Raw genomic sequence first — 57,671 nt, forward strand, 5'->3', positions numbered from 1 at the left:
ACAAAAAACGCCGGGAAGAAACTATAAAGGGCGGTATCCTTCACTGAGGATGCCGTCCTTATTTGTTTTCCAATAAGCCACATCAAAACATCTCCGCCTACCGCATTTTGCATGTTTTCTTATAGAACATATCTGCCGTTATGTGTTTTATGCGTACGCAAACCTTGGATAATAAGGTCTACTTCAAAGGCGGACAGTTCACCTTCTTCTAAATATGTAACCAAAATAAAACAATTAGTTGCATATTGTCAGATATATATTGTTTTTTATAACCTCTAAAAGCCAACAAGTGGTAAAACACCATTGGTTTGGCGAAAGGTAACACTTGACCTCCCAAAGTGTGACCTTTCACTAAGTCAAAGGTTACCTTTTAGAATGCAAATCGTTATCTTTCATTATGTCATTCACAGCCGGCAATAGCTCGACTTAAAGCTTATTCTGAAGTCGGACACTAAGGAATATAAACCGAGTGCCACCTTCCACTATGTGAAAGGTGGCACTTTGCTGTATTTAAAAAACATCTTGCCGGCTGTCAACCATTAATGCTGATGCTCTTCACCATAGCCGCCCGTATCGATATGCTGATGACGGTCATGGCTGTGGGTGCTTGTCTTGCCGAAGCTGTAAGTCACTGCCAGACGGAGGGTGCGGCCTCCTGACCATTTGTTTATGGACTGTGTGTAGCCGTTTCCGTAAAGGATTTCCTTGCTCTCCTTGGAGTTGAAGATGTCTTTGCACACGAGCGAGAAGTTCCATGCACCGACTGTCTTGCGCAAACCGGCCTCAACATCCCAGTCAGGCTCCATTGTACCCTGAGCCGTCACCCTGCGTGAGTTGTAGCGACCTGTAGCCTGGAATGCCAAGTCCCATGGCAGGCGCACAGATGCCATGCAGCGAATGTCCCACACAAAGCGGTTCTGCTTGTCACCATGCACCGTGTAGAAATCTCCGTTCAGAGGGTATTCCGTATCCCATGCACCCAAGTGGCTGTTGTAGAGATTGAGTGTCGTGGTGAGCGTGAGACGCCTGAAGAGTGTGTTGCGTGAGATTATCTCCATGCCGATGTTCCTCATGCTCCCGACATTGGCATGACCGTAGTACATTGTGTAAATGCCGGAATTGCCCACCATCGGAGCAAGGAAACTGACATGGCTTATCCTGTCAGGGTTGGAACGCATGTAGCCCGAAACGGAGAGCATGTGCTCATCCCAATTCTTTATGTAGGAAAGTTCCAAAGCATGGCTGAACTCCGGGAGTATGAGCGGATTGCCGAGATGCACTTCCGAAGGGTCGGCGAGGTTCACGAACGTGTTTAGCTGCGGTCCGAAAGGACGGCGTATGCGGCGGGAATAATTCAGTTTCAGTTCATTGTTGCCACGGAACGCCCACCCGATTGACGCTGTCGGGAACAGTGCGAAATCGTTTTTCTTGAACGGTGCCACATCAGCGTCGTTCTGACCGTAGCCAAGCGACCGTGTGCGCACCTGCCACCATTCGCCGCGAAGTCCGGCGGAGAACGTCAGCAGCTCATGATTTCCTGCGACATTGAGGTACAGGGCAGAAATATCCGTGTCATACCTGAACCTGTTATAGAGATTGTCCAATGGCTGCAGATTGTCCTCTGTCTCTCCTTTTGCATAGGAAGCGGGGCTGTTCTCGTGGTTGTAGTTACCTTTATAGCCGGCCTCCAATCGCAGCCAGGGGAGCACAACGTTTGAATAATCGACGGCAGCTTCCCAGTTGCTGATTTTCAAATCCTGATGCTGCCCATGCCAGACGGATTCCTCTCTGCCGTCAGCCCATTCAGCCAACTCGTGGGAATTATTGTCGTTTGGTCCCTGCCATACGTTGTAGCTCACATTCATGTCCAAGGAATGGTCTTTTCCGAAGGAGTGCTTGTATCCGAGGAGGATGTTCGCACCGCGTGTGTCGCCAGTCTCATGCATCCGGTTGACATTGCCAATCCATTGGTTCGGAAGGTTGCTTGAATGGACGGTTGCCGTGTTGCCCCACTTGTGCCCAAGCGTACCTATTGCACTCAGATAGAATGTGTTCTTGTCATTCGGGTTGAAATTGGTGCCAAGGCGCAGGAACATGCCGTTCTCATGCTGCTTGGTGTCGCCGTCGGAATTGAGGAAAGAGCCGTCTGCATAATTGCGGCGCGATGTGGTGCCTCCCGGAGCATGCTGTGTCTTCAGTCCGAGTCCTGCGAAAGATTCAAACTTGCCTTCGTTGTAGTTGATGTTGAAGTTCACGTTTGCCGTGCCACGTGTGTCAACGTTTGCCTCTGCACTTCCGAAATATCCGTGGCGGTGATCCTTTTTCAGGCGGATATTGATGATGCCGGCTGTACCTGCGGAACTGTGCTTTGATGATGGGTTGGTCATTACCTCAATGCTCTCAATGGTCTCGGCAGGAATCTGTCCGAGTATCTGTGCGCGGTTGTCCGCGTTCATGCCCATCTCCTTGCCGTTTATCCAGACAAGGACATCGTCATTGCCACGCAAGGAGATTTCGCCATCACTGTTGACATCGACCGAAGGGACTGACGCGAGAAGCTCATTGGCAGATGCTCCTGTTGCAGCGATGTTGCTGCTGACATTGAACACTCGGCGCTCGGCATTTACCGACATCTGGCTTCTCTGCCCTTTCACCACCACTTCCTGAAGCAGTTTTGAATCCTCGGCAAGCTCTATCTTGCCTATGTTGACTTCCGAATCAGTTACAGTAACCTCACGCTCCTGCGGAACATTGCCTATGCTGCTGACACGGAGTATATACTTGCCGGAAGGTGCGTTCTTGATTACGAACCTGCCGTTTTCATCTGTCAATGTGCCAAATGGAAGAGTTGCCCCTGTTTCCGGATTGACAAGAATAACTGTAGCATAGCTGAGCGACTCTGAAGTACTTTTTTCTACTACCGAGCCTGTTATGTTGCCGTCAGCATATACACTTCCGGCCATCAATAAAGAAAATGCTATCGAAACGGGTAATTTTACTTTCATATTGGTTGTCATTTTGTTTTATCGGTGCAAAGTTACATATTTTTCCATGCAACCCATTTGCAAATATTGCAGGAATGCCAACCGAAAGGGATACCACAGATTCTCCTCATGCGGATTCTTGCTGATTTCAGCAGATTATCCGCATAAATCTTCTGAATCCGCATGAGGAGAGTACAAGTATAGAATGTTTTATGTATGAATATGAAAGACTATTTCAAGGCTTCATCCTAAAATTGCAGGCACATATTCACTCCACATCCTTCGGCAGAATAGTAAGGCAAGGCAACAACATCCATTGACTTGGAGCACCTTGACCTTTTGAAGCATTTGGGATATAGCCAATAGGACATCTTTACACTTAGCATGCCAATACATGCACCGGCGACCACATCATTTATATAATGCCTGTCGTTGTATATCCTCAGATAACCTGTGGCGGCAGCCACGGCATATCCTGCATATCCTATCCATGGTGAAACATCCTTATATTCCTTCCAAAGAAACTCCGCACCCATGAATGCTGTTGCGGTATGTCCGGAGGGATAGGAATTGCGGGCATTACTGTCAGGACGCTTTTCCTTGAAAGTATATTTCATTGTATTGACAAGTATTCCCATTGTCACATAAGACATCGCAAGAAGGACTGTCCTATCGACAAACCGGTGCTTGGCTTTTACTCCACACAAATCCAGACCATAGACAGCCACCATCGGAGCATACTGGCTGTATTCGTCAACCTTGAACTTGTGCTTTCCCCGTGCCGACAAAGCATCCTGGACATGCTCGCGCTGGCGCGTCAGCCATGGGCTGCCGACAAACGCGGAGGTCGCACCGACAACGGCAGTCGGAATTAGCACATCCTTGAGTTTCAAAGAATGGGTGGTGTCTGCAACTGTGTCTGACTTCACCACCATGCACAGACTGTCCATATCTTGCTCTTGTGAAAAAGCAGGACAGTTCAAAAGCAGAGCCGTCGACAGCAGCCCCACTTTCATGGAATAATGATTTCTCATCTACGCTTTTTTTGCGCGCGGACTAAAATTCGATAATACGGGTGTCAAACACAAACACCTCAGAAGCAGACATACAAGAAGCGTGAGCTTCCCTTATCTAACTCTGAGGTATTTGGCGTGACCCGTATAAAAGATAAGTTCCACCCACGCTTAAGCGCAGGCGTTCACTGAACCTATCCGTAATTATACATCTTCTAATCGCCAAATTTTCAGAGTATACGAATAATAGTAAACGCTATTATTAATATGTTATATGAATGTTATTTTATTCTTATATGCTTTTTAATTTAATGGTTATTTGTTTCGTTGTGCAAAGTTAGCTATATTTTCCGAGAATGGCAAGCAATTAAAATATTTTATTTTGATACATTTGGCGTATAAACAAAAAAACACCGACAAGCAAGGAATCCTTGCTTGTCGGCATATATGGAAAATTACAATTAGTTGTTTACTTCATAACCACAGGCTTATACTTAGGTACGAGAGCCTTCATCACCACCCAGCCGATAAGATAAGCGACAGCACAGATGCTGAAGATAATCATGTAACCGGCAGGCTTGCCCTCAAAGCCCATGAACTGGAATGCCGCACCCTGCTTCTCAGCATAAACAAAGAGGTGACCGGAAGCCCAGTTGATGAGCATAGAAGCGATACCACCCGCCATAGAACCGATACCAGTGATTGTGGCAATGGCAGACTTAGGGAACATGTCACCTACCGTAGAGAAGATGTTTGCAGACCAAGCCTGATGACCGGCACCTACAAAACCGATAATCACTGCCGGCCACCATGCGCTGTACTGTCCCATTGGCTGTGCAAAGAGTGCCAGCACAGGGAAGAATGCGAAGATAAGCATGGCGAGCATACGACCCTGATAAGGATTCATGCCCTTCTTCTCGACGAAGAGTTTTGGCAGATAACCGCCAAACATTGAGAGTACGGTAACGATAGCGTACAGTGTGAAGATGAGCGCGATACCCATTGAGGAGTCGGACTTGTAGCCATACTGGTCAGAGAAATATGCCGGAGCCCAGAAGAGGAAGAACCACCATACACCGTCAGTCATAAACTTGCCAAATGCGAAAGACCATGTCTGCTTGTGGCTGAATGCCTCAAGATAGCCCATCTGCTTCTCCTCTGCCTCTGCAGCAGGTGCAGTGCCTTCAGCCTCATCCTGATTGACATAGAGAAGCTCTGCCTCATTGACAAACTTTGACTTTGCCGGCTTGTCATAGACAAACAGCCAAATGCCTGCCCAAACGAAACCAATAGCACCGATAATTACGAATGCCATCTCCCAGCCCATTGCCTTTGCAAGGAGAGGAATGGTGGCAGGAGCAGCAAGAGCACCTACGGATGCACCTGAATTAAAGATAGATGTTGCGAACGCACGGTCTTTCTTTGGGAAATATTCTGCTGTCACCTTGATGGCTGCAGGGAAGTTGCCTGCCTCACCAAGGGCGAGCACGCAGCGGCATGCAAGGAAAGCGTACATGGAGACTGTTGCTATTGTCACGGCAAGGTCACCTGTTGCCTGAATGAGGTCAGCCTTGCTTTCGAGACCATGACCCAACCAACCTTCTGTGAACAGACCGCAACCGGCATGGAGAACAGCACCGAGAGACCAGACTGTAATTGCCCAGAAGTATCCTTTCTTTGTACCCATCCAGTCAACAAATTTGCCGGCAAAGAGGTTGGATATTGCATAGAATATGGAGAAGACGGCTGTAATGTTACCGTAAATCTCGTCATTCCAATGGAACTCCGGTGAGATAAAGTCTTTCCAAGTAAGAGAAAGAACCTGACGGTCCATGTAATTGACTGTTGTTGCGAAGAAGAGCATCGCACACATGACCCAACGCCAGTTGGTCATCTTAGAAGTTTGAATTTGACTCATTTTTGATTATTTAGTTGTTTTTTGATTATGCTTGTTTGTTTTAATCAGTTAGTTTAAATTGCTTTTACGCACACATTTTATGCAAAATTAATGATTTAAATTAATAATAGCGAAAAACAAACCCTATATCGCTCACTGTTTAGAGTTTTTTAACCAAAGGTCAACGATATAGGGGGTATTTTGAAACACTTGCTCATGATTCGCCCACAAGAGACACGCCCATGATAACCAACATGCTGCACAAGTGGGTTTTATATTACTGCAATTCCTGATTCTATTTGCAATAATACTCACCTACAGGCTTATTGTCCTTTGCCTTTACTGTGACATTCTTCTGCTTGATGTTCTTACAGTAGGTCATGTAGCCTGCCTCGTTGGCGGTGATGACAACATTTTCCATTGTCACATCCTTTACAGGCATCTCAGGCAGACCGTTGAAATAGATGGCACGCTGAGCACCACTGCACATGATATTCTTTATATGCAGGTTGCGGAACGAAGGAGTCTTCTCCGTGACAGGCTCGGCAGCTATCTCTGCAGGGCGCTTTGTACCGTCAGGGTTCTCCACCATTACTGTTTTCGAACCATAGTAAAGATTGAAGCGGATGGCGTCGCCGAGGATGTTCACCATGGAAATGTTCTCTATCCAGATGTTCTCTACCACACCGCCACGTCCGCGACAACTCTTGAAGCGCAGACCGATGTCTGTTCCCAAGAATTGGCAGTCAGAGCACTTTATGTTCTTCACGCCGCCACTCATCTCTGAGCCAATGACAAACCCTCCATGACCGGCATATACGGTACAACCGCTTATTATCACGTTCTCGCACGCACGACCACGTTTTCTGCCATGTTCATCCTTACCTGACTTGATGCAGATGCCATCATCGCCAACATCGAAGGTTGTGTTGACTACAATGCAGTTCTTACAAGCGTCAAGGTCAAGTCCGTCGCCATTCTGCGCATAACTTGGGTTACGGATGTCCACACCGTCAATGATGACATTCTCGCAGCATTCAGGATGAACGTTCCATGCCGGTGAGTTTTGGAAGACAACGCCCTCAAGCAACACATTCTTGCACTCATAGAGATTGACCATAATCGGGCGCGGCAAGTCTTCCTTGGCAGGTGCCCACATGGTAGCCCTGCGATAGAATCCGCCCTGCGAGGTTATGCGTTTCCATTGTGCTGGAGTAGTTTTCTCCTGCTTTAGCGGACGCCATACCTCACCATTGCCGTCAATTACGCCACGACCGGTGATGGCGATATTCTTCGCGCCTGTGGCAGAGATAGGGCTCTGCGCTCTCTTTGCCGGGATTCCTTCGTAGGTTGTGTTGACAACAGGATAATCGTTGATGTCAGGCGAGAACAAGAGTGTTGCGCCTTTCTCCAGATGAAGGTTGATGTTGTCTTTCAGCACAATAGGGCCTGTGAGCCACAAACCGCTTGGGATAACGACTTTGCCGCCACCTTTGGCAGCCATTTCGTCAATGGCGCGCTGTATGGCAGCTGTGCATTTGTGCTGTCCGTCGCCTACAGCACCATATTTTACAACCGACACCGTGGCATCAGGGAAGACAGGTCTCTCAATGCGAGGCATGTCGAACGGCAAGCCACGATACAGTTCTTCATACTCATAGCTGCCGGCTATGGCGGACGAAATGCCGCAGCACATCATAATCAGCGCAAGAAGCACTTGTTTCAAATTTCTCATTGTTGTTAGTTTATATAGGATTTATTGTTTTGCCAGAAATCATGTTGCGGACAACACAGCCTTGGTTCGCAAAAGAATACTCATTGCCTTTTGTTTCCCCATGTGCGCATATGGCGATAAGCACCTATTCCTCAAAATATACACGTTTCACCCTGTTGCTTACACCAGTAAGGATTTCATAAGGGATTGTCCCTATAACATCGGAAAGAACTGTCACAGGGAGATTCTGACCAAAAATCTCCACACTGTCGCCCTCCCGGCAATCAATGTCCGTGACATCTATCATTGCCACATCCATACATATATTGCCTACATAGTCAGCCTTCTTTCCGTTCACGAGACAATAGCAATGCCTGTTGCCCAACTGACGGTTCAGTCCGTCAGCATAGCCTATAGGGATTGCAGCTATAAGGCTGTCGCGATCAAGTATTGTCCGGCGGCTATAGCCTACGGAATGTCCGGCAGGAACATTGCGCATTTGGAGGATTGTTGTCTTTAAGGTTGAGACAGTTGACAGCACGGAGTTGTCACGCGGATTGACACCATAGAGTCCCAGTCCGAGGCGGCACATATCCATTTGCCGTTCAGGGAAATGCTCTATTCCGGCAGAGTTGCAGATATGCCGTAATATCTTGTGAGGGAATGCAGCCTGCAACTTACGGCTTCCGGCATCATACAGCGCAAACTGTTCTGCGGAGAAAGCGTCAAAGTCATCACTGTCCGAGCCTACGAAATGGGAGAACACAGAGCGTGGGATGACTGCTTTCTGATGCTGCAGGCGGTCGATGAGTTCATCGATGTCTTTCTCAGGATGAAAGCCGAGGCGGCACATGCCTGTATCAAACTTGATATGCACGGGCCAGTTGGTTATTCCCTCACGCTGTGCGGCATGGACAAGGGCGTCAAGCATTCGGAAAGAATATACTTCCGGTTCAAGGTTATAGTCGAACATAGTCTTGAATGCGGACATCTCCGGATTCATAATCATGATGTTGCATGTTATACCCGCATTCCTCAGTGTCACTCCCTCGTCGGCAACGGCAACGGCAAGATAGTCCACACGATGGTCCTGCAAGGTCTTCGCTACCTCAACAGCACCAGCACCATAGGCATCCGCCTTAACCATGCATACGAGCTTTGTATCAGGATGCATGAACGAGCGGTAACGGTTGTAGTTCTCAACGACAGCATTGAGGTTCACCTCCAGCACTGTCTCATGAACCTTCAGTTCCAATCTGTCCGTGATACGATCAAACTCAAAGATGCGTGCACCTTTTATGAGAATCACCTCATCATGGAGATTGCCGAATGTCTCAGACTTAAGGAACTCATCGGTGGTATTGAAGAATGCACGCAGAATGTCGTTGCTTGCGCCACAAAGCACCGGGGCGAAGCTGTCCTTCAGCACCTTGCCTATTCCTATGAACTTATTAACTCCCCTGCTCTTTATCAGAGAGAGCAATTCTGCCGACAGTTCTTCGTCCGAAAGACCTGTCTGGTATATGTCCGACAATATCAATGTACGGCTACGCCCCTTGCTATCTGGACGGCGTGACATAAAGTCGAGGGCTATGTCCAATGACTTCACATCATTGTTGTATGAGTCATTTATCAGGATGCAACCTCTCTGTCCCTGCTTGACCTCCAGTCGCATGGCGATAGCCTCCAGTTGCGGCATACGCTCTGCCAAAGTCTTTTGGGACATGCCAAGGTAAAGGCATACGGCAGCACACGTTATGGAGTTCTCTATCCCACCCTCATTGATATTCTTGATACAATAATCACCGGCAAAACCATTATATATGTATGAGATTCTTGTCTCATGGTTCTCATCATCAGTCTCCACATTATTTATATATAAGGGAGCGTCAGGGTTTTCCATAGACCATCCGAGGCGGAAGCCTTTGAAATTGCTCTTTCGCATACAGTGGGAGACTGTCGCATCATCAGCATTGTAGACAACAACCTGTGCATCCTTCATTAGGTGGAGTTTCTCCTCACACTTCTCTCTTATAGAGCGGAAATTCTCCTGATGAGCCTGCCCGATATTTGTAAGGACAGCTATCGTAGGCTGGATTATCTCTTGCAGAGCCTGCATCTCACCGACCTGACTGATGCCCGCCTCAAAGATTCCCAGTTCCGTTTGGTTATTAATCATCCATACGGACTGTGGCACACCTATCTGCGAATTGTACGAACGTGGGGAACGTGTGATGCGCTTGTCCTTGAACAGCAGTTGATAAAGCCATTCCTTTACGGTAGTCTTACCATTGGAGCCGGTTATGCCGATTACGGGGATGTCATATTCTTCCCTATGTCGCTCGGCAAGGCGTTGCAACGCCTCAACAGTGTCGGTCACTACAAGGAAATTGGACTTTGGCAAGTCTGTGGGTATGTCATAGTCTCTGTTGACTACGAAATTACGCACTCCCCTATTGTACAAATCAGGAATATACTTGTGTCCGTCACTCCTCTGTGTCTTTATTGCAAAGAACAGTGTCTCCTCCGGAAATGAGAGGGAGCGGGAATCGGTAAGCACAAAGCCGATGTTTGTCTCTGCCGTTCCATACCTATGCGCCCCTATCAGGGTCGTTATCTGAGAAATCGCATACATTATGATCTGCTTACTTGAAGTCCTGTCTCGCTTATTGTCATATCGACAAAACGAGCATTCTTGTTCTGTGGATTCTGCTGCAGACGCTGCTTGATGAGCGCGGCAGCCTCAGGGTCTTTCGCTACCATGTAAAGATAGCCTCCTCCACCTGCACCGGGGAGCTTGTAGCCAAGGCAAAGGTCGTCCACCATGTCCGTCAGCACACGGACTCCGTCAGGGTTAGTGCCGGCATCAATCATTTGGTTTTGCTGCCATGTCTTAGCAACAAGTTCACCCATAAGATTGAAGTTGCCTGCCTGAATAGCCTCATACATGTCGTTGGCATGTTGTTTCATTCCACGCAGCAGGCGCAGTTCCTCGCCATGGTTAAGGAACATTCTTCTGACAATCTCCGCCAACAGTGTCTTTGCCGTACGGGTAATGCCTGTATAATAAAGCAGATGACACGCCTTGTACTCCGGCTGTGTGAAGATAGTCGTAGGCATCCAACGCACCTGAGGGTTCTGCTCAAATCCACGCTCTGTGGTAAGGAGCTTGGCACCATGAAGTATGCCACCGAACTGGTCTTGCCATCCTCCGCCGGTCGTAAGCAACTGTTCAAGCACAAGTGTTCTCCTGCCTATCTCGTTCTTGTCCCAGTTCAGTCCGCAGAAATCATTCAGCGCACCGAGCACTGTCGATGCAAGCACACTGCTTGTTCCCAATCCGCTGCCGGCAGGAATGGCAGAAAGCAATGTCACCTCTATACCACAACCGAAAGCCTCCAGTTGCTGTTCCAGAGAAGTATAAGACTCAACAGAGAATCCCGGCTGGAAACCGCAAAGCACGAGTGCCGCCTTTGGAATGGAGAACGGACTGCCCACATGATGAAAATCCTTCAGTTCCTCGTATGTCGTTATCGTCTCCGACGCACCGAGATCGATACTCCTCATCACAATATGCTTTTCCTTGCAAGGACGGACATACGCCTGGATAGGCTGCTGACCGTTAAGGTCAATGGCGATGTTCACCACAGCACCACCTTCCATAAGGCAGTAAGGAGGAGTATCAGTCCATCCGCCGGCAAGGTCGATGCGCACCGGAGAACGTCCCCATACTATCTGGTCACCATAAACAGACATCTTTGGTGACTGCTTGTCAACAAGCATCGGTTCTGTAAGTCCCTGCTGCAAAAGTTTGAATGCATGCGAATCCCATTCTTTTGCCTTACGGATAAGGTCATCCGTACAAGCAACATTGCCGTTGGCTCTAAGTCGTTCGACCTCGGAACGGAACATAGCATCATGGATACGTGTCAGAAGAGGATTCTTCTCATCTATTTCTTTAGGCAAAGGTATGCCACACTCTGCAAACTCACGTGCAGCATCAAAAAGATTGGTCTGATAGAATACAGAATGCTCATGGTTCTTCGCTATTGCCGCCCAGTTCTTTGCTCTCAGCTGCTTCCTTTGTTCTGCAAGCCTGAGGAGATTGGCAGTGGCAGAGATTCCTTCCGCACTTATCTTCTTTGCCGACTCGAACACAGCCCTGCCCTCCTCGGACAGACCGAGCATAAAGCGCAGGACCTTGCCCATGTCATCAACATTGTCCACAATCGGGAACAAAGGCTCCTGCTGCATCTTTCCTGCAAACTTGTCCTTGTAGCCGTATGGACGCACCACCCATTCTGCCTCCCCCATAGGAACAATGTCAACGCATTGCTCCGGCTTCAGGTATATCTCCCAATCATTCTCCGGAACACCGGTAATGACATTGCAGTTTGTCAATGTCCATTTCTCTCCTACAAAGGAATTCTCTATCCATACATTGGTGTTCTCCTCATTCAGTCTCAACCTTATGTCTGCATTCTGCACAAACATCGAAGGATGAGGCTTACGGTCACGGTGCATAATCTCACGCTGGTCTACCACTATGTTCTGAATTGCCAATGTGGAGGACAACAGTTCCGGTGTTGTGCCATAATGGTAGAACTCTCCACCCGGAAGAGGGAGGATTGCAACAGAGAGTTTCCCCACTTCCTCGTCAGGCTCTGACGGATTTGTTCCCAAAGCACATCCGAACTCACTGTAAAGGTCGTATTCCCTGATACAGAATCCTGCGCCTTCCTCAGCACGGCTCTTGGATTTTAACACCTCCACAGCCCTGTCCGAAAGAATCCAAATGCCTATGTCAACGAGCGAATAATGGTCTTTCTGCACATCATGCAGTGTCTGCAGGGATGGCTTCTGAAGCATGTATTTCAACACATTCGGTGTGTTTCTGTCAGAGATGAACACTCCATGGTCTTTAGCAATATCGTCATTCAGCCACAAGCCATAGCAGACAACATCAGCCTCCGGTATTTCCTGAAGCGGCTTTGTCGCACGAATGAACACGTCTCCACTGACAATCATCGTCTTCAATGATGACGGTGCCTTTGCCATTATACTTTCATACAACGGCAACTGCAACGACAGCAGGTCTTGGGAAAGTCTCTGTCCTCTCTCCCAACGGAACACAGGAATCGGAGTAAGTATCTTTCCGGAAGGGGCATAAGCCGGCAAACGCCTGCTCTGCCCGCCGGCGTGCAAAATAATCTTCTTCTCATTGCGGAAAGACTCCGGACAGCTGTCCAGCACCCATGTTGTTCCGCCTCCCGAACCAAGTTTCTGGTCGACAGGGTCATTTGTACAGAACCACTCGTCAGTTGACAATCCGGTAATATCATGGAAACATCCCACCAAATTTGGTGGCAGAGAAAGCATTTTCTTCATTGACCGTTATATTAGTTGATATTTTCACGCAAAATTAGTAATAATTATTGGAAAAACAAAGGAAAAACACAAAACTTTGCTCTGAGAATCATCATTTTCCGTTTTTCATTTTCCGTTTTTCATTATTATTTATTATCTTTGCAGTCGAACAAAAAAATCAAAACAACAAATAAACTAACTTAAAAAGGTATGTCCTCTCCCATGCAGCACATACCGTCTCAAAACTATGGAAAAGAAAAAGACCGGACTCTTGACATCCAACGGAGTCAGCATGCTTGTGCCATTCATTCTTGTCACAAGCTGTTTTGCATTGTGGGGCTTTGCCAATGACATCACCAACCCTATGGTAAAAGCCTTCTCCAAAATCTTCAGAATGAGCGTCACGGAAGGCTCAATGGTGCAAGTGGCGTTCTATGGCGGATATTTCTGCATGGCATTCCCTGCCGCCATGTTCATACGCAAATATTCCTACAAGGCAGGAATCATGCTGGGACTGGGACTGTACGCTCTCGGAGCACTGCTCTTCTTCCCTGCAAAGATGATAGGAATGTTCCCACCGTTCCTTCTTGCATATTTCATCCTGACTTGCGGACTGTCATTCCTTGAGACATCCTGCAATCCGTACATCCTTACCATGGGACCTGAGGATAACGCAACACGACGCCTCAACATGGCACAGGCATTCAACCCTGTAGGCTCGCTATGCGGAATGTTTGTGGCAATGACATTCATACAGAACCGTCTCAACCCTCTGTCAACGGCAGAGCGTGCCACACTCTCCGACGAGGAGTTTGCGGCACTGCGTGACAGCGACCTCTCCATTCTCATTGGTCCATATCTTGCCATAGGACTGATTATCGTCTGCATGCTCATAGTCTTCGCTTGTGTCAAGATGCCAAAGAACGGTGACCAGAGCCATGACATTAATTTCGGTCCTACCATGCGCCGCCTATGGCACACTCACCATTACCGTGAGGGCGTGCTGGCGCAGTTCTGCTATGTCGGTGCGCAGATTATGTGCTGGACATTCATCATCCAGTATGGCACACGCCTGTTGATGGCAGAAGGCGATTACACTGCCCTTGAACACACCATCGGCGGACTTCTCGGCATCGACACTTCCGGAGCCATGACAGAGAAGAACGCTGAGGTTCTGAGCCAGGGCTACAACATCATTGCCATGGGAAGCCACTGCATCGGACGTTTCGTAGGCACTTACCTGCTCAAATACATCAAACCGGGCAACCTCCTGCGCATCCTCGGCACACTCTCAGCCATCCTCATCATCGGAGCTATAGCAAACACAGGCCGTGCCGGTCTCTATTGCCTTGTGGCAACATCGTTCACAATGTGCGTGATGTTCCCGACAATCTATGGTATCGCACTTGACAAGATGGGCGAAGACGCAAAGTTCGGAGCGGCAGGACTTATCATGGCTATCCTTGGCGGTTCCGTCCTTCCTCCGGTACAGGCGTCTATCATAGACAAGGGAGAACTCTTCGGAATGCCGGCTGTAAACATTTCATTCATCCTGCCATTCATTTGCTTCTGCGTGGTTGCGACATACGGCTACCGTGTGGTAAAGCGGGCAGCATAAGGGTGGTTCCCAAACCATAGCAGAAAGTTCGATTCACGGCAGGTGGGCAAGGCATTGTCCACCTGCATCATAAAAACAGACTATTGCCTAAACATCTTACCCCCATACTGACCATCAACGGTTCTGACAGCACAAGCGGAGCCGGCATACAGGCTGATATAAGGACAATATCAGCCATGGGAGGCATAGCCTTCTCAACAATCACTTCTATCACTTCACAGGACTCACAAGGCATCCACAGCATCCACGACCTGCCGGAAGACATTGTCATCAGCCAATTGAAGGCCTTGCTGAGGGACGTCAGACCCAAAGCGGTGAAGGTGGGAATGATACGCCAGGCAAACGCCATACATGACATAAGGGACGAGATTGTCGGCTGCCGGCATATTGTCAGTGCACCGGGCATCCTGTCCTCCCGTGGCGAGCAACTCATGACGGCTGATGCCGTCAGCGAATATGTACGGCTGCTGTTTCCCATAACAAACACACTAATCCTTAAGTGCAGCGAAGCGGAACTGCTTTTCGGCAGAAGCATAAACACCAACGCTGCAATGTCCGAGACAGCATCGCGCCTGCTTGACATGGGACCACAGGCAGTGTTCCTGCGTGGAGGGCATTGCACGGAAGGGCTGGTGACCGGTCTGCTTGCCATTGCCGGAAGCAAAGAGTCTCCACGGTTCTTCACTTCCCCAAACAGGGAAGGCTGGCAGTTGCATGGTGTCGGAGGAACACTGTCTGCTGCAATAGCGACAAGACTGGCAATGGGGGACAGCATTCCCTCTGCCCTCTCCTCTGCCCACAAGTACATACGTTGCCAAGTGGTCTACTCCGTCAGTTCCACAAGCCACAGCCTTAGACGTATGGAACTTTACAACCGGTTCATGGAGCAGGTGACAACACACTGCAAAGAGTCACGCGACACTTCTTTCTACGCCTCACTGCTAAACATCACTCCACGCTATCTTGCGGAGATAACACGGTATATCACAGGAAACAGCCCGAAGAGCCTCATAGCGGATTACTTGCTGAAAGAAATGGAGGCTGACCTCCTGACCTCAGACAAGACAATACAAGAAATATCCATCGAATACAGTTTCCCTTCACAGGCGTCACTCGCAAAGTTCTTCAAGACGCATAGCGGGAAATCGCCTTCGGACTTCAGGACAGGGAAAAATTAGAAAACTCATGGCATTTTTGCCCTCCATGTTTCGCGCAGAAACACTCACGAGGTAGCAAGCGGCAAAATATCCCACCATTTTCTATTTTTCCGCTATATCTTTATCTATCAGCATATTAGCATCACAAAAGAAAGTCACACGCACAAAAAAGCACTGTAATTCGTTACTAAAAACGGTCGAAAGGTAACGAATTACAGTGCTTTTTTATCCTTATGCACCGAGAAAGGTTACATCTGGCATTGCGAAGGGTAACCTTTCATGCTGCGAAAGGTTACGTTGGGCTATATGAAGTGTCACCTTTCACCTTTGCATGCCTCGTTTTTTACGATTATGATAAATAGGGAGTCAGAAAACTCATGTACTTTCCGGAGTCGGGAAACAGCATGGAACACCGGCTCATGAAGCATCCATCGACATAGCGGAAACATGAGAACGACAACCGAAAGTCCGAAACATGGACAGAACGCATCCACCCTGCATGCTCAGAAATTGAAACGGCAAGAGAAGCGTATGCCACCATGCCTTGAATTGGGCAAACGGCGATACGAGAAGCGGTGGACATAATCAATGTTGAAGACGTTCAGGATGTTGTGTATACCCACCACGCCTTCCACATAAGGCGTGGAGGACAGCAGACTGTGTCCCTCAGGAAAAGCCATCAGTATATTGTCGTTCCAATTTGCAGGCAGTTGGGGATTGTTCTTTGCAGAAAGACCTCCCCACAGCATTCTCAGACTGAAATATTCCTTCCAACGCCAACGGCGTATGAAATCCACGACACCGATAAGGTTACTGTTCATCTCCCATGTAAAAAACAACTGCACATACCTGTCGTTGATAAGCTCGGAAGGCGTGATAAGGCTGAAAGACTCCTCGTCATTGACGTATGACATGTTCGCCTGAGGAGCAAGCAGCAGCGGATAAGGCACTTTGCTCCAAACCACACTGCCTTTCAGGAAAGCACTTGCAAAACCCCAGTCGCCCATGAAAAAGCGCTTGCGTGCTTTTAGTTCTGTAATATGATAGCCGTACTGTCCGCCAAGGAATCCCTTGATGCCCCAAGTGTGCGACAGACCTACCGCCGGAGGGTCGCTGTTTACCGGAAGCTGTCCGCGCAAGGCATCCTGCCTGCCATTCCTCGGGGCATACTCTATGCCGACACTCACCTCAGAAGTGCGCAGGGAACCGTTGTTCCGGGAAACATAATCCGGACTGTAAGTGTCGTAGTCCGTCCATGGCCCTCCTTTGTACACGCCATCGCCATATTCCGAAAGGTTCTTGAACAACAGACCGCCCGTAGCGATGTCATGCTCTGTCTTCACGCCGACCCTGAACCTCATGCCGTTCTTGGCATCACGCTCAATCTCTATCTTCCGGAAATCATAGTACATCAGGTGGGTGTTCTTGTCCCAATGATATGATGAGAAAAGATTGTCCCTGTCAGGATGACTGCTGCGCTCACCGATGTAGCCGATGTCTTTCCTTGCCTCAAGACTTATGTTATAGCAAGGATAGTCATAAGGTGTGTGTGTCTTCGGGATAAAGGAGTATGTCACACGCCCCTGATAGTAATTGTCATGGAAACGGAATCCATGGGCATAGTAGCCTTCAAGGAAAAGATGCCTGCTGAAGCGCGACGTGGTGTGCCCGCCTATCCTCAGGCGCAGGTTGTCAAGGTCGTTGAATGAGACAAGGCTGTTTGTAGGTCCGATGTTGAAAACGCTTGGCACTCCTACCGGAATCTTGTTGTCGACAAAAGCCCTCAGTGTCCTGACAAGCCAGCGTATGCTCTTGATGTCGTCGGCATAACGCAGCATTCGCTGTGCATAGGTCTCATGACGCCTCTCTTCACCTGCCACGGTGTCCGTCACCTCTGTACCACGTCCGTCATAACGTGCCCAGAAACTGTCTGGACGGTACTCTGCCTTGGCATCATATTTCTCTGTCATCCTGCCTTTCAGTTTTCTGCTGTCTATGGAATCGGTGGAATAGTCCGAATATCTTTGGGACTTTATGTAACACAGCCTTCCAATAATGCTCTTCGCCTTCATCTCCACAAGGACATCATTCTGCATCAGTGCACTCTTCCCGTCAGGATGTGTGCCAAACTCCTGCACGACATAAAGATTATCAATTGAGCGTGAGCCGCCGGGCTTCGGCAGCATCAGCTTTATGTGACGCAACCTGAACAGGCTGTCCTTCTCCATAATCATCTCACCGGAGAAACCAAGTTCGCCTTCCTTCGGCGCAAAGAACAAATGCAGGACACTGTCATTGCAACTCACCGGCTCATAGCAATAATGGCTTGTGGCGTCACTCGACAAAGGGGACACCAGACGCTTGCCGTCAATCTTCACCAGACTGTCCATGACATTCACATCGGCATATTTCTCACCGACAAGCACGTTGACCACCGCATCCGTGTAAAGCATCTCATTGGCACCTTCCCTGCGGATGCCACGGACGTATGCCAACTTTCGTGCCGGATTTCTGCGGAGCAGCAAATCCTCAACACGCTCTTCGGTAAGTATAGGCAGCACGAATTTCCCATTGAGACCGCAATGTTCCACAAAATGCTTTATCCACTTGTTGCTCTTGAAAAAACGCTTCCGAGTGTCCAACGGATTGACATCATTGACGGCAATCTCCAGCTTTTCGTAACGTGTGACCTTCTCGTAGGCATGGCTGCGAGACATTCCCAAGCGGCATTCCATAATGGCATTTCTCATGGTCTCCTCCGTAAACCTCATGGAATCCTTCTCCACAGCAACCTGTACAGAATCGACCGCCGGAACCATTCCTGTCGCTATTTCCGTGGAATCGCCATGCATCTTCGGCTGAGACACATCGTGCACAGTCTTGCAGCCATACGCCGAGACAACCACGAAGCATGACATTATGATATATATGGCAATTCCTTTTCGATACATTATGGACAATCGCTTGGCGGAAATCACCTAAGCGGTTGTAAAGGTACGAATAAAATAATGAAACTCAAGTCACATGGCTGTTAAAAAATCATTACCTTACTGCAAATCATCCGATTTGCGCCACATGAGAAAAAGTATTTTCTGTATCCGAAGGCTTAGGACTAAAAAACAAGTATCTGTTGAGAATCAATGCAAAACAACGGTTTTGAATAATTCCCAACAGATACTTGACTGCAACTTATGACAGTCTTTCGATAAGGTATGGCAGTGCTTTCTCGAACTTCACTCCATACCAATGGCTCTTATCATCAATGGTTTGGCGTATTGTCTCCACGACATAGTCTGCAGCTATAGATGCAGACTCCAGCACACTCTTGCCACGCATCATGGCTCCGGCAAACGATGAGGAGTAGACATCGCCGGTACCGTGCATGGACACATTGATACGCTCCGTGAAATAGTACTCTACTTTCTCACCATCGTAACAAGCCACTCCGAGCTTGCCCTCCTCAAGACTGACACCGGTAAGCACCACATTCTTCACACCAAGCGCATAGAGTTCCTCCAGGACATCCTCCACAAACTCCTTTGTGCAGACACCCTCAACATACGGTCTGCCCAAAAGCAGGAGAGCTTCCGTCATGTTCGGAAGAATGACATCAGCACCCTTAATCAGCTTGCGCATCTCCATCGGGAAATCCTCATCAAAGCCTGCATAGAGCTTTCCATTGTCTCCCATCACCGGGTCGATGATGCGCAACGCACCGGGACGTGCAACCTCGTCCATAATCTGCATGATATAAGGTATCTGCGCCTTTGAGACATATCCTGTATAGAACGCATCAAAATCAATGTTCTCTTTCTTCCACTGCGCAAGGATTGACGGCATCTCGTCTGTCAAATCGCAGAAAGTCCATGCCGAGAAGCCGGCTGTATGGTTCGAAAGCACCGAACTTGGCAATATCGCTGTCTCAACACCACAGGCTGAGATGACAGGCAATGCCACTGTCAGAGAGCACTGCCCCACGCAAGAAATATCCTGAATGGTAAGTAATCTTTTATCCATATTTATATATTAATGTGTGAAATAAGTTACAAAATTATCCAAATAAATCCATATCCACACACAATTGTTCCGAAAACAGAAAGCAAAACGCACATAAAGGAAAACCATCACCTCAAAGAAAAAGCCTGCGACGAAAAAACGCAAAGCATTTTCGACGCAGGCTTGCTTGAGTGCTCTCAATTATCAGTCATCAGTCAATCTCGAACGCGAAATCATCCTCCCAAGGGAAACCGTCCTTTGAATCAGCAGGCGTATCGCCTCCACCAACTCCCGGCGTATCAGGCTTATGCTCACTGTCCGGCGCGGCAGGGTCTGTCGTTGGATTAGAGATTGTTATCAACAGGCTTTCTTCTATTCTGATAACCTCTATTTCTGGCTTTATATAAGATTTCTTCATGATTCCTTTTTGTCTATTTTACTGTGAATTTCTTACCATTAACAATATATATTCCTGCCGGAAGTCCCTCTGCCGTCTCAGCAACCTTCTGTCCGTTAAGGTTGTACACACCTTTCAGCCCTACCGCCATGGCAGCCTCCGGAGAGAGTTCTGCTATACGGATTTCGGTAGGAGTGCTGTTAGGATTGTCATCAACGCCGGAGTAGAAGAGCTTGACGGACTTCACGTGCGCTGTGCCCGGATTCTTCTTCAGGTAGGAACGGTAGCCCTTGCCATAGGAAGAACCTTGTGAAACATAAAGGTTGCCGTTGCCTTCGCTGACAAAGATGTCTCCGGCCTCATACAGCACACTGTAACCCAGTTTATCCGCAATGCCGGCAGTTGAATAGCCCGGAGTTCCTTTCGCGGTATATGCTCCGCAATCAATCTCCTTCTGGCTGATGAATGGACTGACATGCTTCACAGGCACAACGAACCGGATCAACGTTTCGCCGTTGATGGTTCTCACGCCATCTTTGGTTTCCAAAGCGTTGCCGGAAGCATCGACAAGTGTCGGCTTTATCAAGTAAGGGTAGCCCGGAAGGACATTCTGAATCTCATGATACAGGAAATGCAGGCGTGCCACATCATCAATGATGCTTGATTTGTCCAACATGATAAGTTCTGTACCAAAACCAAAGACTTCCTCAACCTTATGCTGTGTCATGTTGAACGGCAGGGTGAGCGTAGTCCACTGCCCCTTCTTGAAGTCACGGTTGACCGTAATGGTCTTGAACTGTGGCGCCTGTATTCCCTCGACATTGCCCTTTTCCTCACTGCCAACAGTGAATTTGAACTTGCGCAGACCGACATTGCCGGTGATTTCGCCATCAGCTTTATAGGTTATTTCCGGGAATTTCTCCGTATCACTTAGCACAAGAGCGTCCTTTGGCTGCTTTCCTTCATTCTCACTGTCAGGCACGAAGTTCACACCACAGAAGCCCATCTTTGAGAAATTAGAGAAGAAATAGTAAGTCTCATGACCTGTAACGTGGAATGTATATTTCACGATGCCCTTCTGGATAGCAAGGAACGAGCCGTTATCAAGTTCCACGATGCCCTGATACTTTGCATCGCCGACAGCCCAATTCTTCGCTACACTTTTCTGCTCGTCCGCTGACATATATTTCTTGAACTCATCCCAGCTCGCAACGTTCTTACTGTCACTTAGGCTGCCATCCGGGTTACAATAGTACTTCGTTGTGACTGTCTGCTTTGATGAAACGGAAAAATCGTTTGTGAATAGTCGCAGAGGCAGACCACGCTGGTTCACGACATGGAACGCATGAGGGCGGAACTCGCCTTCTATAATCTGGTTGCTTTTGTCAGTGTTCCATGCTCCGTTTTGAATGATATACACCGACATTGTGCCATTCATCTGAGGTTCGAAAGTCATGTAAGCGCCACGGACAGGGAGGGTGAATGGGTAAGTCTCAAGAATATTGACCTTTGGCATGTTTTCATCAGTCTCGTTCTTCTCCACCTTTGGAGACTTGAACCAGCCAATTCGTTGTGAGCCATAAATCGTTTCCTCTGACTTTTGCATCGCCTCATCGCAAGCATCCTGCCCACCGGCAAAACCATAGCTGAAGCCATCAATGGTCTGTAACCCATCCTGCCTTTTTGGTGAGCCCCAAGAGTCTGTTCGTTCAGATGACGGATTGTACGTTCCATTGTTGTATTTCCATCCGCCGAAAGTCATTCTGACATATTTCACATCATTGTCTTCAAGCCATCTCTGCTCATTCAGCTTTGGTGCAAGCGTGTCCTTATCCACTTTGTAAGTGTAGCCGTCGGTAATCAGGATGTTGAAGAAAGTGTATGCCATTGCGTTCGCATCGGAATCTTCAATGTAGGCATAAATCTTCGCACCTCCCTGCGCATTGTTGACAATGCTGATTGTGCCATCATCACCCACAGTAGCCACACTTTCCATGTCGCTGAGATATTTGATGCCCACAGGGAGTTGTTTCTCCACGAGAGTACCGTCAGAATTAGCAATATAAGCCCTGAGGGTAACTTCTGACAGTGCCGCATTTATATCCTTATCAGGGGAAGTATGTTTGTCCCATTCAAGAACTTCCGGCTCATATTTCAGGACTATTCTCTGCTTCTTGACATTTACGGTAATCCTATACTTCACCGTTGTACCATCTGCCAAAGTAACTGTATAGTAGAATGTCTTTTTCTCTCCAAAGTTTCCGTCCAAAGGCAGAGGTATCTCATTATTTCCAACACCGTCACCTGAGATTTTTGCACCTTCAGGCAGTTCAACCGTCAGTTTAATACCACCCTTAGCCTCAGCCGCATCGACTTCCAACGTTGTGGCATATACGCTTTCTGCATTCTCTGATGTCTCAGTAAATGCAAGGGCAGAGCCTTTATATTTGAATATGGCACGTGTTGTGGATATAAAGCCATGCACCTTAATGGATTTGATATTTGCTTCCTTTGTCGAATTGTCTATTATCAGTGTCGTGGCACCTTGCACATTTGGAGAGAATGTATACTGCAATGTCTGTATTTGGTATTGTTTCTCCCCTTCAAGCGCTTGTTTAATACCGTCAATAATTATGTCTGTTTGGGTTGCTGAGGTGTTAGATGCAACAAACGTTATTGATGTTACTGTGTAATCTTCTGGAATAGTCAATGACAGTGTATTAGATGTAGCGAATTTTATACCATCTTCCTTCGAAGTTATATTGGCTGTTCCTGTAATAACAAAACCATTATTTTCATTACAAGTCCATGTTTTACCTGAAATTGAGCCTGTAGGTACAAATGTTGCAATTACATTATCTTCTCCCGGAGTGGTAGTGCCTTCATCTCCGTCCGCTTCTTCTGCCACAGTCACTTCTGCCACAGAGGAGCGTATGGTTGTTGTGGCACGTGCTGAAGCCATGCCTTTTGCGGGAGTGGCAATGTTAGCAGTGACTTCGCAGAAATATTTTCCGGACACCGTAGGGTTGTATGTTGAGGTTGTCGCACCGGCAATAGCCTCGGAATTGTCCCAGTCTCCCTTGCGCCACTGATAGCTTGGGGATTCCGCACCGCTGATTTTCACTTCCAAGCTTGCCGTCTCTCCATTTGCCACGGCATAAGAAGGCAGAAGGTCCATAAGGAGCATTGGTGCATTCTGCTTATTGTGCAGACGCTCGTATTCTGTTGCAGCGAGGATGAAACCGCCAAGCACCTTTCCCTCTGTGTATGTGTTGCGCTGCATGACATCAGGACCTGTGATATAGTAGTCGCGTGAGCCAGAACGTTGTACTTTACCGCCAAGTCCTGCTGACGCACAGCAGCGTATAAGCTGCGCCTTTCCTTCTGTGTCGCACATCATGAAGTTGTTCACGCATCCTTCGTAGGCTTTCTCGCCAATTGTCTCATAAGTAGTCTTGTCAAGCACACCAAGACGCGCGCCTTTCAGGTAGGCTGCGGAGAAGATTGCTGTGCATGAAGATTCAAGATAGTTGCCGGAAAGAGGAGCATCCTTCTCATCGACAACCTGATACCAGCAGCCAGTGGCCTCGTCCTGATACTTTGCGAGCCCTGCTGCAAGTTTCTGCAAATAGCCCTGAAGGGTCTTATAATTCTCTGTGTCTGTCTGATTTGCCATTTGCATCTGCTCCAGCACGTCCACGAGTGCAAGGAAATACCAGCCGCATGCACGTCCCCAATGGGCAGCAGAATGGTAAGTGTTATCAGGCAATTCCCAGCCAACAGCCTTTGCTGACTCAGGATTTGCAGTGAAAGCATGATAGAGCAGGCCATTACTCTCATTATACATCCGGTTCCATGAGATAGTGAACTGCTTTGTTATTAGATTCCAGTCGTTTTCTGTCACATTGGCTGCTGCACCTTTATAGTTGATTATCTGAGCAAGGAGCGCAGCACCCATATATAGACCGTCACCCCACATCTGGTCAACATATTCCGGTTTATGGAACCATCCGCCCTTAACAGCATCGCCAAGAGTGTTTTTAGAGTTTTTGCCACCGATAGCCCAACTGTCGTTGTAAACCTTCATCTTTTCAACAATCTTGTCAATCTGCTCTGTGACAAGGGTTTTGTTCTCCTGTGTTGCCAAAGCATCATTTGTCACACCAAAGTACATCTTCGCCGCGTTCATGTCGTCAAGCGTGAGCTTGTCGTCAGCAAGTCCGCTTACTTTTCCTGTATATGTGAACTCTGTCCCATAGTTCATAACAGTGTAGAACCAAGGCTTTGACCAGTCGTGATTTTGGTACAAGCCACGTGCTTCGATTGTTGCCTTGGCTACAAGTCCCGGTACATAGTCGAAGCGTGTGTTACTGTCATACGCAGTGCCCGGCACCGCCTTTCCCTCTGCATCAAAAAGTTTGAAAGGTCTCTTTGTACTGTTGGAATAGAAATCCCCAAGCCGGGATTCTATCACCCATTGTGAATAGCGGACATCAGGATTGAATTTCACCGATGTCCATCCTTTAGGCACAACGGTTGTATCATCCGTTGCTGCCCATGTGACGCTATTGCAGGTGACTACCACCAGCAACAGCATCAAAAGATGTCTAAGTTTCATTTCTTTAGTTGGTTTATAGTGTGATTCAGTTACATTGCTTGTATGTATATTCTATGCAAAGAACATATAGTCATGCAGTGTGCGTTAACAGGCACATTGTTGACGTGCGTCAATATTCATACAAATGTACATACATTAAAAATAAAAAACAAATATGGGGGGGGGGTAATTTAAATATATAAAATTTATTTTAACTTATATTCAACAACAAAATCAAACATATCACACATTAATAGCCCAAAACCGCCTGAAACAACAGTTCCAGACGGTTTTGGGCTGTATAAAGTGAACCGGAGGGGATTCGAACCCCTGACCCACAGCTTAGAAGGCTGTTGCTCTATCCAGCTGAGCTACCGGTCCAACACATCTCACCATTCAAGATGCAAAGTTACAAAGAAAATGGTGGAAAAACGAATGGCATGTGGAAAGATTATCAATATTTAACAATCAAACGGACAGGAATAACTGTCCGGCAAATAATATTCCTTGTATTAGCGCACCGCAAGGTGGCGCATAATCACTTGGATTGTCATTCGCAGAATAGCTTATGGAAAAAGGTACACTTTGCGTGCTCACTCTACTATTACTCCTCCCCTAAGCATGTCATTGCAGAGGTCTTCAGCATCCTCACGTGCTTTGTCGTAAGGAACATCATATTCAGAAAGCAGAGTGTCGACAAGAGTGTCAACCGTGAACTCTTGTCCATCGGCAATGGAGTTCCACAGGAACACCGACGATTCGTTCATGGACACAAGATTGCCGAAATCTATATTCTCCTCTCCTTCTGCTATCAAGAACTGCTCACCACACACGGAACGGAGCACAAAACCTTGTCGCTTTCTCATATTTACTAATAATTTTACATTTCATATTTATGCCTTCCCTCCCACAGTCCAACAATGACAATCGGAAACAAGGTCAATCATCCAAAGGCCTGCGCGAGTTGAAAAGCACGTCATGGAGTTTCAGCAAATAACGGCGCAATGGGAAGAGCCTTGTCCACAAAGCACTGTACACCCTCCATTTCAAGGAGTAAATGCTGTCAGGTCTCGTACGCCCTTTGCGATAGAACTCCACAGCAAGTGCCACAACATTGTCCCTATGGCAACTTTCTGTAGCACAGTTGCCATCACCACAAAGAGTGATTGTGTCACCCTCTATCTTCACTATACGGTGAAGAACATAATGCTTTGGGGACACTTCCGCAAGTACCGGGTCACCTGTTTTTATTGCTTTTGGAGGGACGAGCAACGCCTTGTCACGCTTGTGCACAAGGAACGGACGCATACTGTTTCCCCTAAGCGGCAATGTCACGGTATGTCCCTCTTTCAGAAGTTCCCCCACAGCAGGTATCAGTTTTGCGTTAGGCATTCTCATTTAGTTATAGCTTTTTTACAAACGACAGCGGATTCTGGTGAGGCTGTGCAATGAAAGACATAGGCAGGAACGCATGACACAAGCACCGTCACCGTGTCACAGATATTGGTATAGACTGCATGGTCCCACTTCATTGCTGAACAGGAAGGGAGAACCACCCCGAAAGCCTTGATTGCACGCAAGCGTTCCACCCTGTTTTCCTCAGCACGGCAGATTTTCGTTATAGCACCAAGCGGTGCGCTGATGTTCCGGTAGCATGGTGTCTTGCCACTCCATGGGCTGCCATAGATGATTGCTTTCCCGTCAATGATGCGGACTATAGGATTATCATCGTTCATCAGGTCACAATCAGGAATCATCCTAAGCCAGTTGGCTACCTGCGTGCTCTTGCCTGTCCCGCTCTTGGCCGTGAACGCATATCCCACCCCTTTGTGGCGCACCAATGATGCATGAACCATCAAAGTTTGGTGAAAACTGCCGGCAAAGGCATAGGCAAACATAATCACATTGTTCAAGCCGAACCGCCTCGCATTATATGTCCCCACAAGGTTACACCTGCACTGCGAGAAGTCGGCATTGGAAATCAGCAAGGCACAGTCATTGCCGCCTATGTCACGGACGACATACTGGTATCCGCCGTCACACAGCCGGTCAACAATCGTAATGCCATTACCTGTGTCAAACTCACGGATGCGTTGGCGTCTCTCCTTTGGCAAAGGACCGAGAGCCATGTCTACAGTAAGAACCAGCAAGGGCTTTCTTTCTGCAGAAATTCCACAATTCCCACTATGGCACAGAGCTTCCACATCCCCGTTCACACGAAACGGTTCCAAAGACGGCAGAATATGTATGCCTGTCATCTCATCCTCGTGAAGGAAGTCAATGACACAGAGATGTCCGGCTATGTCGAAAATATGTCTCAAAACATTATTCTTCGTTTGGGCGCACTCCTTCAAATGAGAACTCCGCTGCCGGGACTGTCTTCATCACCACACCGGAATTTGCATAACGCTTGCGCAACTTTTCCAATGTCTTCTCTGCCTTGGCGCGCTTTTTCTTGAAGAAGACAGCGTTGGTACGGTGTTCGCCGGTCTTGCTCAGGAAATAGCGGTTCATCTGGTCAGAATATTCCTTGAATCCGCCAAGATACACCTTCTTTTCATAATAAGCATTACCCACCTCCTGCAAATCAGTGAAATAGACAATACTATCATTGAACGATGCAGAGACACCGAACATATAAACCGTTGCCACAGACTTGGCACTTTTGCTCCCACCCTTTTGCTTCTTGGCATGGATGCACAGAGCCACCGTGCACAGTAATGACAGGATAATAATTTTTCTCATTACCTATTATATAATAATATTTGTTTTACAGTACATGCTGCCGCAAAGCAGTCAAGCGTCCCTCCTGATGGAACAGCAGCCGCTACTCTGTCGCAAGGAACCTTGTCTTTGAGCGCAAATGGCGGAGAGCCTTGTTGCGTATCTGCCTTGCCCTCTCGCGCGACATGCCATAGGTCTTGCCTATCTCGGCAAGGGTCATCTGAGGCGCGCCTATGCCATAGAAGGCACGGAGGACAAGCTGCTCGCGTTCGGCAAGCAGACTTATCGCATCACTCAACTCCACGTGCAACTGTGCGCGGGCAATGGCATCGTCCGCCAATGGCTGCAGGTCTGAACCGAGAAAGTATTCCACTTTGGAAAACTCAACATTCTCTTTGTATGTAGGACTGTTCTTTATGCGTTGCATAGGCTATAGTTTTTTTGCTGTTACAGAATAGGAGACCCAAAGGCTTGCCATAAGCCCGCCCTCCCGATGTCAGTGGGAAGGAATCAGAACTCCGATGTGAAATGGAACTTTATGTTTTTGAAATCCTCCTGTGCCATCTGGAGCACATAACCGGAGTCGGCAAGGAACACATCGCGTCCCTCACGGTCTTTCGCCATATACTGGTACTTGCGTTTCTTGAAGTTTTCAAGTTCGGCTTCATCTCCACTCTCTATCCAGCAAGCCTTGTACAGGTGGACAGGCTCCCAACGGCACTTGGCGTTATACTCATTCTCAAGACGATACTGGATGACCTCAAACTGCAGTTGTCCGACGGTTCCGATAATCTTTCTGCCGTTGAACTGGTTGACAAACAGCTGTGCCACACCCTCGTCCATGAGCTGGTTGATGCCCTTTTCAAGCTGTTTTGCCTTCATAGGGTCATCGTTTTCAATATACTTGAAGAGCTCCGGAGAGAAAGACGGGAGCCCGCGGAAATGGATTTTCTCGCCCTCGGTAAGCGTGTCGCCAATCTTGAACACCCCGTTGTCCGGCAGACCGACTATGTCTCCTGCCCACGCCTCATCGATGGTGGACTTGCGCTGTGCCATGAACTGCGTCGGTGAGGAGAAGCGTATGGTCTTGCCATTGCGCACATGCAGATAAGGCTGGTTACGCACGAACTTGCCGGAACATACCTTGCAGAATGCTATACAAGAGCGGTGGTTAGGGTCGATGTTGGCAGTTATCTTGAAGATAAAGCCAGAGAACTTCGGCTCGTCAGGGTTTACGTCGCGCTCCTCCGCCTTTGTCGGGCGTGGCGACGGTGCTATCTTGACAAAACAGTCAAGGAGTTCCTGCACACCGAAATTGTTCAATGCCGAACCGAAGAACACCGGAGCCACCTCCGCTGCACGGTAAGTCTCGACATCAAACTCAGGGTACACGCCGGCAACAAGCTCCAGATCGTCGCGCAACTGCTTTGCATCCTGAGCTCCGATGCACTCGTCAAGGTAGCCACTATTGACATCCACCGAAACTTTCTCTGTCACACGCTGCTTGTCAGGTGTGAAAAGATTCAGTTCATTCTCATATATATTATACACGCCCTTGAACTTCACGCCCTGGTTTATAGGCCATGACAACGGACGCACACCAATCTGCAGTTCCTGTTCCAGTTCATCGAGCAGGTCAAACGGGTCACGTCCCTCACGGTCCATCTTGTTTACAAAGATGATGACCGGAGTGTTGCGCATGCGGCAGACCTCCATCAGCTTCCTTGTCTGTGTCTCCACACCCTTTGCACCGTCGACAACAATGATACATGAGTCCACGGCTGTCAGCGTGCGGAACGTGTCCTCGGCGAAATCCTGGTGACCCGGAGTGTCAAGGATGTTCACCTTATAGTCTTTATAGTCAAACTCCATGACAGAGGTAGAAACAGAGATGCCACGCTGCTTCTCTATCTCCATCCAGTCGGACGTTGCTGTTTTGCGTATCTTGTTGCTCTTGACGGCACCCGCCACCTGTATCTGTCCACCGAAGAGAAGGAACTTCTCGGTGAGCGTTGTCTTACCCGCATCCGGGTGAGAGATGATGGCAAAGGTTCTGCGTCGTTCTATTTCAGGATTCATGTATGGTAATGTTGTTTTCCGGTTTATTTCTTTTTTCCGTCTCCGCCGGCAAACGCGAGAAAGCGTTTCGTGTCGCGGAGCACCTTGTTTCCTTTATGCTTGCTTCAGGTTTGCTATACATTTCTTAAGAGAGTCCGTCCAATACGGCACTGCAACGCCGAAAGTATCCTTAATCTTTGTCTTGTCAAGGACACTGTAAGCAGGGCGTGTCACAGGGGAAGGGAACTCGTCTGAGTGGCATGGCTGTATGTCACAGTCTGTGTGTCCGGCATACTCCGCTATCATCTTCGTGAAGTCAAACCAAGAGCATACTCCCTCGTTGGAATAATGATAGACACCGGAATTCCCCTCAAACTTGCGGTTTTCCACAATCTCAAAGATTGCTTTGGCAAGGTCACCAGCGTAAGTCGGCGTGCCACACTGGTCAAAAACGACCTTCAACTGTGGCTTTGTCGCTGTCAGATTAAGCATTGTCTTACAGAAATTCTTGCCGAACTCGGAATAGAGCCATGCCGTGCGTATGATGACATGGTCACACCCTGCCGCCTGTATCTTCTGCTCCCCATGGAGTTTTGTCATTCCGTAGACACCTGTCGGAGTGCCTTCCCTGTCCTCACGGCAAGGAGTGTTGTACGGTTCTTTTCCAAAGACATAGTCCGTGGAGACATGCACAAGCAAGCCGTCCACCTCTTTCATGGCCTTGGCAAGATTCTCCGGAGCTGTGGCATTGAGAGTCTCCACGATGTCGCCTGCTGTCTCAGCCGCATCGACATTAGTCCATGCGGCACAGTTTATGACACATTTTATCCCCTTTTCCTTCACGGCAGCGCGCACTGCCTCCAAGTCAGTGATGTCAAGTTTCTCATAACCCTCACAGACATCCGTGAACACATAATTATCCTTTGACTCTTTGCTGACCAGCTGTATTGCGTTGCCAAGCTGACCATTGGCACCTGTTACAAGTATATTCATAGCTTTTCTTTTTTGCTTTTCAACCTTATTTTTCAATTTGCGGACAACGGCATTGTCAATCAAATTCCAGTCCTTCCTCCTTGTCTTTCTTATAATAATCGGACAGCATTCCTACAAACGTGGTTATTTCCTTCACCGCGCGCATGGTGTCCTCTGAGATTTCCTGCTTCCGGAGGCGCAGCATCATCACGCCATAAAGGGCGTCAAGACATGTCTCTATCTCATTCTTGTCCTTGTCGCCCTTATTGCGAAGCTCCACGATAAAAGGCAGGACTTTATAGTATTCCGTGCTGTAGAAAGGGAACTTCGGTGAGTCGAGCAGTTGGTGGTGCAGTTCCACGAGGGTCTGCAGCGTCACATTGTTTATCTGCAGATGCCCGCACTCGCGGCACCCTTCCTCAGTCATCATGCGGATAAGGTTGGAATACCAGTCCTCAAGGTCCTCGCGGTCCTCGTCCGAGCAGTCGAATTTGCTTATATATCCACGGCGCAATGCCGGCATATAACAGTCAAAGGCACGTATGATGTCCTCCACCTGCCACATGTACAGCAGGTACTCCGCAATATTTTCTTGTCTTAGTTTCTGTGAAATGAACATATTTTGCTTGCAAACTTGTTTTGGGGCATGGCATCCGCCCTGATTACCAATAAGAGAACGTGTAAAGGTTGAACACTGTGCCGAGGAGCATCACCAGTGAGAATATCACCACCACGGAACCTATTATGCGGTTTATTATCAAGATACTGCTGTCAGAAAACTTCTCCCTCACCATGTCTATGAGCCACGTAAGCCCATACCACCACAGCAAGGCACCGGCAAACACGCACACATAGCCGAACGTCATCTCCACAGGACGGTTAGGGACAACGAAGGCAAACTGGGCGAAGCATGCCATGAACAGCAGGATTATCAACGGGTTGGAGAAAGTGACGAGAAAGCCAGTTATGCCATTCTGCACAAGCGTCCCCTTTTGCTTTCCACTGCGATGAATCTTTTTCGTAGGGTCGGCGCGGAAGCACCACACTCCAAAAGCAAGCAGCATCAGGCTGCCAAGCAACTGAAGCCAGAACTTGTTCTGGGGACTTGTGATCAAATCCATCACGAAACTCATTCCGAGACCCGTTATCAATGCATAAATCATATCGCTTATCGCCGCGCCAATCCCTGTCACCATACCGTACCAACGCCCTTTGTTCATCGTACGCTGGATGGCAAGCACACCGACCGGACCCATCGGCGCGGACGCGATTATCCCTATCAGTATACCTTTCAGAGCAAGCTCCATAAGGTCTATATGTATTCCAAACGGCATCATTTATTCAAAAACATTGATGCAAAATTGCAAAAAAATACTGAGATAAGCAAATTTAGCGGCAGAAATCTTTGATTTATTAGATTTAATTATTAACTTTGCTCAGAGATTGCAAGTGTACCGTAAGGAAATGCTGCAATATCTTTTGCAGGGAAATACATAAAAAAACATAATACATCATGGTTACAGATACAGAACGCCCTTACGTCATAGGGCTTGACCTTGGAGGCACAAACGCCGTGTTCGGCATTGTCGACAGAGATGCAAACATTGTGGCACAGACATCGGTGAAGACGCAAGACTACAGCACAGCGGAGAGTTTTGTCGACGCATGCGTCAAAGCATTGCAGCCACTGATAGAGCAAGTTGGAGGCATAGAGCGCATATACGGCATGGGAGCAGGCGCGCCAAACGCCAACTACCATACCGGCTGCATAGAGAAAGCCCCGAACCTCGTCTGGGCAAAGGACAGGAAAGTCCCTCTTGCCGGCATGTTCAGCGAGCGTCTCGGCATAAAGGTGAACATCACAAACGATGCCAACGCTGCTGCCCTCGGCGAGATGGAGTACGGTTGCGCGAAAGGCATGAAGGATTTCATCGTCATCACTCTCGGAACAGGTGTCGGCAGCGGAATAGTTGCCAATGGACAGCTTGTCTGCGGGCATGACGGACTTGCCGGCGAGCTGGGGCACGTCATCATGGTCCGCGAGAACGGAAGACCATGCGGATGCGGCAGGAAAGGCTGCCTCGAGGCATACTGCTCGGCTACCGGAGTGGCACGCACGGCAAGGGAGATGCTTGAGAAAGACAGCCGCCCTTCGCTCCTCCGCGACCTGAAACCTGAGGAGATTGACAGCTACCGGGTGTTCAAAGCGGCTGAAGCGGGTGACGAACTGGCAAAAGAGATATTCGATTTCACAGGAAACATGTTGGGCGAAGCGTGTGCCGACTTCACTGTTTTCTCCTCTCCGGAAGCATACATCTTCTTCGGAGGGCTCTGCAAATCAGGGGACATGCTCATGGATCCTATAAAGAAGTCGTACGAGGAGAATGTCATGCCTATCTACAAAGGCAAGGCGAAGTTCCTCTTCTCAACCCTCGACGGTGCAGGAGCGGCAGTGCTCGGAGCGGCGGCACTCGGCTGGACAGTGTGAAAAACGCAACTTCTCCCATTGGCATAAGGCAAACAGGATGCGACCAACAACATGATTGTATCGTAGAGTTAACAGACCCACTCTCCAGTAAAGACTACGTAAAATGCGTAATGGGACAACGCCGGCGATGATGATATAAAATTCCACCTTTGCAATTACAAAGGCTCAAACACAAAAAGAGACCGCATTACGCGGTTCACCGCACAGACATTTCCGGCATAACAGCACACAAAACCACAAACATCTAAGCATATGAAAATCGAAGACGACATAAGGAATGCTGTAGAGGTGCTGCGCAAAGGCGGCATTATCCTCTACCCTACGGACACAGTCTGGGGCATAGGATGCGACGCCACCAACGCCGAGGCTGTGAAGCGTGTCTACGAAATCAAGCGCAGGGACGACTCAAAGGCTATGATATGCCTCGTCGACTCAAGCAACCGCATACAGAGATACGTGCGCAACGTGCCGGAAGTGGCATGGGACATATTCGACCTTGCGACAAAACCGACGACAATAATCCTTGACGGAGCCACAGGACTTGCTCCAAACCTCATCGCCGAGGACGGCAGCATAGCACTGCGCGTGACACAGGAAGAGTTCTCCAAGCAACTCTGCTACCGCTTCCAAAAGGCACTTGTGAGCACAAGCGCGAACATCAGCGGCGAACCGGCAGCACAGAACTACCGCGACATTTCCGAGGAAATCCTCAATGCCGTGGACTATGTATGCTGGGCACGCCGGCAGGAACACAAGCCGCACACTCCTTCAAGCATCATCAAACTCTCGCCTGCGGGAGAGGTCAAGATTATCCGGGAATAATGCACACGGCATCATGCCACGCACACTTCTGGTAACGTTTACATCACAATCAGCCAATATCATCATTGAAAACGGTGACGGTTCACACAAGAAACCGCCACCGTTTTCTTATGGTTTTAAGCTAAACGTTTTTATGTCTCATGTAGGCAACAACCCATTACAGCATGCCTGTCCCCAGCCCCTAATCCAAAATTATTGCAATATTTTCGGAATACAATCCAAAATTATTGCTTTTTTTTTGGATTAGCCGGTTATTTTGTATAATTTTGCAACCATAAACATAATACAATCATGATAGAGAGAACCCTTTCAAACAAAATAAAAGACAGGCTCTTCCAAGGAAAAGCAATAATCCTAATAGGAGCACGGCAGGTTGGCAAAAGCACCCTGTTGAAATTTATTGCCAACGAGACGGAGAGAAAAACCCTGTTTCTTGACTGCGACGACCCGGAGGCAAGAAGTATGTTGACAAACGCCAATATGACAGACTTGAAGATTCTTATCGGTCAGCATGAACTTGTCGTGATAGACGAGGCACAGCGAGTGGAGAACATCGGGCTGACACTGAAACTCATCACAGACAACATGCCACATTGCCAATTACTTGTAACAGGCTCCTCAGCATTGGATTTATCCGACACCATCAATGAGCCACTCACCGGCAGGAAATATGAATACAACCTGTTCCCATTATCCACACAAGAAATAATGAACACGGAAGGTCTGCTGAAAGTACGGCAGTCGCTTGAAACCAGACTTATTTACGGCTCTTATCCAGATGTCATCACACATAAGGACAACGCAAAAGAACTATTGATGAATCTGGCGAACAGCTATCTGTATAAAGACATCCTGAAGAAAGACAACATAAGGAAACCCGAGTTACTGGAGAAACTGCTGGTGGCTCTGGCACTTCAAGTTGGAAGCGAGGTGTCATACAATGAGATAGCACAAACCATTGGCACCGACAGCAAGACTGTCGAGAAATATATCGGTTTGCTGGAACAATGCTTTGTTGTGTTCCGACTTAACGCTCTGTCACGAAACGTCAGGACAGAACTAAAGAAAAGCAAGAAAATATTTTTCTATGACAATGGTATACGGAATGCGCTCATTCAAAATTTCTCTCCCCTAAACCTACGCACAGACAAAGGGGCGTTGTGGGAAAATTTCTTTATCTCCGAGCGCATAAAGCGCAACCATTATAACGACTGTTACGCAAAGATGTATTTTTGGCGCACATCAGGCAAACAAGAGATTGACTACATAGAGGAAGAGGACGGACTTTTTCGAGTTTTCGAGATGAAAGCCAATCCTAAAAAAGGGCACACCTCGATGCCTACGCTATTCCTGAACAATTACAACGTGGCGGAGCAAGTTGTGGTCACGCCGGACAACTACATCAGCTATCTTGTCAATGTGGAATAGCCCATAAAGATACCAATATTATCACTCCTCATGCGGATATATGCGGATAATCTGCATTAATCCACATTGTAATTTAACGTGAGTTCGACTAAATTGCTGTATCTGATAAAAAGCAAAATACTATAAAAAGCACCGTGAAACGGTGACTCTTCGTTAACCCCACATGCTGCTTATGGCAGCATGTGGGATGTCTCAGACCAGTGGCCTGCACCGTAAGACGGTGCCTCACACTGAAAGGGATTGCTATGGGCGTATCTTTATGCCATGAGGCACCGTCTTACGGTGCAGGATGACGCACTGATGTTGCCGCCCATGTCGCTTCGCTCCATGGCGGTTACCGAAGAGCCACCGTTTCACGGTGCTTTGGTAGCGTTTTCTTCATTCTGCCGGATAGTTGCATAATTCGTCGAACTCACGTTAATTTACCATCAAACGATGTCAAACCATGCCTATGACAGCGATGTCACCGTTATAAGAAAGAATTCTTTGCAACAACCTGCAAGACAGAAACTTATAACCACACCACCTGTAACACGCCATACATCAGCCATCAATCTGCAAGGAATGGCAATGCAAAAGGCTACGGTTGACCATGCAAGAGGTAACAATTCACCATACAAAAGGTAACGATTCGCACAATGAATCGTTACCTTTTTCTTTTTCCCGAATTTACCACTTCCGCCCATTCCTTGACCACCGGTTCCACACATGACTATCCGCTCTTTTTCCTACACAGGGATTTCGCAACATGTTTTTTATGACACATATCAATCATAAAGCCACACCGGCAATATTTTTCATTGATTTACTTGCATATTCAAATATTTTTCACGTAATTTGCATATTACTAAACTCATGTCCGCATCCGCCTTGCAGATTAGGGAGGATGCATGGCAAAGGTTGCCGGAAGGCACCGCAATTCATACCATAATATTCGTGGACAATATCGATTTACAGAAAAAAACGTGGCTGGACCTCATTGTCGAATGGCGTGTGGAGCATATTTCAAAGCGGGAACTGACACTCCTGCTCGCATTTGTCGTGGGCATGCTCGCCGCCATTGCCGCCTTTGTGCTCCACAGCCTTATACATTTCATCCAGGAACTGCTCAGCGACAATTTCCTCAACACCCACTTCAACTGGTACTACCTTGTGTTCCCTGTGCTTGGAATCCTGCTGACAATGCTCTTCGTCCGCTATGTCGTGCGCGACAACATCTCTCACGGAATAACAAGAATCCTCTATGCCATCTCCACACGCCAAGGCAGGCTTGCCGCACATAACATGTGGAGCTCCGTGGCAGCCTCGGCAATAACCATCGGTTTCGGCGGCTCTGTCGGTGCCGAAGCACCTATCGTGCTGACAGGCTCTGCCATAGGCAGCAACCTCGCCCGCGTCTTCCGCCTTGACAGCAAAACAGTGTTCATGCTCATAGGCTGCGGAGCGTCGGCAGCGATAGCAGGCATTTTCAAAGCACCAATAGCAGGACTGGTGTTCACAATCGAGGTTCTCATGGTGGACCTCACCATGGCGTCACTCCTGCCTATGCTCATCTCGTGCGTGACAGCGACATGCTTCACCTATGTCCTTTCAGGCGATGCGTCACTGTTCCAGTTCCCACAGAACGAGGCATGGCCCGTGAACCGTGTGCCAGCAAATGCCATGTTGGGAGTGGCATGCGGACTCATATCACTGTATTTCATACGCCTCATGACATTCTGCGAGGGCATCTACGGCAGAATGGCACGCCATCCGTACCTGAAATGGCTTGTCGGCGGCGTTGTGCTCAGTACACTGATTTTCCTCTTCCCGTCACTCTATGGCGAGGGATATGCGAGCATCAACGTGCTGCTCAGTGGCAAGACAGAGGCAGAATGGAGCCAAGTGATGTCCCATTCGCCGTTTGCCGGGCATTATGAACTGCTTATCGTCTACATCGCCTTGGTAGTGATGACGAAAGCCATTGCCACCGCATCGACAAACGGCGGTGGCGGCTGCGGCGGAACATTCGCGCCTTCACTGTTCATTGGAGCGTTCGGAGGATTCCTCTTCGCACGCATCTGGAACTATTACGGCATAGGGGTCTATGCGCCGGAGAACAATTTCGCGCTGCTCGGAATGGCAGGAGTGATGTCGGGAGTGATGCACGCGCCGCTTACGGGAGTGTTCCTCATTGCCGAACTTACCGGCGGTTACCACATGTTCATCCCACTGCTCATTGTCAGCACGATATCCTATCTGACAATCTATATCTTCGAACCGCACAGCATTTACGGCATGCGCCTTGCCAAAGAGGGCAAGCTCATCACACACCATACGGACCATGCGGTGCTCACGCTGATGTCTTTGGACACCGTAATCGAGCGCGACTGTTCGGCCGTCGACCCTGACATGCCGCTGTCAAAGCTGATTCACAAAATCAGCCGCTCACGTGTCAGTGTGCTGCCTGTCGTGGATGCCGGCAACCATTTGTTGGGCGAGATTGACATGCTGAAGCTCCGCCATATCATTTTCCGCACCGAATTGTACCATAGGTTCCAGGTGCGGCAACTGATGTCCGACCCTCCCGCAACGCTGAACGTCAATGACCCTATGGAGAAAACCATGAAGGCTTTTGACAAGACCAATGCCCAGCAGCTGCCTGTCGTGGACATCGACAATGTGCTTATAGGCTATGTCTCACGCTCACATGTCTACTCTCTCTACAGGAAAATGGTGGCTGATATGAGTACAGATTAAAGAATAAAGAAACAAAACTTATGAAGAAAGAAGATTTACGCATAATATTCATGGGCACACCGGAGTTTGCGGTGGGCACACTCGAAGCACTTATCAAAGGGGGATATAACGTTGTGGCTGTCGTAACCCAGCCTGACAAACCCGTTGGACGGCATCAGGACACACTGCAACCGTCACAAGTCAAGGTGTTTGCCATGGAGCATGGCATCCCCGTCCTCCAGCCTGTGAAGATGAAAGACCCGGAGTTTGTGGAGGAATTGCGCTCATATAATGCCGACATTCAGGTGGTTGTGGCATTCCGCATGCTGCCGGAAGTCGTGTGGGGCATGCCACGCTTCGGCACGTTCAATGTCCATGCCGCCCTCCTTCCGCAGTACCGTGGAGCGGCACCTATCAACTGGGCGGTAATCAACGGTGAGGTGGAGACAGGCGTAACAACATTCTTCCTTGACCACGACATAGACACTGGCAGGGTGATTGAGCAACGCAAGTTCCCTATCCCTGACGATGCCGATGTGGAATATGTGTATGACGGACTTATGAATCTTGGCGCGGAGATTGCCCTTTCCACCCTCGACAAGGTCATCGAGTGTGACGGAAAGGTGGAGTCCATGCCACAGGACGACTCCGCTGCGACCAAGCATGCTCCGAAGATTTTCAAAGAAACGTGCGAGATAACCTGGGCAAAGAATGCAAAGAACGTCTATGATTTCATACGCGGTCTGTCACCTTATCCCGGTTCATGGACAACACTTGTCCCAAAGGAAGGCAAGCCACTGACAATGAAAGTGTTCAAGACAGCAAAGACAAACATCCCTTCCGTAGGCATGAATCCCGGCGAGATAACGGTCAAAGAAGGACGCTTGCTCGTTGCATGTGCCGACAACATGCTTGAAATCCTTGAGCTCCAGATTTCAGGAAAGAAGCGCATGCTTGTGCGTGATTTCCTCAACGGATTCAAGAACATCGATAACTACACATGCCGATAATGCGTTATTTCATTTTTCTTTCATACGACGGCACGGACTACCATGGTTGGCAGATACAGCCGAACGCCATCTCCGTGCAGGGTGAGATTGAGCGTTGCCTGTCGACAATCTTGCGCAAACCAACCCCAATAGTAGGTGCAGGGCGCACAGATACCGGTGTCCACGCACGCATGATGGCAGCACATTTCGAGACAGAGGAAGCCATCGACCACGAACAGGTTGGCTTCCGACTGAACAGAATGGTGCCGCAGGACATCGCCATACATAGGATTGTGCCAGTGGCTGACGACATGCACGCGCGGTTCAGTGCCACCTCGCGCACGTATCATTATTATATACACACCCACAAGTCGCCGTTCCTCCGCAAATACTCTTTGGAGACGCACTACAATCTTGACTTTGACGCCATGAACAAGGCAGGGGAATACTTGCTGACAGTGAAGGATTTCGCCACGTTCTGCAAAGCCGGCTCTGATGTGAAGACCACCTTCTGTGATGTGCGCACTGCCAAATGGGTGGAAACTTCACCCGGAGAATGGTACTTTGAGATAACCGCCGACCGCTTCCTCCGCAACATGGTGCGTGCCGTTGTAGGCACTCTCGTCGATGTGGGAAGGGGAAAACTGTCATTGGAGGACTTCAAGAAGGCTGTCGATGCCCACCGGCGCAGCGAAGCAAGGGAGTCCATGCCGGCACATGCACTGTTCCTTGAGAACGTGACTTATCCCGGAATGGAATGAGGATACTCCTCCTTTGATAACAAATGAATTAAACATAACAAACAAAAACATTATGCAGGCATGGTCAGACAATGACCTGCCTGACTCTGTAACATAAAAGACATGTGGCTCATACTCGCATTTCTCTCCGCCTGCCTGTTAGGCTTTTATGACGTTTTCAAGAAACACAGCCTGAAGGATAATGCTGTAATACCAATCCTTCTGCTCAACACTCTTTTCTCATCCCTCATATTCCTTCCTTTCATCATTGGTTCATCAGAAGGCATAATCAATGAGGACTCACTATTTTTCACCCACTCCTACGGCTGGGAAGGTCACAAGTACATACTGCTGAAATCATGTATCGTGCTTAGCAGCTGGCTACTTGCCTACTTCGGACTGAAGCATCTGCCGCTGACCATTGTCGGTCCGATAAACGCAACGCGACCAGTCATGGTGCTTGTCGGCGCGACCACATTCTTCGCCGAACGCCTTAACCTGTGGCAATGGGCAGGTGTCATCATCGCTCTCGTGGGAATAGAGATGCTGAAGAAGACCTCCAAGAAGGAGGGAATCAACTGGTGGCACAACAAATGGATTTACTTTGTCATCCTCGCCAATGTCCTTGGCGCAGTCTCAGGTCTTTATGACAAGTACCTTATGGCATCTCCCGAGAACGGCGGCATAGGGCTTGACAAGATGGCGGTGCAGTCATGGTACAACATTTATCAGTTCTTCATGATGCTTGCCATGCTCATCCTTCTCTGGCTGCCTACCAGAAAGAAGACCACTCCGTTCCGCTGGTGCTGGTCAATACTGCTCATCTCGGTGTTCCTCTCTGCTGCGGACTTCGCCTATTTCTATGCCCTCGGACTTGACGGAGCGATGATAAGCATAGTCTCCATGGTGCGCCGAGGCAGTGTCATTGTGAGTTTCCTTTTCGGAGCGATGATATTCAAGGAGAAGAACCTAAAGGCTAAGGTGCTTGACCTTGCACTTGTCCTGCTGTCAATGCTTCTGCTTTATGTCGGCAGCTGCCAATGACAAGATTTTGGAAATACATATTTTTAGGTATTGCGAGTGCATTGGGAAATCAGTACCTTTGCACCCGCAAAATCATTTTTTAATAAACAAATGCTAAAAAAAATATCATCTTACATCCTGAGTCTTATCCTTCCCGCCATGGTTCTGAGCGGATGCGAAGGTGGTTTTGACTTTGTCTATGACGAACCGCCAACGATAGAACCGACCAAATGGCAAGTTTACATTGACGCTTCGTCATGGACGGAATGGCATTACCTCGACCTTGTCGCAGTAAGCGAGCAAGCCAAGGACAATGACGGCTATGACGCTTCAAGCGCATTCATCACCATTGAGATCCCAATGGAAGCCACCGGAGATGCAGAAGCAGTGAACGGACACCGGAAACCGGGACTGTACAAATATTGGTATGACATCTTTAACGGAGGATTAAGCAAGAATGAGTTCCGCGAATTTATACCGACAGCAGCACAACCGGAACCGGAATCATGGACATTCGCCGTCCACCGCGACAATGTCCGCACAAACCCAGCTGTTGTGAAAGGCGTGTGGGAATCACCATTGACAGACATTTCAGATGTAAATCCCACAGTGCTGACAGATGCAGAGTTCACCGCTGACGAATGGAGCGAGAACGAGGTGTGGAGCGATGCATCAACGATGATGTCGCTCATCGTCCCCTCGCAAGGCATAAACACCAACAAAGTGCTCAGCGGATGGCTCACAATGAGCATTCCACCTATCCCTCCCGTATTCGCCCACAACAACCATGTCTTCATCCTTGCCATGCAAGACGGCACGTTTGCAGCACTGCAACTTGCCGACTACATAAGCCCCAATGGCACAAAATGCTGCCTCACAATCAACTACAAGTATCCATTATGAACAAGAAAACATATCTCGGACTACTCTTTGCGTCATCATTCATGCCAGCCTTGGCACAGAATGACAGCATCTGGCGCAACATGGACCTTGACCAAGTTGTAGTGACGGGCACAAGAACCCCTAAGACTCTCAAGGACACCCCCATACAGACGCGTGTCATTTCCGCAGCAGACATCGCCAAGACTGATGCCACAAACATTGAGGAACTCCTGCAACAAGAACTGCCGGGCATAGAATTCTCCTACGCCATGAACCAGCAGGTGAACATGAACCTCTCGGGATTCGCGGGGCAGAGCGTCCTTTTCCTCGTCGACGGCGAGCGCATTGCGGGCGAGACAATGGACAACATCGACTTCACACGCCTGTCAATGGCAAATGTGGAGCGCATCGAAATCGTCAAGGGAGCGGCATCAGCATTGTACGGTTCCAATGCCGCCGGCGGTGTGGTAAACATCATCACACGACGCAACAAAGCACCATGGTCACTGCACCTTGACACAAGATTCGCTGAGCATGACAGCCAACGGCATAACATGGTCTTCGGATTGAGCAAGGGAAACTTCTCAAACACATTGACGGTCTCACGCACTTCGGCTGACAACTATTCCGTACACAACAATGGAAACAACCCTCTTGCACACACTTTCTCTGAGGTTTACGGCGACAAGACATGGAATTTCAAGGACAATTTCTCCGTTGACATCGCCAAGAACCTTTCCGTTCTGGGACGCGCAGGCTATTTCTTCCGCTCTGTGGAGAGAAACGTTGACACACCGGAACGTTACCGTGGCTACTCTGCCGGTCTCAAAGGGCAGTGGAAAATCTCTGACCGGGCGCACATGATGCTGGCATATTCCTTTGACCAATATGACAAATCGCAGTTCATGAGAACAAAAAAACTTGATGTGCGCAATTACTCTAACGTCCAGAATGTTACTCGTCTGCTCTTCAGCCATTATTTCCGTGAGGATGATGTGCTGACAATCGGCGGCGACTACATGTACGATTTTCTCATGAACAACAACCTTGACGGCAACCGCCACCAGGAGTCGTTCGACATTTTCGCACAGTACGACTGGCGCATCAACAAGCAATGGGAACTCGTAGGTGCACTTCGCTACGACCATTTCACCCATGGCGCAAAGTCACATTTCACTCCCAAGCTCTCCGCACGCTATAATCCGCTGCAGAACCTGACCTTCCGCGCTTCCTACGGCATGGGCTTCCGCGCCCCAACGCTGAAGGAAATGTACTATGACTTTGACATGGCGAGCATCTGGATTGTGCTTGGCAACAAAGACCTTAAGGCTGAGACAAGCCACAATTTCACACTCTCTGCCGATTATGTAAAGGGCTGCTACAATTTCACCGTTGCCGGCTACTACAACAAAGTGGATAACAGAATAACGACAGGCGTGCCTTATTACATGCCCGGGGATAACCGCCAGCTCTACCTCGACTATGTGAACATCGGCAAAATGGATGTCTACAACATTGAGGCTACCGCTCAGGCACGATGGCATAACGGCATAAGTGCCAGACTGTCCTATGTCTTCTCCCACGAAGATGCCAAGACAAGCGTCAACCAGTACATGCCGGCAAGACCGCATTCCCTTACCGCACGAGTGGACTGGAACAAGCAGTTCTGCAAGAATTTCGGACTGAACGTTGCGCTGTCAGGGCGCGCACTGTCATCCGTAAATAACACGGAATACATCGTCATTTCCCACCCGGAGGAAGGCACTGTCACCGTACACTACCCCACCTACTCCCTTTGGAAACTGCAGATGTCGGCACGCATCATGCCTTTCGCGCAAGTCTGCGTGACCCTTGACAACATTTTCGACTACCGTCCGGACTACTATTACTACAACGCACCGCTAACCACGGGCTTCAACGCCATGGTAGGACTGTCGCTGGACATAGACAAAATCTTCTAATTCCCAAACCACATACTGAATTTCCCTCATAAGCGGGCATGCCACATGGCAAAAAAATGTCCGCTTGGGGATTCTTATGCCATAACAAAAACAAATATTATGAACACAGAAAGAACAAACAACCACAACGTGGCAACCACGAAACGGCACTACGGAAAGACTCTCGGCAGCTTCCTTGTCGTGCTCCTTCTCATGCCATTGGGTCACGCACTGATGATTCTCATGGAGCATTTCCTGTCACCGGAAGCCCTGCACTACAGCGCATTCCTCATGGGACTTGCCGGACTTGTGATAACAATCTGCGGTGCTTTTCAGAAAGGTGACACACGCCAGACCATTTGGGGAATAAGCGGTGCCATGCTCTTTTGGACGGGTTGGGTGGAGTTCCTGCTCGCATACTATGCCCAACGCTACGGCACACACTGCGACCTTGTCGGCTCAGGCATAGTGCAGACAACCTCCCATTACATCGACGGCATTGCCGCAAGCCACGATTTCCTCATCAACGGACAGCCTTTGGAGGAATTCAGCCGTGCGGAAACCAAGGAACTGCGTGGCTCACGCCCGGAATATCTCATCATGCCTGCCACCTTCGGCATGTGGATGATGTTCATGGTGCTGTACCTTTTCTGCTCACGCACAGGGTGCAACTTCATGCAATGGGTGCAGAAGCACTGCGGCATAGAGGGCAACATCGAGCTCCGCCCCATGGCGCATCATGCAAGCATCGTGGTCTTCATGGAATGGAACATCATGATGTGGGGGCTGTACCTCCTCCTTATGTTCTGCTACGACCCAGTGTTCCTTGGCAGCTCCCACCCTGTCACCTACACCATAGGTGCCGTGGCACTCACAGCCTCCTTGCTTATGCTGTGCAAACAGCTGCGCATCAGTGCATGGGGCAGGAACATACGCTTCGCCCTTGCGACAGTGATAATCTTCTGGACATTCGTGGAGATAGCCGCACGCAACGGATTCTTCAAGGAAATATGGGTAGACCCTATGGGGCATATCATGGAAATGTCCATAATACTTGCCGTGTTCTTCGCTATTATAGCCTTTTATATGGTGAAAGAGCGGAAAGCCCCTCATGGCTAAAAGTGAGCATGCAATAACGTTTCCTTGATACATTTTTGACGGTAGAGAGCCGTATCACATCACCTTTAATGGATGTGGTACGGCTCTTTGCTGTATGCGGAAAAGCTGTGTCTGCATGCCATATACACCGGCATTTATATGAGGTTTTCCCGACAAACTTTCAATATGTAACAGAAACAGCACAAACACTACCATAAAGACATACATCTTGGCGTTTTCGCTAAACACAAACAATAACGGATGTTAAAGCACTATTGGTTTTGCGAAAGGTAACACTTCACTTGGTAAAAGGCAAGGCTTTGCAGAACGAAAGGTAACCTTTCGCAATGTAAAAGGTTACCTTTCATTCTGTCACTTATTACCTTAGGATTTTCAATGCAGCAAACCAATGCCATCAAATCACATGAGTTCGACGAATACTCACTATACACAAAATGCATCGAATTCACGATACTATGGAATTTTGCCACAACTAACACTAATAATATATCGGCAAAAAAATACTGCCGCAGCATTCGTGCCACGGCAGTATTTGAATAGTTTGCTTTTATCGTCAGAAACTTGACTTTACTTCTTTATGATGACTTTCTTGCCATTGACTATGTAGAGTCCGCTCTTCAGTCCGTCAAGGCTCTCACCGGCCTTGCGTACCAGAACACCCTCAACAGTGTAGACATTGCCACTCTTGGCTGCTATGCCTGCCTCGACATTCTCGATACCGGTAGTCTTGAGAGTGAAGACATTTGATGCCTTTGACTCGCCCTGAGTGTAGACAACAGTCACAACATAAGAGTGCTCACCCTCTGCCACGTTGGCGTCTGTGTACTCAGTCTCAGCGACAGGCTCTGCGTTGAGCTTCTCGCCATCGCGGTAGACATTGTATCCCACGAGAGAGAGGTCGGCAGGAACATCAATCATTTCATAAGTGACGTCATCAATCATCAGGAAGAATGCATCTGCCGCCTTTGAACGGATAGCGAAATATTTCGCTCCGGCAGGAAGCTCGGCAGTGTACTCTGTCCATTCTGCAGAAATGTCCGCATGCGTCTCTATTGTGGTGAAGTCAGCGATGTCCTTACCTGTTGTAGAATAGAGAATCTCTATTGTCTCAGGATAGTCGGCAGAGTAGCTGCGAGCATAGAAAGAGATTGTCTGCGCGTTGCCGCTGAGCATTGGAGAGATAGCCCAGTCGTCAACCTGTCCGCCATCATAGCGGAACATTGAACCAAGATACTTTGTTCCGGAATGAGCCGCGAAAGACTGGTTGAAGAGGGCGGCATCCGTCACGTCGTGTACCCAGAATGACTGGAGGGACTGCTGTGGAATGTTTGGAATATCCAGATTCTGGAAGCCGCCGATAGGAGACTGGTCAACATCGACGAATGTCCAATCGCCTGCTGTAGTGGAGAATGAATCATAGCTCTCGAAATCGTCAGTAACGGTTACAGGCTGCGCCGCATCAAGGTTCGGCTCACTCCATGAGAGTTCAACATTTGCACCGTTCTGCTGACCTGTGAGGTCGGTCACTGCAGGATAGTTTGAAGTCTTGATTGTTGTGCTGACAGTAGCAGTTGCGTTGTTGGTGTTGTCCTCATCGGCAGCGTAAACAACAACAGCGTTCCAAGAAAGCTTGCCTGATGTCATGACAGTTGTCTTCTCGATGAATGCAACAGTTGCCTTGGCATCGCTTGCTATGGCAGGACCTTCAGTAGTATTCACCTTTTCACCATTGCAGTAGAGCTCTACGGTGTAAGCACCTGCCTCTACGTTAACAGAACCTTGGTTCTCGACCTCGACATTGATTTCGATGTCCTTTCCTGCCTCAACACTTGGAGTAGCGAAAATCTTTGTTGCCACAAGGTTGTGGTCAAGGCAGTTGTAAACCTTCACATTGTCTATGAAGAGATTGCCGGCAGCTGTGTAGTTGGCTTTGAGAACAAGGCGCACCCAATCCTCGTCAGCAAACTGAACGAGAGAAACCTTTGCAGGAGCATAGCTTGTGCCGGAAGTGATTGTTTCCAACTTTGTCTCACCCTTAGGAGTGATTGCTATGACATCGAAAGAGATGGCGCTTGTAGCCTTATGGTCGAATGTCACTACAGGGTTTGCAGTGCCGGCAAGTGCGATTTTACCGGACTCAAGGCTTACCCAGCCGGCTGTCTTGCCGACAAGTGCGAAGCAGCCTCCATCGCTGTCTGAAGCGTCTTCTTCTGCTATATACACACCACCTTCGAGAACCCTGTTGTTTGAATCGGATGCTGTTCCCCACCAGTAAGACAGTGAAGCGCCGGCAACAGACTCCTTGAACGGCATTGTGTAAGGAGCACCGGTAACGACAGAAGCATAAGCGTCCTCAGACTCGCCTGTTGTATTGGTTGTTGTCACAGCGAAATATGCAAAGCCATGCTCACCGGAGTTTGTATCGAATTCGATGTCCGCAGCAGTCTCTGTCAGACCTGTCTTATAAGGATTCTCATAGTCAGTGACAGGGAATGTCATGCCAAAGAATTCCATCATTTCCACAGGATATACATTGTACTTGAAATCAGCAGGGTTAATGACATAGCCATTAGCACCTGTTGTAGGAGCTTCCCATGCAAGTGCAACCACACCGCTCTTGTCGGCAATAGTGATGTTCTCAATGTAGTGAGGTGTATCGTAGCCGATGTACGCCTTTAGTTCGGCAGCGTCGCTAACACGTCCGTCATAAGATGTTGTCACAGAATAGGTGTAGAAACCTGCTGCATCAACTGCGTCATCGAGGCTGACTGCAGAGCCTGCCGCACCTGTCTTTGTAGCGATGGTATTGCCGTCACGCTTAATCTCGGCGGTCAGTTCGCTTGTCAGTGCTGCACCTCCGATTGTTGCAGCAGGCATAGTGAATGTGACAGTGGCCTTGTTGGCACCCTGTGCGTCAGCAACGACATTAAGGTCTGCGACAGAAGCAGGAGCAGCAGCGTCATTCTCCTTTACTGAGAAGTTGTCAATCCAAAGGTAGAACTGGTCTGCATCGGAAATGGCATGTACTGCGAAATAGTAGACACCGTCCTCACTAACTGTGAATTCGCCGTTGCTCAGAGTCAGGTACTCCTTTGAAGCGATGTCGGTAGAAGCGATTACAGGTATATCAAACTTTGAAGCCTTTGCTTCCTTGCCTGCCAAAACCTCTACACGCTCAGGGTAACTTGGACTATAGGAGGCTGCATCAATAGAAATCTTATAGGTTTTGCCTGCCTCAAGAGCCATGCCCGGGAACACGAGATAGTCGTCTGCAGCCACAGAACCGTAGCGATAGCGTGCTGCCATGCTGCCGGAGGTAGAATTCTTCTCAAATGAGAATGTGCTCTTGTCATCATTAGCGTCGTAAATGGCAGCCTCAGCCTGCTCCTCGTCTGTGTCGAGAGTGTTGAGATAAGGCAGAGTAGTGGTGAGGTCTGTGATTACAGGCTCTGTGAATTCCTTCTTCTCTGCTGTGAGGACAGCATCGCTATACCACTCTGCATAATAAACGCGGTCAGAAGCTGCGTTGATAAGGATTTCGTCAGAGAAAGAAATGGTCTTTGTCAAAGCGTCATAAGTAGCGACAGCATCCTTCAGCGCCTTTGTGACTGTGTTATAACCGACGAACCAACAGTCCTGATTCTGTGTGATGCCAACATACTGGAATTTGCCGAATGTCACTGTTGTACCGTCAATAGTACCCTTAACCCACGCTGTTGGGAAGTTCACGGAAAGTCCCTGAACATAAACATCGTTGTCTACGAAAGCGACATTGATTTTTGAGTTCTTGACAGGGGTTGTGGAAGAAGGAGATACGGAATTGCCGTTAAGGAACCATTCTGTTACAGTAGCACCTTCAGGCAGGGTCACAAGTGTTGTTGAAGGAGGTGTGTAGGTTGGGTCGTAAGTCAGCACTGTTGCTGCATCGCCATAACCGGTGAAGCGTTTTTCGTCATCCCAAAATGCACCCATATATGGAGCGTCTGCTGTGCCATCATAAGCAATTGTGCCTTCAAGAGTGAGGACATCACCGTTGATAGTGAATGTGAAAGAGTCTGCTATATCATCAGCTACGGAAATGCCTTCTCCGCTTGCAGGGATAACGCCCCAACGAAGACTTATTGTTGTTGTGTATTGCGCGTTATACAACAGAGGTTGCTTTGTAGCGACAGAGATGGTGTTGTTCACTTTCACACCCTTGACCCAAGCACCCGTGGTATAGCGTGTGATAGGGTTCTTGATGTAGACATTGCTGCCATCCTCGATGATTTCCACGGCACCAGACTGCGTGGCGAGAGACACGCCACCGTTGTTGTAATAATAAGCCGCTCCCGTTGTTGCGCGCTGATACATCTTCGGTGCCACACCTGTGACATCAGTGATGATACCATGCTCATCGGTAGTTACAGTGACATTACCTTCCTGAGTTGTCGTCTTGCGACGGCTCTTGCTCATTGTGGCAGCCGCTGTTCTCTTGGCATCAAACTTCACACCTGCCAGCACTTGACCTTTCATGCTCTGCGTCCACGGCATAGCGAATGTGGAAGTGCGGAACTTAGAGAAAGATTTCTCTGTGGCAGCTGCGGCTTTCTCCGCCTTTGCTTTCTCCATTGCCTTCGCTTCCTTAGCCTCTGTGGCAAGAGACTTCATGGTTGTGTAGTCAAGGCGTTGCTCTATCTTGTTGAAGACAGCCTTGCTTTTTGCCACAGGAGCCTGAGCGAAAGTCAACGATGCAATCATTCCAAGGATTGCGAAAGTAAACAATCTTTTCATTGTACTCGATTGTGGGGGCTATTTGTTCATACTCATGCGGCGGAAGAAGCCCCCTTTTATTCCGCCAACATTCTTATTGCTGTATCTTTATGGTCTTTGTTTTGCCAATCCTTATAAGGTAGATTCCTTTAGAAGCCAGGCTTACCGCTGCATTTTCAGCAGCATGTTGCGTTTTGTATATAACGCGTCCTGCTATGTCTGTAACCACAATGTTTTGCCCTTCCGCACCGCTTATGAAAAGGCTGTTGCCTGTCACTTTCACTGACGGCGAGTTTGCTGTAACATCTGAGATAGCGGTTGGCACGGCTTTTGTCCTAACCTTAACCTCATTTGACACAAGGGAATTAAGAGTGCCGTTTGTCGCCATAACGGTATAATAGTAGTCGGTTGACGGTTGCAGATTGTCAATAAGCAGGTAAGTACGGCTGTTGTCCTGTATCAAGAATGTCTGTCCGTTAAGTTCTGCGCGTCCGCCCCACTCAACATCAATGTCGTCAATGGCAAGCGAACCTGCACCTTTCATGCTGTACTCGATTCTTACGGCACGCGTTCCTTCCGGCAGATTGTCTATTTTCACAGTCTTTCCTCCTGCGCCATTCTCGATTTCCTCCTCTCCGACAAGCGTCCATGCGCCTGAAACATTGCGGGCACTGACACGTATGCGGTTCTCGGCAGCAGCCTTGGAGCCACGATGCCAGAAAGAGACAGAGCGGATATCGGCACTGTATGCAGGCGACTCTATATAGCTGCCGTCGGAAGCCAGACGCAACGCCGGGATTGCAATGCCGGAGTATGCGGTATTGGCATAAGACTGTGAGGAGTTGGTTGTCCATCCTTCCGGTTGGTCTTTCACACCATTGTCAAACCCATTTATGTCATGGTCAAAGTCGCTCCATGTCTTTGTGTAAACGTCAAGGTGGTATTCAACGGCCTCATCCACCAGTTCCCAATTTGCCACAAAAGAGTTGGAAGAAACATTCTCTGCCGCCTTTGCAACAGGACGGTAGAAATCAAATGTCGGCTCTCCTGTAGTGACTTTCACCTCATTGGATGCTTTGCTTTTGCCATTCTCATTGACAACATAGACGATATAGAAATACTCTGTGAGAGGATTCAATCCTTCAACCTTCACACTTGTAGCATTACCCACATTAAGGTTATAGAATCCGTTGACATAGCTGAGCATCTCACGGTCGTCACTTGTCTTAGTCTTAGCATAAGCCGATATGACATAAGACTCCGCCTCTTCCGATGCGTCCCAATGTGCAACGAAAGTGCCAGCAGTGATTTCTGTCGCAGGCTGTGCCTTGACAGGCTCAGGAGGTATCAGGCCACCGGAGACCTTGAACCTTATTATACCTCCGGTCTCGGTTATCTCTGTTATAGGCTTATCCAACTTTGTGCCATTCCATGTCTTCATCGACGGGTTGGTGTCATCGGTGAATGAGGTTACACCCGCCGTACCGGGGAAAGCATCACCGGCACGCGTGCTTTCACTCCTTATGCCGTCAGCTTCCTCAATGTCAACATACTGGTGGGAAGCGTCATTATTCACAGTATTCCTGTCCCATACCAACTTGTTATAGTCCACATGCCATACAAGCATTCCATGTCCGGGGATATATTTGTCCCACCCCTGCTGCTGCCTGTTCTCGAACAAAAAGAACTCATTCTCGCTCTTTGTCTTCACGATACATGCGTCATTGTATGATATGTCGCGCAACGTAACCGTCTCAGGCTTATCAAGGACTTTAGGCTCTATCCAGCCTAAAGCATAACGCTCGTAGGCAGAGTATAACGGTGGCGTGCATCCGTTATTGTTATATGGTCCGTAGTCAAGTGCCGACCATGTGCCCGGAGTGAATGCCGACGTATAGCTTGTGGCATACAAATCAGGCAATCCCATGACATGAGAGAACTCATGAATGAAAGTGCCCACTCCGTCCGGACGTGAGCCCTGCCACTCATTAGTGCAAGCGTAACGGTCAAGGCGGACACCGTCAAACACGTAAGGTGTGGAAGTGGCAGCCGTTATGTTCCAAGCATGAGGCCACACTGTATTGGCACTTCCGCCACTTGCCTCACCACGCCCGGCATAAAACACAAACACATTGTCAATGAAGCCGTCGCCATCGCGGTCATACTCCGAAAAGTCAACAGAACCATCAAGTAGCTGGCATGCCTCTATCGCCATTTGTTCCGGATTAGAATCATTGCCACCGTAGTCATTGCCACCGTAATAGCTCATGTTCTTGGACAAGGTAACAGGTCCGTAAACATCAAATTCAGGCTCAAACTTGCCCATTGACGATTTGCGGAAATACTCAGCCGCGCATCCTGTCCCACCATAATCAGAGAAGCCATTCTCATTGAGCATACGGCTGAAATAGCTGTAAGGGTCGCTCAGGTTGAACTTCACATCCTGATATTCCACAAGCACCACAAGACCTTTCTGCTTTCCCATGGACGGGAATCCAACATCAAACAGTCCCACATTGCGGTGCGGCGCGCGTGCCGCCCTTGCTCTATCACTGTGTTTCGCAAGTGCCTTCATGACATTCGCCATATCCACTTTTGAAAGGAAAGCGCGAGCTTCTGCGGAACGCTCTGCCTTCGGACGCGCCTGTATGTCTGAACGCACGATGTTCTGTTGTGCATCGGTGTCAGCATAGAAATAGGTGTCATCGGTATTCACAAGCAGGTATCCATCCTCACTGAGGTAATAGTGGGAATGTTCATCACCCATAATGCGCACCTTTATCTCTGTCCCGTCAGCCTGACGCACGGTAACAAGTCCCGGCTTTGCAGGAACGGCAAAAAGGTTCATGGAAGACAAAAGTACAACTGATAATAGTAATGCGGTCCTTATTAGTTTCATTTATGTTTTTATTGGTCTTATACAATAGGAAAACGGTTATATTTTAATACAAATTTCACCGCTTTTGTAACATTTGTTCATTAAAACACCCACAAAGGTAAACATTTTTTACAAAACAAGAACCATTACATACAACTAAATTCAAGCAAATAGTATATAAAACGCATATTTCAGCTATTAGTTGACATATATCAGTTGTACTTCTTCTGCAAATCGCCACAAATTTAACAAATATAGCATCACAACAACAAAACATGCATGCATTCTACGCCAATTTGTATGGTATATATAGCAAAAAACTGACCAAATGTGTAATTCAAACAATCTTTAACAAAAACAGAAAGAAGGCGCGTCACAGCCTAAAACTGTGTCGCGCCTTCTTCATATTCTGACATGAGGAGATGCTCTCCGTCAAACACTGCATAAGTGAATTGCGTAATCCAATCGCCAAGGATGAGCATGCGCTTGTCGGCAGAAAGCATGAGGTCAAGCTCTATATGGCGGTGTCCATAGATGCAATAGTCCACATCAGGATGAGTGGCAAGGTACTCTTTAGAATACAGCACAAGATGCTCCCTGTCCTCACCGAGATACTCCAATTCTCCGGAACTGTTGTAGCGGACTCCCACGTTACCATTGAATCGCGTGCCTTCCGCGCCTTGCACGGCATCAGGACACTCGCCTGCCACCTGACGCTCACGCTTCATGCGCGAATGCTTTGCCCATGAAAGCCCGAACCACATGGAGATGCGCGGATGCAACAACGAGAAGAGACGTTGGCACAGCTTGTTATGAAACACACCGCGGATGAGTTTGAACTCCTTGTCCGGGTCACCCAATCCGTCGCCATGGGCAAGGTAGAACACCTTATTATATATCTCCAGTGTTGCCGGCTCACGATGGATAATGACACCACATTCCTCTTCAAGATAGCCATACATCCAGATGTCATGGTTGCCGGTGAAGTAATGCACCTCCACACCCATGTCCGTCAGTTCGGAAATCTTGCCAAGAAAGCGTGTGTAGCCCTTTGGTACGGCGTATTTCCACTCATACCAAAAGTCAAACATGTCGCCAAGGAGATAGACAGCCTTTGCCTGATTCTTTATCAAGTCAAGGAATCTGACGAGCCTGCGCTCCTGCATCCTTGCATGCGGAATCCCCCAACTGCCAAGATGCGCATCAGAAATAAAATACACCTTCTTCATAATTCCATACGCACTTAAGTGTACAGCCTTTGCCGGCGAACCGTCACAAAGGCACCGAAACCTGCAGAACTAAAAGCCCTGCCACAACATTTATCACTCAAATCCGAGTTCCACTCTCGCCTCTTCGGTCATCATGGACTTGTCCCACTCCGGCTCAAAGACCATATTAATGGTGGCGGAAGTCACTCCGACGACAGCCTCAACCTTTGTCCTGACATCCTCAAGGATAAAGTCCGCGGCAGGGCATGAAGGAGCGGTGAACGTCATGTCGATGTCCAAAGCACCATCCTCAGCGAGGTCAATCTTGTAAATCAGCCCGAGGTCGTAGATGTTTACAGGTATCTCCGGATCATAAACAGTCTGAAGCACCTCTACGATGCGTTCCTCTATCTGTATCTTTTCTTCTTGTGTCATAGTTTTCCGTGTTCCTGGTAACTGTAATAGTTACCATCAGTTATTATTAAATGGTCGGCAAGATGAAGGCGCATCAGCCTCAGAGCATCCCCAACCTGCCTTGTTATGTTATCATCATTATGTGAAGGACGGACATTGTTCGACGGATGATTATGCGCCAATACGACAACCGTCGCATTGTTCATTATGGCATGGCGCACAATAAGGCGCACATCGACAGCCGTTTCCGTCAGACCGCCCTGTGAGAGACGTATGGCATCGCCGATAAGTTTGAAGTTATGGTTCAACAGCAATATCCATGCCTCCTCCGTGGGAAGGTCCTGCATCTTGGGGTGAAGATACTCGTAAATGGACTGCGCACTGGAGAGGTCAAGCCTTTCCGCAGCACCTTCCTGCTGACGGCGCTTGCCAAGCTCACAGGCTGCAAGGATGGTTATCGCCTTCGCCTCACCGATTCCTTTGTAGCGTTTAAGGTCGTCAACGGTCATGCGACCGAGAGACTTCAGCGAGTTTCCGCAACCGTGAAGCACCTTCTGCATAAGCTCCACGGCATTCTCGTCCGCCGAGCCGGAGCCTATAAGTATGGCAAGAAGCTCTGCGGACGACAGCGCACCGGCACCGAGCCGTCCAAGCTTTTCCCTTGGACGGTCCTCCTCACTCCATTGGTTTATCTTCAGTTTGTCAGGACCGAAGACTTCCGAAACTTTCCATTCTGCCATACAATTATCTTTTCTAACCGCTGCGACATTGTTTATTGACGTGGTGACAGTTGCTTGTTTGTGTGGAAACAACCGTTTATCTGCGTGGCAACAACCGTTAATTAACCAATGTGATATATACGAACAAACGACTGTAAAAGCAAACCGCGTAGCGGTTCATTGATATACCTCGCCAAAGCATGGGAAAACAGTCACCGAATTATTTATAGAATGTCTTGTCAAACGCGTGGAACTCGTCTTTTCCGAGCACACACCGCTGCCACCATGCGTAAAGGAATCCGCAACCGTAGCCCATCAGTTGGACAAAGGCGGCTACAATGCTCTTCACTCCCACCCCAACGGACTTGTAGCGCACACCGGCATCGACGGCTATAAGGAGCGAATAAAGCAGCAGCGGAACAAGCGGTGCTGCACACAACCAATACCAGCGGTGCAGAGGGTCAGGTCCCGGTCCGTAGACCATCAGCATCCTGCCTGTGAACGATATGCAGAGCAGCATGACCACGCCAACAGTGAACACCATAGGGAGCATGTGGACGAGCTTCATCGTTCCGGGATGACGCTTTTCAAGGTTTATGCGCGCGATACCGCTATTATATACCTGTCGCCAGAACTTCCTATAGTCCGTGCGGCGCTTGTGCCACACCCATGCCGTGGGGAAAAGGCGCGTCTTGTAGCCCGCTTCGACTATGCGGTAAGAGAAATCTATGTCTTCACCGAAGCGCATTTTCGAGAAACCGCCCAACTTTTGATACACTTCACGGCGTATGCCCATGTTGAAAGAGCGCGGGAAGAACTTGTCGAGCTTGGTCTTTCCACCGCGTATTCCGCCCGTCGTGAAGAACGAGGTCATGGAGTAAGAGATTGCCTTCTGCGTCGGAGTGAACGACTCATGGGCTGCGTCAGGTCCACCGAAAGCGTCACATGACGTAGACTGCCGCACAGAGGAAGCACCACAAGAGCCACCATACAGTTCGTTGTCCACCGCCTCCATGTATCCGTCAGGCAGCACAACGTCGGAGTCAAGTATCAAAAGAAAAGCTCCGGAAGCCCTGTCAGCGCCGTAGTTACGGCTCTGACCCGGTCCGGAGTTTTGTTTGTTGTAGTAATGGATATCCAGTCTGCCGGCATACCGGCGGCACACACCTTCACAGGGGACAGCAGAGCCGTCCTCCACGATGATGACCTCAAAGTCCTTCATGCTCTGACGGTCAAGGCTCGCAAGGAGTTCCTCTACCTCGTCAGGGCGGTTATAGACCGGAACTATTACCGAATATTTCATATCACAGGTGTGTTCTAAAAATTATGTTTTCAATACCTCCACTTATTGTCGTGAAGGCTCTGTCAGAGACAAATTTTTAGAACTCCGCCTTATTCCTTCACGCGCTGTACGTAGCTGCCGTCACGTGTGTCAACGACGATAAGCTCGCCTTCGTTGATGAAGAGAGGCACACGAACCTCGACACCTGTCTCGAGAGTGGCAGGCTTTGTTGCGTTTGTGGCAGTGTCGCCCTTGATGCCTGGCTCGGAATGAGTGATGCGGAGAGTTGTCTTGGCAGGCATTTCTGCGTAGAGGACGTTACCGTCAGTTGTGTCATAGACAACCTCCACGATGTCGTTCTCCTTCATGTAGTCAACGCCGATTACGAGATCCTTGGCGATAGGAGCCTGGTCGTAAGTCTCCTGATTCATGAAGATGTAGTCCTCACCGTCAACATAGAGGAACTGGAACGGACGGCGCTCGATGCGTACATCCTCAAGTCGCTCGCCGATGTTGAAGCGGCGCTCCAGCACACGGCCGTCGCTGACGTTCTTCAGCTTCACGTTCATGATAGTGTTTCCCTTACCCGGCTTGCGGTGCATGAAGTCGATGCAAACCCAAATGCCTCCATCCATACGGATAGTAGTGCCTTTCTTGATGTCTTGTGACTGAACCATTTTTTATTTTTTGATTATTATGTTTGTAAATTATTCCAAGTTCCATGCACCCTGCCGCCCCTCAACTGCCGCAAAAGGAACACACAGACGGTGAGACCGACGACAGCGGCATAACGGCACGACACAGGCGCTTTTCACTTATTTCCGTTTGCAAAGGTACTACTTTTTTCTTAAAAATCGCTTATTTTTACATGAAAATTCAATTATTTCTTGCTTATTTCAAAATAATTACGTACTTTTGCATCCCGAATTGTGAATTATAGACAATAAAGCAAAATAACAACAAAATTACAATAAAATGAAAAGAACATTCCAGCCACACAATCGCCGCCGCGTGAACAAGCACGGTTTCCGCGAGCGCATGAAGACTAAGAACGGTCGCCGAGTACTCGCTTCCCGCCGTGCACATGGCCGCAAGAAGCTCACTGTCTCTGACGAGCACCACGGAAAATAATCGCTGATTCCGTCAGCGTTTCCATAACCATGAGGACTGCGGGGTGTACGCTTCCGTGCCGGAATGGTCATTGCAGAGACACTCACAAGACACATTCTTGTCTGAAAAGGCAGCAGAGGTACAGGCTTCTGTTGCCTTTTTCTTTTGCACAACAAACCACGCACAAACGCCAAATATTTGCCTGCAAAACAAAAGGTAACACTTTGCCTTACGAAAGGTTACCTTTCACACGGTGATTCGTAACGATTTGCAATGCAAAAGGTGACCTTTCATTTTATGAAGGCTTAGGGCACAATGCATTTTGCCAACCATGTCATGAAACGGAGAAGTAAATTTCAATAAAAAAATAGCAGAAAAAAATCGTTATCATCCAAAACTTTATGCAAATATATTTGCTTGTGAGACCAAAAATATATACCTTTGCATAAAAGACAAGCTGCACCTCGGCAATAAGAGCAAGCTCTTCTGCACTCGGTTAGCATTATCTTTGCAATCTAAACGATAGCACTATGGAAATAGCAATTAACAGAAAATCGGCAGTGTTTCGCTTGAGTGAGGAACTATTGGAACGCTTGAAGCAGTTGGCAGCACTTGACAATCGCAGTCTTGACAACTATGTGGAGTCTGTGCTTATGGATGTTGCT

At 48.5% G+C, this 57,671-nt stretch carries 40 protein-coding genes and 1 tRNA gene (1 of these 41 running past the window's edge); 14 read left to right on the plus strand and 27 right to left on the minus strand.

Going from position 1 to position 57,671, the window contains the following annotated elements; translation table 11 throughout:
- Positions 1-539 precede the first annotated feature (539 nt).
- The 6 genes from E5358_RS11915 to E5358_RS11940 form a co-directional block, all read right to left on the minus strand.
- Positions 540-3,005 carry a TonB-dependent receptor gene (locus tag E5358_RS11915; RefSeq protein ID WP_168354661.1) on the minus strand — a complete coding sequence of 822 codons (2,466 nt, stop codon included), beginning with the start codon at positions 3,003-3,005 and terminating at the stop codon, positions 540-542.
- Positions 3,006-3,232: 227 nt separating this feature from the next.
- A complete protein-coding gene (locus tag E5358_RS11920) occupies positions 3,233-4,018 on the minus strand; it encodes a phosphatase PAP2 family protein (RefSeq protein WP_277821283.1) in 786 nt (261 codons plus the stop codon).
- Positions 4,019-4,466: 448 nt separating this feature from the next.
- A complete protein-coding gene (locus tag E5358_RS11925; protein WP_135940403.1) occupies positions 4,467-5,915 on the minus strand; it encodes an MFS transporter in 1,449 nt (482 codons plus the stop codon).
- Positions 5,916-6,189: 274 nt separating this feature from the next.
- A complete protein-coding gene (locus E5358_RS11930; RefSeq protein WP_422121083.1) occupies positions 6,190-7,620 on the minus strand; it encodes a glycoside hydrolase family 28 protein in 1,431 nt (476 codons plus the stop codon).
- Between the two features lie 133 nt (positions 7,621-7,753).
- Positions 7,754-10,243, minus strand: coding sequence for a bifunctional UDP-N-acetylmuramoyl-tripeptide:D-alanyl-D-alanine ligase/alanine racemase (locus E5358_RS11935; RefSeq protein ID WP_422121080.1), 2,490 nt, complete (start codon positions 10,241-10,243; stop codon positions 7,754-7,756).
- Complete coding sequence (locus E5358_RS11940) at positions 10,243-12,996, minus strand: bifunctional fucokinase/fucose-1-phosphate guanylyltransferase (RefSeq protein WP_135940405.1); 2,754 nt, start codon at positions 12,994-12,996, stop codon at positions 10,243-10,245. Before E5358_RS11940 ends, E5358_RS11935 begins: the two co-directional genes overlap by 1 nt.
- Before the next feature lie 226 nt (positions 12,997-13,222).
- On the opposite strand from E5358_RS11940, the gene fucP reads away from it, so the two are divergent.
- Positions 13,223-14,593: an L-fucose:H+ symporter permease gene (gene fucP, locus E5358_RS11945; RefSeq protein ID WP_135940406.1), complete on the plus strand. Its 1,371-nt coding sequence runs from the start codon at positions 13,223-13,225 to the stop codon at positions 14,591-14,593.
- An 83-nt stretch (positions 14,594-14,676) separates the two neighbouring features.
- Positions 14,677-15,771, plus strand: a complete 1,095-nt coding sequence (locus E5358_RS11950; protein WP_135940407.1) for a hydroxymethylpyrimidine/phosphomethylpyrimidine kinase — start codon at positions 14,677-14,679, stop codon at positions 15,769-15,771.
- Positions 15,772-16,253: 482 nt separating this feature from the next.
- On the opposite strand, the gene E5358_RS11955 is transcribed toward E5358_RS11950, so the two are convergent.
- The 14 genes from E5358_RS11955 to E5358_RS12020 form a co-directional block, all read right to left on the minus strand.
- Entirely contained in the window at positions 16,254-18,701 is a 2,448-nt protein-coding gene (locus E5358_RS11955; protein WP_135940408.1) for a DUF5686 family protein, read from the minus strand.
- 238 nt (positions 18,702-18,939) lie between these two features.
- Positions 18,940-19,767 (minus strand): pyridoxamine kinase, encoded by an 828-nt coding sequence (locus E5358_RS11960; protein ID WP_135940409.1) that lies wholly within the window; start codon positions 19,765-19,767, stop codon positions 18,940-18,942.
- Positions 19,768-19,957: 190 nt separating this feature from the next.
- Complete coding sequence (locus E5358_RS11965) at positions 19,958-20,164, minus strand: hypothetical protein (protein WP_135940410.1); 207 nt, start codon at positions 20,162-20,164, stop codon at positions 19,958-19,960.
- A 13-nt stretch (positions 20,165-20,177) separates the two neighbouring features.
- Positions 20,178-24,761, minus strand: a complete 4,584-nt coding sequence (locus E5358_RS11970; protein ID WP_135940411.1) for a glycoside hydrolase family 88 protein — start codon at positions 24,759-24,761, stop codon at positions 20,178-20,180.
- Positions 24,762-25,047: 286 nt separating this feature from the next.
- Positions 25,048-25,121: transfer RNA gene (locus E5358_RS11975), tRNA-Arg, on the minus strand.
- Between the two features lie 212 nt (positions 25,122-25,333).
- Positions 25,334-25,606, minus strand: coding sequence for a PqqD family protein (locus E5358_RS11980; RefSeq protein ID WP_135940412.1), 273 nt, complete (start codon positions 25,604-25,606; stop codon positions 25,334-25,336).
- Positions 25,607-25,679: 73 nt separating this feature from the next.
- On the minus strand, positions 25,680-26,138 hold the full coding sequence (locus E5358_RS11985; protein ID WP_135940413.1) for a peptidase S41: 459 nt from the start codon (positions 26,136-26,138) through the stop codon (positions 25,680-25,682).
- Entirely contained in the window at positions 26,135-27,061 is a 927-nt protein-coding gene (locus E5358_RS11990) for a hypothetical protein (RefSeq protein WP_135940414.1), read from the minus strand. Before E5358_RS11990 ends, E5358_RS11985 begins: the two co-directional genes overlap by 4 nt.
- A gap of 4 nt (positions 27,062-27,065) precedes the next feature.
- On the minus strand, positions 27,066-27,485 hold the full coding sequence (locus tag E5358_RS11995; RefSeq protein ID WP_135940415.1) for a hypothetical protein: 420 nt from the start codon (positions 27,483-27,485) through the stop codon (positions 27,066-27,068).
- 82 nt (positions 27,486-27,567) lie between these two features.
- Complete coding sequence (locus E5358_RS12000; protein ID WP_135940416.1) at positions 27,568-27,891, minus strand: sigma factor-like helix-turn-helix DNA-binding protein; 324 nt, start codon at positions 27,889-27,891, stop codon at positions 27,568-27,570.
- A gap of 83 nt (positions 27,892-27,974) precedes the next feature.
- On the minus strand, positions 27,975-29,543 hold the full coding sequence (locus E5358_RS12005; protein ID WP_135940417.1) for a peptide chain release factor 3: 1,569 nt from the start codon (positions 29,541-29,543) through the stop codon (positions 27,975-27,977).
- Between the two features lie 93 nt (positions 29,544-29,636).
- A complete protein-coding gene (gene rfbD, locus E5358_RS12010) occupies positions 29,637-30,515 on the minus strand; it encodes a dTDP-4-dehydrorhamnose reductase (protein WP_135940418.1) in 879 nt (292 codons plus the stop codon).
- Between the two features lie 55 nt (positions 30,516-30,570).
- Positions 30,571-31,113, minus strand: a complete 543-nt coding sequence (locus E5358_RS12015) for a DUF4924 family protein (RefSeq protein ID WP_135940419.1) — start codon at positions 31,111-31,113, stop codon at positions 30,571-30,573.
- 43 nt (positions 31,114-31,156) lie between these two features.
- Complete coding sequence (locus E5358_RS12020) at positions 31,157-31,828, minus strand: LysE family translocator (protein ID WP_277821285.1); 672 nt, start codon at positions 31,826-31,828, stop codon at positions 31,157-31,159.
- A gap of 179 nt (positions 31,829-32,007) precedes the next feature.
- Here E5358_RS12020 and E5358_RS12025 point away from each other — a divergent pair, with 179 nt between their 5' ends.
- The 10 genes from E5358_RS12025 to E5358_RS12070 all read left to right on the plus strand — a co-directional run bounded on the left by E5358_RS12025 (position 32,008) and on the right by E5358_RS12070 (position 44,643).
- On the plus strand, positions 32,008-32,982 hold the full coding sequence (locus E5358_RS12025; RefSeq protein WP_135940421.1) for an ROK family protein: 975 nt from the start codon (positions 32,008-32,010) through the stop codon (positions 32,980-32,982).
- Positions 32,983-33,234: 252 nt separating this feature from the next.
- Positions 33,235-33,804 (plus strand): L-threonylcarbamoyladenylate synthase, encoded by a 570-nt coding sequence (locus E5358_RS12030; RefSeq protein WP_135940422.1) that lies wholly within the window; start codon positions 33,235-33,237, stop codon positions 33,802-33,804.
- A 291-nt stretch (positions 33,805-34,095) separates the two neighbouring features.
- Positions 34,096-35,232, plus strand: a complete 1,137-nt coding sequence (locus E5358_RS12035) for an ATP-binding protein (RefSeq protein ID WP_135940423.1) — start codon at positions 34,096-34,098, stop codon at positions 35,230-35,232.
- A 936-nt stretch (positions 35,233-36,168) separates the two neighbouring features.
- Entirely contained in the window at positions 36,169-37,971 is a 1,803-nt protein-coding gene (locus E5358_RS12040; RefSeq protein WP_422121081.1) for a chloride channel protein, read from the plus strand.
- Positions 37,972-37,991: 20 nt separating this feature from the next.
- A complete protein-coding gene (gene fmt, locus E5358_RS12045) occupies positions 37,992-38,960 on the plus strand; it encodes a methionyl-tRNA formyltransferase (RefSeq protein WP_135940424.1) in 969 nt (322 codons plus the stop codon).
- On the plus strand, positions 38,957-39,700 hold the full coding sequence (gene truA, locus E5358_RS12050) for a tRNA pseudouridine(38-40) synthase TruA (protein WP_135940449.1): 744 nt from the start codon (positions 38,957-38,959) through the stop codon (positions 39,698-39,700). The genes fmt and truA overlap by 4 nt, the downstream gene beginning before the upstream one ends.
- A gap of 102 nt (positions 39,701-39,802) precedes the next feature.
- Positions 39,803-40,723, plus strand: coding sequence for a DMT family transporter (locus E5358_RS12055; protein ID WP_135940425.1), 921 nt, complete (start codon positions 39,803-39,805; stop codon positions 40,721-40,723).
- A 90-nt stretch (positions 40,724-40,813) separates the two neighbouring features.
- Positions 40,814-41,605: an HmuY family protein gene (locus E5358_RS12060; protein WP_135940426.1), complete on the plus strand. Its 792-nt coding sequence runs from the start codon at positions 40,814-40,816 to the stop codon at positions 41,603-41,605.
- Positions 41,602-43,545, plus strand: coding sequence for a TonB-dependent receptor plug domain-containing protein (locus tag E5358_RS12065; RefSeq protein WP_135940427.1), 1,944 nt, complete (start codon positions 41,602-41,604; stop codon positions 43,543-43,545). The genes E5358_RS12060 and E5358_RS12065 overlap by 4 nt, the downstream gene beginning before the upstream one ends.
- 99 nt (positions 43,546-43,644) lie before the next feature.
- Positions 43,645-44,643, plus strand: coding sequence for a hypothetical protein (locus E5358_RS12070; RefSeq protein ID WP_135940428.1), 999 nt, complete (start codon positions 43,645-43,647; stop codon positions 44,641-44,643).
- Between the two features lie 567 nt (positions 44,644-45,210).
- Here the strand turns inward: E5358_RS12070 and E5358_RS12075 are convergent.
- From E5358_RS12075 to efp, 7 genes are all read right to left on the minus strand, one after another.
- Positions 45,211-49,416 (minus strand): CARDB domain-containing protein, encoded by a 4,206-nt coding sequence (locus E5358_RS12075; protein ID WP_135940429.1) that lies wholly within the window; start codon positions 49,414-49,416, stop codon positions 45,211-45,213.
- Positions 49,417-49,489: 73 nt separating this feature from the next.
- Positions 49,490-52,294, minus strand: coding sequence for a M6 family metalloprotease domain-containing protein (locus E5358_RS12080; RefSeq protein WP_135940430.1), 2,805 nt, complete (start codon positions 52,292-52,294; stop codon positions 49,490-49,492).
- 359 nt (positions 52,295-52,653) lie between these two features.
- Complete coding sequence (locus E5358_RS12085) at positions 52,654-53,502, minus strand: UDP-2,3-diacylglucosamine diphosphatase (protein WP_135940431.1); 849 nt, start codon at positions 53,500-53,502, stop codon at positions 52,654-52,656.
- A 93-nt stretch (positions 53,503-53,595) separates the two neighbouring features.
- A complete protein-coding gene (locus tag E5358_RS12090; protein WP_135940432.1) occupies positions 53,596-53,916 on the minus strand; it encodes a metal-sulfur cluster assembly factor in 321 nt (106 codons plus the stop codon).
- Entirely contained in the window at positions 53,913-54,635 is a 723-nt protein-coding gene (radC, locus tag E5358_RS12095; protein WP_135940433.1) for a RadC family protein, read from the minus strand. The genes E5358_RS12090 and radC overlap by 4 nt, the downstream gene beginning before the upstream one ends.
- 199 nt (positions 54,636-54,834) lie before the next feature.
- On the minus strand, positions 54,835-55,917 hold the full coding sequence (locus tag E5358_RS12100) for a glycosyltransferase (RefSeq protein WP_135940434.1): 1,083 nt from the start codon (positions 55,915-55,917) through the stop codon (positions 54,835-54,837).
- An 89-nt stretch (positions 55,918-56,006) separates the two neighbouring features.
- A complete protein-coding gene (efp, locus tag E5358_RS12105; protein ID WP_135940435.1) occupies positions 56,007-56,573 on the minus strand; it encodes an elongation factor P in 567 nt (188 codons plus the stop codon).
- A 298-nt stretch (positions 56,574-56,871) separates the two neighbouring features.
- On the opposite strand from efp, the gene rpmH reads away from it, so the two are divergent.
- Together rpmH and E5358_RS12115 are read left to right on the plus strand one after the other, a co-directional pair.
- Positions 56,872-57,027, plus strand: a complete 156-nt coding sequence (gene rpmH, locus E5358_RS12110) for a 50S ribosomal protein L34 (protein ID WP_135940436.1) — start codon at positions 56,872-56,874, stop codon at positions 57,025-57,027.
- A gap of 509 nt (positions 57,028-57,536) precedes the next feature.
- A protein-coding gene (locus tag E5358_RS12115; protein WP_135940437.1) for a toxin-antitoxin system protein crosses the window boundary here: on the plus strand, positions 57,537-57,671 show its 5' portion. 120 nt of this gene lie beyond the right edge of the window; 135 of the gene's 255 nt are visible here — the first part of the coding sequence; its start codon is at positions 57,537-57,539; the stop codon falls past the right edge of the window.

Origin of the sequence: Palleniella muris (assembly GCF_004792655.1) — a bacterium.
In the GTDB taxonomy this organism is placed as follows: Bacteria; Bacteroidota; Bacteroidia; order Bacteroidales; family Bacteroidaceae; genus Prevotella; species Prevotella muris_A.

What these genes read in the sequence shown, in the direction of transcription:
- E5358_RS12060 (WP_135940426.1), top strand. Translation starts at nt 40,814, where the DNA reads ATGCTAAAAAAAATATCATCTTACATCCTGAGTCTTATCCTTCCCGCC.
- E5358_RS12025 (WP_135940421.1), top strand. Translation starts at nt 32,008, where the DNA reads ATGGTTACAGATACAGAACGCCCTTACGTCATAGGGCTTGACCTTGGA.
- E5358_RS11940 (WP_135940405.1), bottom strand. Translation starts at nt 12,996, where the DNA reads ATGAAGAAAATGCTTTCTCTGCCACCAAATTTGGTGGGATGTTTCCAT.
- E5358_RS12035 (WP_135940423.1), top strand. Translation starts at nt 34,096, where the DNA reads ATGATAGAGAGAACCCTTTCAAACAAAATAAAAGACAGGCTCTTCCAA.
- E5358_RS11970 (WP_135940411.1), bottom strand. Translation starts at nt 24,761, where the DNA reads ATGAAACTTAGACATCTTTTGATGCTGTTGCTGGTGGTAGTCACCTGC.
- E5358_RS11935 (WP_422121080.1), bottom strand. Translation starts at nt 10,243, where the DNA reads ATGTATGCGATTTCTCAGATAACGACCCTGATAGGGGCGCATAGGTAT.
- E5358_RS11985 (WP_135940413.1), bottom strand. Translation starts at nt 26,138, where the DNA reads ATGAGAATGCCTAACGCAAAACTGATACCTGCTGTGGGGGAACTTCTG.
- fmt (WP_135940424.1), top strand. Translation starts at nt 37,992, where the DNA reads ATGAAGAAAGAAGATTTACGCATAATATTCATGGGCACACCGGAGTTT.
- E5358_RS12005 (WP_135940417.1), bottom strand. Translation starts at nt 29,543, where the DNA reads ATGAATCCTGAAATAGAACGACGCAGAACCTTTGCCATCATCTCTCAC.
- E5358_RS11965 (WP_135940410.1), bottom strand. Translation starts at nt 20,164, where the DNA reads ATGAAGAAATCTTATATAAAGCCAGAAATAGAGGTTATCAGAATAGAA.
- fucP (WP_135940406.1), top strand. Translation starts at nt 13,223, where the DNA reads ATGGAAAAGAAAAAGACCGGACTCTTGACATCCAACGGAGTCAGCATG.
- E5358_RS12065 (WP_135940427.1), top strand. Translation starts at nt 41,602, where the DNA reads ATGAACAAGAAAACATATCTCGGACTACTCTTTGCGTCATCATTCATG.
- E5358_RS11960 (WP_135940409.1), bottom strand. Translation starts at nt 19,767, where the DNA reads ATGGATAAAAGATTACTTACCATTCAGGATATTTCTTGCGTGGGGCAG.
- E5358_RS12055 (WP_135940425.1), top strand. Translation starts at nt 39,803, where the DNA reads ATGTGGCTCATACTCGCATTTCTCTCCGCCTGCCTGTTAGGCTTTTAT.
- E5358_RS12090 (WP_135940432.1), bottom strand. Translation starts at nt 53,916, where the DNA reads ATGACACAAGAAGAAAAGATACAGATAGAGGAACGCATCGTAGAGGTG.
- E5358_RS11920 (WP_277821283.1), bottom strand. Translation starts at nt 4,018, where the DNA reads ATGAGAAATCATTATTCCATGAAAGTGGGGCTGCTGTCGACGGCTCTG.
- rfbD (WP_135940418.1), bottom strand. Translation starts at nt 30,515, where the DNA reads ATGAATATACTTGTAACAGGTGCCAATGGTCAGCTTGGCAACGCAATA.
- E5358_RS12000 (WP_135940416.1), bottom strand. Translation starts at nt 27,891, where the DNA reads ATGCAACGCATAAAGAACAGTCCTACATACAAAGAGAATGTTGAGTTT.
- E5358_RS12020 (WP_277821285.1), bottom strand. Translation starts at nt 31,828, where the DNA reads ATGCCGTTTGGAATACATATAGACCTTATGGAGCTTGCTCTGAAAGGT.
- E5358_RS12100 (WP_135940434.1), bottom strand. Translation starts at nt 55,917, where the DNA reads ATGAAATATTCGGTAATAGTTCCGGTCTATAACCGCCCTGACGAGGTA.
- E5358_RS12085 (WP_135940431.1), bottom strand. Translation starts at nt 53,502, where the DNA reads ATGAAGAAGGTGTATTTTATTTCTGATGCGCATCTTGGCAGTTGGGGG.
- E5358_RS12080 (WP_135940430.1), bottom strand. Translation starts at nt 52,294, where the DNA reads ATGAAACTAATAAGGACCGCATTACTATTATCAGTTGTACTTTTGTCT.
- E5358_RS12030 (WP_135940422.1), top strand. Translation starts at nt 33,235, where the DNA reads ATGAAAATCGAAGACGACATAAGGAATGCTGTAGAGGTGCTGCGCAAA.
- E5358_RS12070 (WP_135940428.1), top strand. Translation starts at nt 43,645, where the DNA reads ATGAACACAGAAAGAACAAACAACCACAACGTGGCAACCACGAAACGG.
- efp (WP_135940435.1), bottom strand. Translation starts at nt 56,573, where the DNA reads ATGGTTCAGTCACAAGACATCAAGAAAGGCACTACTATCCGTATGGAT.
- E5358_RS11915 (WP_168354661.1), bottom strand. Translation starts at nt 3,005, where the DNA reads ATGAAAGTAAAATTACCCGTTTCGATAGCATTTTCTTTATTGATGGCC.
- rpmH (WP_135940436.1), top strand. Translation starts at nt 56,872, where the DNA reads ATGAAAAGAACATTCCAGCCACACAATCGCCGCCGCGTGAACAAGCAC.
- radC (WP_135940433.1), bottom strand. Translation starts at nt 54,635, where the DNA reads ATGGCAGAATGGAAAGTTTCGGAAGTCTTCGGTCCTGACAAACTGAAG.
- E5358_RS11925 (WP_135940403.1), bottom strand. Translation starts at nt 5,915, where the DNA reads ATGAGTCAAATTCAAACTTCTAAGATGACCAACTGGCGTTGGGTCATG.
- E5358_RS11980 (WP_135940412.1), bottom strand. Translation starts at nt 25,606, where the DNA reads ATGAGAAAGCGACAAGGTTTTGTGCTCCGTTCCGTGTGTGGTGAGCAG.
- E5358_RS12015 (WP_135940419.1), bottom strand. Translation starts at nt 31,113, where the DNA reads ATGTTCATTTCACAGAAACTAAGACAAGAAAATATTGCGGAGTACCTG.
- E5358_RS11995 (WP_135940415.1), bottom strand. Translation starts at nt 27,485, where the DNA reads ATGAGAAAAATTATTATCCTGTCATTACTGTGCACGGTGGCTCTGTGC.
- E5358_RS12075 (WP_135940429.1), bottom strand. Translation starts at nt 49,416, where the DNA reads ATGAAAAGATTGTTTACTTTCGCAATCCTTGGAATGATTGCATCGTTG.
- E5358_RS11955 (WP_135940408.1), bottom strand. Translation starts at nt 18,701, where the DNA reads ATGTATCGAAAAGGAATTGCCATATATATCATAATGTCATGCTTCGTG.